The 57671-nt window shown below is 54.9% G+C and carries 50 protein-coding genes and 1 pseudogene (2 of these 51 only partly in view); 20 read left to right on the forward strand and 31 right to left on the reverse strand.

Features of this window, described 5'->3' with window-relative positions; translation table 11 throughout:
• The 3 genes from WJU22_RS21995 to WJU22_RS22005 all read right to left on the reverse strand — a co-directional run.
• Positions 1-2576: the 5' portion of a SusC/RagA family TonB-linked outer membrane protein gene (locus WJU22_RS21995; RefSeq protein WP_341840327.1), read on the reverse strand. 634 nt of this gene lie to the left of the window's left edge; the window shows 2576 of its 3210 coding nt (coding positions 1-2576); its start codon is at positions 2574-2576; its stop codon lies off the left edge, out of view.
• A 56-nt stretch (positions 2577-2632) separates the two neighbouring features.
• Positions 2633-3916: a FecR domain-containing protein gene (locus WJU22_RS22000; protein ID WP_341840328.1), complete on the reverse strand. Its 1284-nt coding sequence runs from the start codon at positions 3914-3916 to the stop codon at positions 2633-2635.
• A gap of 68 nt (positions 3917-3984) precedes the next feature.
• On the reverse strand, positions 3985-4551 hold the full coding sequence (locus WJU22_RS22005) for an RNA polymerase sigma factor (RefSeq protein ID WP_341840329.1): 567 nt from the start codon (positions 4549-4551) through the stop codon (positions 3985-3987).
• 392 nt (positions 4552-4943) lie between these two features.
• On the opposite strand from WJU22_RS22005, the gene WJU22_RS22010 reads away from it, so the two are divergent.
• Positions 4944-5672: a sulfite exporter TauE/SafE family protein gene (locus tag WJU22_RS22010; protein ID WP_341840330.1), complete on the forward strand. Its 729-nt coding sequence runs from the start codon at positions 4944-4946 to the stop codon at positions 5670-5672.
• A gap of 55 nt (positions 5673-5727) precedes the next feature.
• Here WJU22_RS22010 and WJU22_RS22015 read toward each other — a convergent pair whose 3' ends face one another.
• Complete coding sequence (locus WJU22_RS22015) at positions 5728-6105, reverse strand: hypothetical protein (protein WP_341840331.1); 378 nt, start codon at positions 6103-6105, stop codon at positions 5728-5730.
• A 144-nt stretch (positions 6106-6249) separates the two neighbouring features.
• Entirely contained in the window at positions 6250-7224 is a 975-nt protein-coding gene (locus tag WJU22_RS22020) for an NAD(P)-dependent alcohol dehydrogenase (protein WP_341840332.1), read from the reverse strand.
• A 197-nt stretch (positions 7225-7421) separates the two neighbouring features.
• Here WJU22_RS22020 and WJU22_RS22025 point away from each other — a divergent pair, with 197 nt between their 5' ends.
• Positions 7422-7808 (forward strand): helix-turn-helix domain-containing protein, encoded by a 387-nt coding sequence (locus tag WJU22_RS22025; RefSeq protein WP_341840333.1) that lies wholly within the window; start codon positions 7422-7424, stop codon positions 7806-7808.
• Here the strand turns inward: WJU22_RS22025 and WJU22_RS22030 are convergent.
• On the reverse strand, positions 7801-8673 hold the full coding sequence (locus tag WJU22_RS22030) for an NAD(P)-dependent oxidoreductase (RefSeq protein ID WP_341840334.1): 873 nt from the start codon (positions 8671-8673) through the stop codon (positions 7801-7803). The genes WJU22_RS22025 and WJU22_RS22030 overlap by 8 nt on opposite strands.
• A 213-nt stretch (positions 8674-8886) precedes the next feature.
• On the opposite strand from WJU22_RS22030, the gene WJU22_RS22035 reads away from it, so the two are divergent.
• The 5 genes from WJU22_RS22035 to WJU22_RS22055 all read left to right on the forward strand — a co-directional run bounded on the left by WJU22_RS22035 (position 8887) and on the right by WJU22_RS22055 (position 11268).
• Positions 8887-9558, forward strand: coding sequence for a M24 family metallopeptidase (locus WJU22_RS22035; protein ID WP_341840335.1), 672 nt, complete (start codon positions 8887-8889; stop codon positions 9556-9558).
• 14 nt (positions 9559-9572) lie between these two features.
• Positions 9573-9944 carry a hypothetical protein gene (locus WJU22_RS22040; protein WP_341840336.1) on the forward strand — a complete coding sequence of 124 codons (372 nt, stop codon included), beginning with the start codon at positions 9573-9575 and terminating at the stop codon, positions 9942-9944.
• A gap of 12 nt (positions 9945-9956) precedes the next feature.
• Positions 9957-10418 (forward strand): GNAT family N-acetyltransferase, encoded by a 462-nt coding sequence (locus WJU22_RS22045; RefSeq protein ID WP_341840337.1) that lies wholly within the window; start codon positions 9957-9959, stop codon positions 10416-10418.
• A gap of 144 nt (positions 10419-10562) precedes the next feature.
• Positions 10563-10736, forward strand: coding sequence for a hypothetical protein (locus WJU22_RS22050; RefSeq protein ID WP_341840338.1), 174 nt, complete (start codon positions 10563-10565; stop codon positions 10734-10736).
• Between the two features lie 100 nt (positions 10737-10836).
• Positions 10837-11268 (forward strand): DUF1801 domain-containing protein, encoded by a 432-nt coding sequence (locus WJU22_RS22055; RefSeq protein WP_341840339.1) that lies wholly within the window; start codon positions 10837-10839, stop codon positions 11266-11268.
• Here WJU22_RS22055 and WJU22_RS22060 read toward each other — a convergent pair.
• Together WJU22_RS22060 and WJU22_RS22065 are read right to left on the reverse strand one after the other, a co-directional pair.
• Complete coding sequence (locus WJU22_RS22060; RefSeq protein ID WP_341840340.1) at positions 11252-12031, reverse strand: CHAD domain-containing protein; 780 nt, start codon at positions 12029-12031, stop codon at positions 11252-11254. The genes WJU22_RS22055 and WJU22_RS22060 overlap by 17 nt on opposite strands.
• Positions 12032-12114: 83 nt before the next feature.
• Positions 12115-12534 carry a hypothetical protein gene (locus WJU22_RS22065; protein ID WP_341840341.1) on the reverse strand — a complete coding sequence of 140 codons (420 nt, stop codon included), beginning with the start codon at positions 12532-12534 and terminating at the stop codon, positions 12115-12117.
• 207 nt (positions 12535-12741) lie between these two features.
• Between WJU22_RS22065 and WJU22_RS22070 the strand changes: the two genes are divergently transcribed.
• Complete coding sequence (locus WJU22_RS22070) at positions 12742-13236, forward strand: RidA family protein (protein ID WP_341840342.1); 495 nt, start codon at positions 12742-12744, stop codon at positions 13234-13236.
• A gap of 6 nt (positions 13237-13242) precedes the next feature.
• Here WJU22_RS22070 and WJU22_RS22075 read toward each other — a convergent pair whose 3' ends face one another.
• Positions 13243-14130: a winged helix-turn-helix domain-containing protein gene (locus tag WJU22_RS22075; RefSeq protein ID WP_341840343.1), complete on the reverse strand. Its 888-nt coding sequence runs from the start codon at positions 14128-14130 to the stop codon at positions 13243-13245.
• A 198-nt stretch (positions 14131-14328) separates the two neighbouring features.
• Between WJU22_RS22075 and WJU22_RS22080 the strand changes: the two genes are divergently transcribed.
• From WJU22_RS22080 to WJU22_RS22100, 5 genes are all read left to right on the forward strand, one after another.
• Positions 14329-15030, forward strand: coding sequence for a DUF2461 domain-containing protein (locus WJU22_RS22080; RefSeq protein ID WP_341840344.1), 702 nt, complete (start codon positions 14329-14331; stop codon positions 15028-15030).
• Positions 15031-15176: 146 nt separating this feature from the next.
• Entirely contained in the window at positions 15177-16373 is a 1197-nt protein-coding gene (locus tag WJU22_RS22085) for a serine hydrolase domain-containing protein (protein ID WP_341840345.1), read from the forward strand.
• Positions 16374-16619: 246 nt separating this feature from the next.
• Positions 16620-17483 carry an AraC family transcriptional regulator gene (locus tag WJU22_RS22090; protein ID WP_341840346.1) on the forward strand — a complete coding sequence of 288 codons (864 nt, stop codon included), beginning with the start codon at positions 16620-16622 and terminating at the stop codon, positions 17481-17483.
• A 62-nt stretch (positions 17484-17545) separates the two neighbouring features.
• Positions 17546-18283, forward strand: coding sequence for an SDR family oxidoreductase (locus WJU22_RS22095; protein ID WP_341840347.1), 738 nt, complete (start codon positions 17546-17548; stop codon positions 18281-18283).
• Positions 18284-18507: 224 nt separating this feature from the next.
• Positions 18508-18852 (forward strand): hypothetical protein, encoded by a 345-nt coding sequence (locus WJU22_RS22100; RefSeq protein ID WP_341840348.1) that lies wholly within the window; start codon positions 18508-18510, stop codon positions 18850-18852.
• Between the two features lie 140 nt (positions 18853-18992).
• Here the strand turns inward: WJU22_RS22100 and WJU22_RS22105 are convergent, their stop codons facing one another.
• Entirely contained in the window at positions 18993-19625 is a 633-nt protein-coding gene (locus tag WJU22_RS22105; protein WP_341840349.1) for a TetR/AcrR family transcriptional regulator, read from the reverse strand.
• 503 nt (positions 19626-20128) lie between these two features.
• Here WJU22_RS22105 and WJU22_RS22110 point away from each other — a divergent pair.
• Positions 20129-20683 carry a DUF1266 domain-containing protein gene (locus WJU22_RS22110; RefSeq protein ID WP_341840350.1) on the forward strand — a complete coding sequence of 185 codons (555 nt, stop codon included), beginning with the start codon at positions 20129-20131 and terminating at the stop codon, positions 20681-20683.
• Between the two features lie 87 nt (positions 20684-20770).
• On the opposite strand, the gene WJU22_RS22115 is transcribed toward WJU22_RS22110, so the two are convergent.
• Together WJU22_RS22115 and WJU22_RS22120 are read right to left on the reverse strand one after the other, a co-directional pair.
• A complete protein-coding gene (locus WJU22_RS22115) occupies positions 20771-21055 on the reverse strand; it encodes a chitin binding peritrophin-A domain-containing protein (RefSeq protein WP_341840351.1) in 285 nt (94 codons plus the stop codon).
• 144 nt (positions 21056-21199) lie between these two features.
• Positions 21200-22195, reverse strand: a complete 996-nt coding sequence (locus WJU22_RS22120; RefSeq protein WP_341840352.1) for a DUF1573 domain-containing protein — start codon at positions 22193-22195, stop codon at positions 21200-21202.
• 297 nt (positions 22196-22492) lie between these two features.
• Here WJU22_RS22120 and WJU22_RS22125 point away from each other — a divergent pair, with 297 nt between their 5' ends.
• A complete protein-coding gene (locus tag WJU22_RS22125) occupies positions 22493-22663 on the forward strand; it encodes a hypothetical protein (RefSeq protein ID WP_341840353.1) in 171 nt (56 codons plus the stop codon).
• A 17-nt stretch (positions 22664-22680) separates the two neighbouring features.
• Here the strand turns inward: WJU22_RS22125 and fbp are convergent, their stop codons facing one another.
• The 7 genes from fbp to WJU22_RS22160 all read right to left on the reverse strand — a co-directional run bounded on the left by fbp (position 22681) and on the right by WJU22_RS22160 (position 32990).
• The gene (gene fbp, locus WJU22_RS22130) at positions 22681-23700 is read right to left on the reverse strand and encodes a class 1 fructose-bisphosphatase (RefSeq protein ID WP_341840354.1); all 1020 of its coding nucleotides are present in this window, start codon (positions 23698-23700) and stop codon (positions 22681-22683) included.
• A 34-nt stretch (positions 23701-23734) separates the two neighbouring features.
• Positions 23735-25084 (reverse strand): hypothetical protein, encoded by a 1350-nt coding sequence (locus WJU22_RS22135; RefSeq protein ID WP_341840355.1) that lies wholly within the window; start codon positions 25082-25084, stop codon positions 23735-23737.
• Between the two features lie 77 nt (positions 25085-25161).
• Positions 25162-26892, reverse strand: a complete 1731-nt coding sequence (locus WJU22_RS22140) for a RagB/SusD family nutrient uptake outer membrane protein (RefSeq protein ID WP_341840356.1) — start codon at positions 26890-26892, stop codon at positions 25162-25164.
• Between the two features lie 10 nt (positions 26893-26902).
• Positions 26903-30016 carry a TonB-dependent receptor gene (locus tag WJU22_RS22145; protein WP_341840357.1) on the reverse strand — a complete coding sequence of 1038 codons (3114 nt, stop codon included), beginning with the start codon at positions 30014-30016 and terminating at the stop codon, positions 26903-26905.
• Between the two features lie 390 nt (positions 30017-30406).
• Positions 30407-31198: a right-handed parallel beta-helix repeat-containing protein gene (locus tag WJU22_RS22150; protein ID WP_341843789.1), complete on the reverse strand. Its 792-nt coding sequence runs from the start codon at positions 31196-31198 to the stop codon at positions 30407-30409.
• Positions 31132-31968, reverse strand: a complete 837-nt coding sequence (locus tag WJU22_RS22155; protein WP_341840358.1) for a hypothetical protein — start codon at positions 31966-31968, stop codon at positions 31132-31134. The genes WJU22_RS22150 and WJU22_RS22155 overlap by 67 nt, the downstream gene beginning before the upstream one ends.
• Before the next feature lie 104 nt (positions 31969-32072).
• A complete protein-coding gene (locus WJU22_RS22160; RefSeq protein ID WP_341840359.1) occupies positions 32073-32990 on the reverse strand; it encodes a hypothetical protein in 918 nt (305 codons plus the stop codon).
• A 469-nt stretch (positions 32991-33459) separates the two neighbouring features.
• On the opposite strand from WJU22_RS22160, the gene ppsA reads away from it, so the two are divergent.
• The 5 genes from ppsA to WJU22_RS22185 are packed head-to-tail and all read left to right on the forward strand — an operon-like array spanning position 33460 to position 41956.
• Complete coding sequence (gene ppsA, locus WJU22_RS22165) at positions 33460-35892, forward strand: phosphoenolpyruvate synthase (protein ID WP_341840360.1); 2433 nt, start codon at positions 33460-33462, stop codon at positions 35890-35892.
• Between the two features lie 10 nt (positions 35893-35902).
• Positions 35903-36817 (forward strand): SMP-30/gluconolactonase/LRE family protein, encoded by a 915-nt coding sequence (locus tag WJU22_RS22170; protein ID WP_341840361.1) that lies wholly within the window; start codon positions 35903-35905, stop codon positions 36815-36817.
• Positions 36814-37665, forward strand: a complete 852-nt coding sequence (locus WJU22_RS22175) for a fumarylacetoacetate hydrolase family protein (protein ID WP_341840362.1) — start codon at positions 36814-36816, stop codon at positions 37663-37665. The genes WJU22_RS22170 and WJU22_RS22175 overlap by 4 nt, the downstream gene beginning before the upstream one ends.
• Before the next feature lie 25 nt (positions 37666-37690).
• Positions 37691-40525: an FAD-binding and (Fe-S)-binding domain-containing protein gene (locus WJU22_RS22180; protein WP_341840363.1), complete on the forward strand. Its 2835-nt coding sequence runs from the start codon at positions 37691-37693 to the stop codon at positions 40523-40525.
• Positions 40526-40537: 12 nt separating this feature from the next.
• Positions 40538-41956: a Glu/Leu/Phe/Val dehydrogenase gene (locus tag WJU22_RS22185; RefSeq protein ID WP_341840364.1), complete on the forward strand. Its 1419-nt coding sequence runs from the start codon at positions 40538-40540 to the stop codon at positions 41954-41956.
• Between the two features lie 67 nt (positions 41957-42023).
• On the opposite strand, the gene WJU22_RS22190 is transcribed toward WJU22_RS22185, so the two are convergent.
• The 12 genes and pseudogenes from WJU22_RS22190 to WJU22_RS22250 all read right to left on the reverse strand — a co-directional run.
• Positions 42024-43370: a hypothetical protein gene (locus tag WJU22_RS22190; RefSeq protein ID WP_341840365.1), complete on the reverse strand. Its 1347-nt coding sequence runs from the start codon at positions 43368-43370 to the stop codon at positions 42024-42026.
• Positions 43371-43380: 10 nt separating this feature from the next.
• Positions 43381-44940 carry a hypothetical protein gene (locus tag WJU22_RS22195; RefSeq protein WP_341840366.1) on the reverse strand — a complete coding sequence of 520 codons (1560 nt, stop codon included), beginning with the start codon at positions 44938-44940 and terminating at the stop codon, positions 43381-43383.
• Positions 44937-46502, reverse strand: a complete 1566-nt coding sequence (locus WJU22_RS22200; protein WP_341840367.1) for a hypothetical protein — start codon at positions 46500-46502, stop codon at positions 44937-44939. Before WJU22_RS22200 ends, WJU22_RS22195 begins: the two co-directional genes overlap by 4 nt.
• A 31-nt stretch (positions 46503-46533) precedes the next feature.
• A complete protein-coding gene (locus tag WJU22_RS22205; RefSeq protein WP_341840368.1) occupies positions 46534-47166 on the reverse strand; it encodes an SGNH/GDSL hydrolase family protein in 633 nt (210 codons plus the stop codon).
• Between the two features lie 28 nt (positions 47167-47194).
• Positions 47195-47958: pseudogene (locus tag WJU22_RS27310) on the reverse strand (SDR family NAD(P)-dependent oxidoreductase).
• Positions 47959-47983: 25 nt separating this feature from the next.
• Positions 47984-49402: a sugar porter family MFS transporter gene (locus tag WJU22_RS22220; RefSeq protein ID WP_341840371.1), complete on the reverse strand. Its 1419-nt coding sequence runs from the start codon at positions 49400-49402 to the stop codon at positions 47984-47986.
• A 49-nt stretch (positions 49403-49451) separates the two neighbouring features.
• Positions 49452-51026, reverse strand: a complete 1575-nt coding sequence (locus WJU22_RS22225; protein ID WP_341840372.1) for a hypothetical protein — start codon at positions 51024-51026, stop codon at positions 49452-49454.
• Between the two features lie 141 nt (positions 51027-51167).
• A complete protein-coding gene (locus tag WJU22_RS22230) occupies positions 51168-52061 on the reverse strand; it encodes an AraC family transcriptional regulator (protein WP_341840373.1) in 894 nt (297 codons plus the stop codon).
• 92 nt (positions 52062-52153) lie between these two features.
• On the reverse strand, positions 52154-53458 hold the full coding sequence (locus WJU22_RS22235; RefSeq protein ID WP_341840374.1) for an aspartate aminotransferase family protein: 1305 nt from the start codon (positions 53456-53458) through the stop codon (positions 52154-52156).
• Between the two features lie 127 nt (positions 53459-53585).
• Positions 53586-56603, reverse strand: a complete 3018-nt coding sequence (locus WJU22_RS22240) for a hypothetical protein (protein ID WP_341840375.1) — start codon at positions 56601-56603, stop codon at positions 53586-53588.
• Positions 56604-56619: 16 nt separating this feature from the next.
• Positions 56620-57603, reverse strand: coding sequence for a mannonate dehydratase (locus tag WJU22_RS22245; protein ID WP_341840376.1), 984 nt, complete (start codon positions 57601-57603; stop codon positions 56620-56622).
• 22 nt (positions 57604-57625) lie between these two features.
• A protein-coding gene (locus WJU22_RS22250; RefSeq protein ID WP_341840377.1) for an SMP-30/gluconolactonase/LRE family protein crosses the window boundary here: on the reverse strand, positions 57626-57671 show its 3' portion. It continues 779 nt past the right edge of the window; 46 of the gene's 825 nt are visible here — the last part of the coding sequence; the start codon falls outside the window, past its right edge — the gene reads right to left on this strand; it ends in the stop codon at positions 57626-57628.

Below are 57671 nucleotides of genomic sequence, written 5' to 3' on the forward strand. Positions count from 1 at the left end.
CGCCAAACCTGCCCGTTGATGAAAGCCTGCGATTTGGCGGTGTTGATGGCATCTGCCCGCTCCTGCGTCTGGATGAGCCCCATCGTTTCATATCCCCAGATCTCCCCTACCCGCTTGCCGGGGTAATCGGTCGTGAGAATGCCCGTGGGATTGGGATATTGGGTCACCACGTTGAAATAGTCGAACACGTTCGCCGATACGGAGAAATTGAAATCCGACCCTATTGTCCCTTTGTAAGTGATGGCCGCGTCCCAACCCTGCGTTTTCAATTCGGAATTGTTTTCCTGCGGAACGGCGGCCCCCAGCACCAGGGGCAATGCTTTCGAAGGCCCGAGGCGGTCGAAGGTCAGGCGTTGATAATATTCGAATTCGATTTGCAGCTTATTGTCCAGCAGTCCGAATTCCATGCCCAGGTTGGTGGTGCGCGACGATTCCCAGGTCAGGTACTGGTTCACGAGGTTCGGCGATCCTGTGTAAGCGGGCCGCTTGCCGTTGAGGATCCATCCCAGGTTGGTGTTCACGCCGATGAGGGCAAGGTCCTGATAGGCGGAAACGCCCTGGTTCCCCAGCATCCCCCACGAAGCTTTCAGCTTCAGGTAAGGGACGTAATCGGCCACCGGCTCCCAGAATTTTTCGCGGGACACGTTCCAGCCCGCGGAAAGGGACGGGAAGAACCCCCATCGCTTGCCCTCCGCGAATTTCGAAGTGCCGTCGTACCTAACATTCGACTCCAGCAGGTAACGGTCTTTGTAATTATAGTTGAACCGCGCGAAATACCCTTTGGTAGCCCAGTGCGACAAATCATCCGCCGCCTGCATATCCCCCGTTGCCGTGGTGATGGAAGGCACTTCCGACGTAATGAGCTCGCGCTTGAGGCCGCTGAGGAAATCGTAGTTATTGGATTCCTGCTGGTATCCCAGCATCACTTCGATATGATGATGCAGGCCGATGGTTGGCTTGTAGGACGAAAACAGGTTCAGCGCCTTATATGTCTTGTTGGCTTTGTTTTTCGAGATGGACGACGGTACCGTCAGCGAAATGGGCACCAGCGTTCCGTCTACCTGGTCTTCGTACGCCACGAGGTTCAGTCCATCGTAGTTGTTCACCGTATAATCGATGGAATAATCCGCATTGATGCTCCAGTTTTTCAGCGGCCTGATCTCGGTGGCGATGCGCTGCAGCAGGTTGTTGTCCGTGAATTTCTCGTACCCGGCGCGCATTTGCGGCACCCGTGACAGTTGGGAATAATACCCGTTGGGGGATTTCAGGAACACTTCGGGATGCGTCCTGAATATCTGGTGGATGATCATGCCATATCCACCTTCACCGTTGTAAATGGGCCGGTCGCGCACTTCGTTGGTGATGCGGGTGTTGGAACTGATTTTCCACCAGTTGTTGATATTGGCGTCCAGTTTGGCGTTCAGGTTATAGCGATGGTATTTGTCGTCCACCATTTGCAACGGCCCCTTTTCCGACGCATGGCCGGCGGAAAGGAAGTAGGCGATCTCTTTGGAGCCGCCGCGCAGGGAAAGGTTTTCCTGCGTGCGGTTGCCGGAGCCGTAATGGATATCGATCCAGTCGTTGTTGCCGTTGGATAGCTGGTAGGCCGACCATTTCGAAGGATTCGTGGCGTCGGGTACCGTTTCGGGCAGACTGGGGTCTTTGATCCGGGCGATGATGCGATCGATGGTGGATTCGGCGAAAAGGCGCGCCACGCCCTGGTTGTCGTGCATTTCGTTGATGGCGCGTACGAACGTGTACGAATCCACCATTTTCGGTTTCCGGATGATGGACGTGGGGCCGCCGTTCACGGAGAAATCCACCTGGGGCTTCTGGTTCATTTTACCGGATTTGGTAGTGATGAGCAGCACGCCGTAAGGTGCGCGGGCACCGTAGATCGCGGCCGCAGCCGCATCCTTGAGTACCGAGATATTTTCGATGGTATTGGGATCGAGGGTGTTGATATCGCCTGCGGTACCGTCGATCAGCACATAAGGCGCGCCCTGGCCGCGGATCTGCACGGAAGGGGCCGCGCCCGGCTCGGCACCGCGGTTGCCGTAGGCGATGGTTACGCCCGGAACGGTGCCGTACAATGCCTGCGATACGTTGCTGACCGGGCGGTTCTGCAGCTTCGCGCCGTCTACCACCACTACCGAACCGGTGAGGTTTACTTTTTTCTGAGTGCCATATCCCACTACCACCACTTCACTCAAACTGGAATTTTTCGAATCCGACAATTTGACCATGATGGAGTTATTGTCGGCTTCCTTTACCAGCTGGTTTTTCAGGGTTTGCGGCTCAAAACCGATATGGGTAAAGGTGAAGGAGTAGCGGCTGTTGGCATTGAGCCGGGTGAAAACGAAAATACCGTTCTCGTCCGTTACCGTGATGAATTGTTGCGTGGTATCCTGATCGTTGCGGACCCTGACGTTCACACCGGGAATGGGGCTGGATTGTTCGTCGAGCACAGCCCCGGTAACTTTCGGTTGCTGCTGTGCCTGCACAAGCAGCGGGATAAAGAGTAGCAATAGCATCCCCGCTCCGCAAAAGCGGTGAATCTTTTTAATGATTTTCATGTAGCGTGATTTTAAAAAATTATTCTTTGAACTGCTGGTTGATATGTAATGGTGTTCTACTTTATGCTCATGATCCTGAATCCTGTGCTGTCTTTGATCACCTGCAACTGGTTCATCCTGCAGATAACGGCCAGCATTTTGGCGGCATCGTCTTCCGGTGAAATAGTGCCCGTGAAATATTTATGCGCAATGTCTTCCCTGTTGTACCGGATCTTCACATGGAACATCATTTCCATTTCGCTGAAAAGTGCTTCCAGCGAGGTGCCGGAGTATTGTATCTCCCCGGGCCCGGCCGCAGGCTTGCCTCCGGCAGTCTGTGCCGCTTTCACGATACGGATGCCGCCATTCGCATTTTCCACCGCCAAACCGTTGACGGCCGTAAAGATGTGCAGGATGGCAGACAGGGAATCGCTGACGCTGAACCGGCCGGTGAAATACATGCGCTCCATCTCGCTGGTGTTGTAGATAATGCGCTGGTGGAAGAGGCCGCCGAGGATGTCGAACGCATCGTTGAGCGGCACGTTGTCGAACGTCAGCATGCTCGCTTTGCCCGCGGCCATGGCGCCCTGTGCCACTGCTTTGCCGGTATTGTCCGTTCTCACGGGCGCGATGGCGATGCCGTCGATCTGAAGGTTGACGAAGCACTGCTCGCCCGGTAAAAGGACAGCTGGTAAAACCTGGGCGTTCTTGCTGAGGTATTTGACCATCACCTTGCCTTCGTACAGCTGCACGTTGACGTTTTTCTGGGAATGGTCTACCAGGAACCGCGTTCCCAGCGCCGTGGTGGCGATGTTCCCCGAATACACGGTAAACGGGTGCCCGGGATCGGTGGCCACGTCGAAAATGGCTTTGCCGGACAGCAGGTGCACCGTCCTGTTCTGCGTAAAGTCTGCGCTGTATCGCAGGGTGGTGTTCGGGTACAGGGTCACGGAGGAGCCATCGGGCAACCGGAACGTGCTGGCGGTTCCTGAATGGTTCTGCGCTACCAGCGAAGCGGCGTTTGCCGGAACGTGGGCGGTATAGGGGGCCGACGGGAAGTAGTTCCCGAAATATGCGCCCGCCGTAACCAGCAGCAAAATGCTGGCGGCGATGGCGACCGCCGTGTACAGCTTCCGGTAGACCGTCCGCTTCCGCGTAGCGGCTTCCACAGGCTGCCAGATCTCCTGTTTCAGGGCCATATCGCCGGCCGAAGCAGCGGCGCCAGGCTGCTCCCACTCCTCCTGCGGCAGGAACGTGTGCAGCAGATCGGGGTCAGACGCGAGGTATTCCTCCACGATGGCGGCTTCTTCCCGATTGCATTCATTATTGAGAAATTTCCTGATCAGTTCCTGTTTGTCCATATTTCTTAGCAGCGATACTATACATAAGTACGCTGAATAATCAAGAGTTCCCTATCCGGTTAAAAAAATTAATTCATTTCCTGGACGATGTGTGAAATGACGGCGAGGTAAATGGAGGTCTGGAGGATTTTGCGCAGCTGGATATTGGCTTTCACGAGCTGGCTGTCGACCGTTTTGGTGGAGATGCCCAGCAGTTCGGAGATTTCCTTGTAGGAGTATCCATAAATGTGGCGAAGCTCGAATATTTCTTTCCGTTTGGGCGGAAGGGTTTTCAGGGCGGATTGCACGTCTGTCCGCATTTCGAAGGCGGTGTCTGCCGACCCGGGCATGGCGATATCGGGGAGTTCGGCAAAATCCGGGAAGTGCTGGCGTTTGCGGGCTTCCTGGCGGAGCCAGTCGATGAAAACCTGTTTCGTTTTCCGGAAGATCTGTTCGTTGAGGGGCACGTCTGTGGCCAATGTGGCGCGGTATTTCCATACCTTGATAAAAACCAGCTGGGTCAGGTCTTTGGCAGCTTCGGGACTATGGGTTTTCCTCACCAGGTAATCGTACACTTTCTCCCAGAACATCCCGAAAACGTCCGTGAAGGCCGAGTAATCCCCTGATTGTAAAGCCACTACTCTGTGCGCGTCCATAGTTTATTGCTTGTGTGCGGATTTCGAAGAAAAGTGATCGGTAACGTGCGATATAGAACTGCCGGGGCAAGTTAGTATTTATAAAATGCTTATCTAATTTCCGGGCGGTTTATTAATATTAACTTAACAGGCTTACAGGCATTTAAAACAAATACGAATCAAAAAACACTAGTTGCAAATTCTGGTTGTGCTGATGTACGAACGAATGTAGAAAAAATTATTTATTCCTGCAGAAGAGGCGCCATAAAGTTTCCGGAAAACGCCTTTCAAACCATGGATAACCCGTTCATTTTTATTATCTTGTGAAGATTTACAGGAAACCGTTCCTGCTATTCATTTTCCCCAATTTCGGGGGTATCGGAAGTATGCTTTTGACCATTATATATTTAGTATTGATCAGCTTTCTCGCCACGCTGGTCCGTTCTACTTTCGGGTTCGGCGAATCGCTGATCGCCGTTCCGCTTTTCGTGCTTTTCATTCCCCTTTCCGTGGCCGTTCCCTTATCCGTGCTGATGTCGATTTTCGTGGCGGCGGTGGTGGTGGTGCAAGACCATAGGGCCGTTCATTTCAACAGTGCCAAATGGCTTATCCTGTACGCCTTGCTGGGTATTCCCTTCGGGCTGCTCATTATTTCGTACGGGAATGAATATTGGGTGAAGATCGGGCTGGGCGCGCTCATCATCGGGTACAGCATTTTCGCATTGCAGGCGAAGCAGACCGCAAAGCTGGAGCACGACAGTCCGTTCTGGCTGTTCATATGCGGGTTTCTATCCGGCGTTTTGGGCGGTGCTTACGGGATCAACGGGCCGCCGCTGGTGGTTTACGGCAACAAAAGGGGCTGGAGCGCGCAGCATTTCAGGGCTACGCTGCAAGCTTACTTTCTGCCGGCGAGCCTCATTGGTGTGGTGGGATATGCGGTGCAGGGGATGTTGGGGTGGACGGTTTTGCGATACTTCCTCATCTGTCTGCCGGCCATGCTCCCGGCGATTTTCCTGGGCAAATACCTCAACCGGAAATTACAGGGCAACGCCTTCTACAAGTATGTGTATGGTGGATTGATCGCCATCGGAGCCTTGCTGATATTTTTCACGATGACCGGGTTGGCGAAGGAACTCCATTAACGGAAAGGCATATCGTTCCGGATGTGCCTTTTTTATTTCAGAAAAACCCAATGTATTACGGCATGGCCTGTTTCCGCCCCATCGCGATGAAAGCGATGGCGAAAAAGGAATGGATCACCACGAAAACATAAGTTGCGGGCCGCGCATGATGAAAAAGCCCCCAGATATCCAGCAGGGCGATCGTCGAAAAGCCAACGATGTTGCCCATCACGATCGCGCTCCGCGCCCGGGATGGTGGTTCGTTCCGCGCTATCCAGTCCAGCACGGCGATGCCCAGCAACGGGCTCCCGAACACCCGCAAATAAGCGATCAGCGCAGGTGAAGGATCGGCGGGTACCGCCCCCACCCCGAAAACCTCCGGTACCAGGATGAAGCCCAGGCCCGCGATCACCAGGTAAACCGAGGCCATGATCAACAGTGCTTTCAGTTTCATATGCGGTGTATTCCGGCGGGGAACGCATGTCATCGATCAAAACGTTCGCAGTAACATGCGTCGTTACCGGTAAAAATGGAGAATGGTAAAAATGACGAAGTCATCCTACTTAAAATTATCGAATTAAATCGACAAAATATCGCCTCAGGTAACAGCAATAACGATCTTTCCCTTCACTTTCCCCGTACCGAAATACCGGAACGCATCCGCCGTTTCCGCCAACGGATATTCCCGGTCTATGACCGCCTGCAGCTGCCCCGTTTCGAACAGGTGCGATAACAGGTCGAGATCTTCCCGGTTGGGACGGTAGCCCATGATCCCCAGCTTCCGGCCGGAGCCTGCGGAAATCAATTTAGACAGCACCATCATCTGGAACAGCAGCCAGCCCATGGACCCGCCGATCATGGAGAAAGTGCCCCCGGGCCGGAGCGCCCTTTTATAATCGGCGACCGACCGGTGCGCGATCACGTCGAGCACTTTATCGTATTGCTGGCCGGTACGCGTATAGTCTGCCACCGTATAGTCGATGCAATGATCGGCCCCCAGTCCGCGCAGCATGTCGAATTTGGAAGCCAGGTCTACGCAGGTCACCTCCGCACCGATGGATTTGGCGTATTGCAGCGCCAGCGTGCCTACGCCGCCGCCGGCACCGTTGAGCAGGATGCGCTGACCAGGTTGTACGGGCCCGAAGTGCCGCAACCCCTGCAAAGCCAGCAAACCGGCCTGGGGCAAGGCTGCGGCCTGCGTGAAAGACATGGCGGGCGATTTCCTTGCCAGCAGTTTTCCCTTCGCGACAACATATTCCGCAAACCCGCCGAACCCGCTCTCCGCGATATCGCCGAACACTTCATCGCCCGGCCGGAAATCGCGGACGTTTTTCCCTACCACCTCCACCGTTCCGGCTACGTCTGCACCCAACACCGGGCACCGGGGCTTGCGCAAACCGCCGATCAGCCGCACCAGGAACGGCTTTCCCAGCAACAGGTCCCAGTCCCACGAATTGATAGACGCGGCGTGGACTTTCACCAGCACTTCATCATCTTTGGGAACGGGAATGGGAATTTCCTGCATCTGCAACTGGTCTGGGGAGCCATATCGATGGTAGCGGATCGCTTTCATGGGAAGTATAGGTTGCTGCGTTAAGTTTATTGCCATAAATATAACGGAATGCGTTGAATCGCGGTATGCGGAAATTTTCTTTCACCGGGCAGCCTGCATTTTAATCAACGGCAAAAACAGCGGCAGGATAGGGATAAATTTATCCCTATCCTGCATGTCCCGCAGGGGTGGTATCTTTGATTAAAATCAATTGCGAGATGTATCAGAAAAAAATACCCGAGTTGCTGGATTGCGGATTGTCGGTAGCGATCAAAGTGGTGGGCGGAAAATGGAAGGCCTGGGTCATCGACTGCATCCGGCGCGGCATCCGGCGCCCCAGCGCCATTCATCGGGAGATGCAGGCCGTGAACCCGCGGATCGTTAATCTCCACCTGAAGGAGCTGGAAGAGCTCGGCATCATTTACAAGGAGATCTTCGCGGAAGTGCCTGCCCGTGTGGAGTACCGGCTCACGCCCGTAGGAATGAGCATCCTGCCCGTCATGGAGGCGCTGGAGCAATGGGGCAATGAGAACAAGGAGTACGTTAATCGCCACCAGGCCGGCTATGCGCCCGGCAACTGTGCCCTGCTCCAGGAAACTAACTGACCTTTCTCAGCACTTTTATGATAGCGGCGTGCTCTTCCTTGCCATAACCCGCGTCTATCGCCCGTTGGAAGAGATCGGCGGCGAACAGCGGCAGCTCCTTGCTGATGCCCGCTTCTTCGGAATGCTGCACCAGCAGGTGGAGATCGTGGCCCGTGGTGTCTACGGTGCTTTCGGGATTACTGAAGCTGTTCTTTTCGATCACGCGGCCCATATGCTTCGATTCTACGGCCAGCATGGGCGATATATCGTGGATCAGTTCCCCGAACTTTTCCGCGCTGAAGCCTTCGTTTTCCGCGATCAGCGCCCCATGCACGAACCCGATCCAGCTGCCGGCCAGGTATGACAGCGCCGCCGCGAAGAGCACGGCGGAAAGTCCGGGCTCGGCGCCGAGGTAACTGAGGTTGCCCAACGCACGCAGCGCATTTTCCTGCGCTGTAAAGCCGGCTTCGTTCCCGCTGATGGTAAGCGTGGCTTCATCTGTACCGATCTGCCGCGGCCAGGCGAGGATGTCGCCGTTCAGGAGCGTGGCACCGTGCCGGCCGGCCCAGGCTTCCAGCTCACGGGCCTCTTTGGGGGTGCCGGTACTTAACTGCACGAGGGTTCGGCCTTTCAGCACACTTTCTACTTCAGGTGTTTTGATGATCTTATCGGCCGTTTGATAATCCGATACACAGATCACCGTCAGCTCATTGGCGGCAATGGCGGCAGCCGCGCTGGCAGCTGCGATCGCTCCTTTTTCGACGAATGCGTTCACCTTATCCCTGTTCCGGTTCCAGACGGTCACCTGCCATCCTTTGGCGATGAAAGCCTGCGCGAGCGCCGAACCCATGGAGCCCAATCCTATCACTGTTACTGTACCTTTCATTTGATTTATTTTTTTGTTTACAGGAGCAAAACTAGGACAGGCCGCAGGTTCCATCAATACGGGATAAAAGATTCAGCTGGGGGAAAAATTTGTCCCTGTGCTGCATCGGTCCGGGACTTGAAAACCGGTAGGCGCGGTTGTTAACCCGAAATTCCCTATTTTCGTTTTCCCTGATAATACTAATCTCACCTCGCCCTCTTAATTACACGCATCATGACCACCAAACAAAAACTGCGCGAGGCAGAACACATCGCCGAACAACTATTTGCCGCCGCCGAAAGCCGCGGGCTCATCGTTGCCGGCAAAACGGAAAACCAGCTCAACACGGAGATCTTCCAGTTGGCCGACGAGCTGTTCGGCATCAAGAAGTACTGGCATAAGCGCATCATCCGCAGCGGGCCCAACACCCTGCATCCTTACAAGGAAAATCCGCCCGACCTTCTCCTGCAAAACGACGACATCCTCTTTTTCGACTTCGGGCCCATTGTGGAAGACTGGGAGGCCGACCTGGGCCGTACCTACGTCATCGGTAACGATCCCCACAAGCTCCGCCTCAAACGGGATATCGAAAATGCCTGGCAAACGGCCAAAACCTGGTTCCACCAGCACAGCACGCTGAGCGGCGCGGATTATTTTCACTATGTGGCTTCGCTGGCGGAACAAAAAGGATGGACTTTCGGCGGTGAAATAGCCGGCCACCTCATCGGCGAGTTCCCCCACGAGCGGCTGGAGCCCGGGAACTACGGGCTGTACGTGCACCCGTCCAACCACAACGACATGTTCGCCCCGGATGCCAACGGCCAGCCCCGCGAGTGGATACTGGAGGTCCATTTCGTGGACCGCGACCGGCAGATCGGCGGGTTCCACGAACAATTGCTCACCTGATCCAAATCGTGCCCATGCAAACCCTGGTGATCATTTGCGGCGTTTACAGCCTCGGCTTCGCCGGCTTCCACATTGCCTTCTGGAAACTGTTCGGCTGGAAGAAAGACCTCGGCAACCTGCGCTTTTACAACAAAGCCATCATGCAGATCCTGAACCTCCGCCTGATCTACGTTTTCGCGTTCACGGCGGCCGTGTGCTTTATTTTCCCCCGCGAACTGGCCACCACGGCGCTGGGCAAAACATTCCTCGCCGGAAACGCCCTCTTCTGGCTGGGCCGCACCATCGAGCAGTTCATTTTCCTGCAGCACAACAGCCGGATGGTCCGGATACTGACGGGTATCTTCATCCTGGGGTTCATCCTGTTTCTCCTTCCTGTTATCTTTTAAAAACCTGATTATATGTCTGATTATATCATAAGGCCCGCCACCAAAGCCGATCTCCCGGCGCTCCTCGCGGCAGAGCAGGCCATCATCGCCTGGGAGCGCCCGTTCGATCCCGGCCTCGCCAAAGACCCTATTTCCTATTACGACCTGGGCGCTATGATCGGCCGGGAAGATGTGCTGCTCATCATGGCGGAAATCGACGGTCAGTTGGCAGGCACCGGCTACATCCTGCGCCGGGCCAACAAACCTTATGAAACCAATAGCCATCATGGTTATATCGGTTTCATGTACACGGCGCCGGAACATCGCGGCAAAGGAATCGCCACTGCCATTATTGCGCGGTTGCGCGGGTGGGCGGTGGAGAAAGGATTGAAGGAAATCCGGCTGGACGTGTACGACGAAAACGCCAGCGCCGTGCGCGCCTACGAGAAAGCGGGGCTTAAAAAGGTGTTGGTGGAGATGCGGATGGATTGCTGAAACACGGCTGCAATGGATTTGTAAAAGTTCCGCCGAAATGCTAGTTTAACAGCCGAAACAAGCCAAATGACAGAAAAAAAACTACACGATTTAACCGATGCCGAACTTTTACAGGTTGCCCGGAAACTGAAAGCAACCGCCATCATGAATGCAGTACTGATAGGTTTTGTAGTGGGCGTCCTGGTCTACAGCCTCATGAGAAACAAATTCGGGTTCCTGACGCTGATACTTTTCTTCCTGGCGTATAAATTGATCAACAATTCGAAATATAATCGTAAAGAGGTGGAGGAATTGTTGAAAGAGCGGAATTTGAAATAACTTCGTAATCAACTCAATACAAAAGCCGCGCAGATCCCAAATTTCGCGGCTTTTGTATCTTCATCGTTCAAAGGAAATCCGGCATCAAAAAATTTTCCCCATGAACATCGAGGAACAAATCGAAAACTATATCGCCAGCCAACCCGAACCCAAGCGCAGCGACATGCAAGCTTTGCACACGTACATACTGCAACTGTTGCCGGGTTGCAGATTGTGGTTCCTCGATGGCAAGAACAGCGAAAACAAAACTGTGTCCAACCCCAATATCGGATACGGTATGTACACCATCAAATATGCAGATGGCAAAACCCGGGAGTTTTATCAAATCGGCCTCAGCGCCAACACAACCGGCATCTCTATCTACATCCTCGGTATGGAGGATAAGTTGTACCTGGCCCGAACGTACGGAAAAACACTGGGCAAGGCGAGCGTGAGTGGGTATTGCATCAAATTCAAAACCCTCAAAGATATCCATATCGATATACTCGCAGCAGCGATACAAGATGGTGTTAACTTCACAAATGCGCGTTAGCAAAAACGCGCTTTTCAAACCCGGCGCTCATGGCGTAAACGGCCGCTCCTGCCCTGTCCCGCGCTTTTTCCAGCTTGCTGATGATCTTACTGCCTCCGGGGTTCCGGGAAGCTACCAGGGAAACGGTAATATCCAGATCATGCCATTTGCCGATAGCTTCCTGCAATTGATCGAGGTAGGAGACGTTTATCTTTGACCGGCGTGATAACCGCCCCGGAAGCATCCCGAGAAAATAAATGAGGGATTTTACTTCCTTTCGGGCGGGGTGCAACTGGTCTGTGCCCGGCGATGCCACCATTCCAGCAATGGCGCCCACTTTGCGGGACAGCCAACGCCTGACATCCCGCTTCCTGACAGGGCGCAATGCACCGAGGAGCTTCCTGAAAGTTTGCCTGAGCCTTTTATCGAAATGCGCGACATCCTCCCGGAACGCGGCCGACAACTGTTCGATCGCCTGTGTTTCCCCGGCGCTGAATGCAGCATCGGTAATGTGGTACTGTTGCATCAGTTGGAGATGGATGCCGGCGTCCCGGATCTTTCCGGCGCGGCGGAACATTTTCCTCAAAGCCCGGGGTTGGGCCGGCGCGATCTTCCTGCCGCCAGTCGAACCGGAAAATTGCAGCAGCGCCTTTATCTTTTTGATTTCCACCCGCACCCTGTGCAGCGATTCCTGGTTCCCGGACGCCGAATAAGCCATCAGGTGGCGCCGGATGAGGAGCCATCTTTTGATGAGGTAGTTGTATTGCTTTTCCCGTGTAAGCATGCGCCACGTTGTACAACAAAGTTAACGTGTTGCGCTGATACCGCGGGGTATGTATCTGCTTCGATCGAAATGCCGCGCGCCGGTCAGGCGGCTTCATCCTGCAGGCGGACCATGCAATGCACGTCTTTCCCGGTAATGTACCACTCCACGCAGTAGCCTTTCGGATCGATGTCCGGATGCGCCAGCATCGCGTCGAACGCTTTGCCGATGGAAGGCAGGTCGTGGATGTAATTTTCGATGATGATGCGGCGGTACCTGCCCTTTTTCAGAACGATAGTGGGCAGATTGAACTGTTCGGGCTCGTTCGGGGAAAGGATTTCCGCGGCTGAACGGTAAACGATGTCCCCTCCTTTTTCGGGCCGCGAAATACCGTAGTAGCGGCGTTCCGTAGAAAACGGGACGATCCTGTGCAGGCGCTGGTGGGCATCCAGGATGCCGTCGGGGAAAGAAGCGGCAGTCATATATACGGCAACAACGTCCCTTTCCATGGTGATAATGTCCATTGCAAACTGTTTCCACTAAGTTACCTGCCGCAAACGAGACCAAAGGGTGGCGAATACGTCATTCATTCGGGGGAAATGCGTCAAATGTCCATCCGGGTATCCAGGTATAGGCGGTAGTACCCATTTTTCATGGGTATTGCTGGGACCGGATTATTAATGTCAATCCACTATATTTAATTGTACAAAAACTACTTCAACCGGTCGCCCATGACTACATCCACAATACTCCGCTGCTTCGTGGTTTCGGCATTCGCCGCCACGGGTTGTTTCAACGGCAAAATGGCCAGCAAACAACCGGCGTCGTCCGAATTAACATCCAATACCCTCGAAAAGAAGAAATGGCACTGGAATAATCCGCAAAAGCAGAACGACAGTGCGGGATATGCGCAGGTGGTGAAGGCGGGTAATATGATTTATGTTTCCGGCGTTGCGACGGATGATGTGAGCCCCAAAGGTATCGCCAATGTCTACAAAGCCCTTGGGCAATGCTTGAAAACCTTTGGCGCAACCCCTCAAAATATCGTGAAAGAAACGCTGTATACTACGGACATAGAAACGATGAAAAAGCACAACGACGCCAGGAAATCCTTCTACAAGGGCGACTTCCCTGCTGCCACCTGGGTGCAGATCAGCAGGCTCTATGAACCCGGCGCCTGGCTGGAAGTGGATATCATCGCGCAGCTCCCGGAAAGCGGTAAATAAGGATACTCAGGCGCTGACTTCCAGCTTATAACCTTTACTGCGGACCACTACAATGTTGACATCCGGTTCGTGCTCCAGTTTTTTCCGCAGTTTTGAGATGAACATGTCGAGGCTGCGCCCTACGATCACGCCTTCATCTTCCCATATTTCCTTTTGCAACCGGCTTCGCGCGATGGTTTCGTTGGGGGCCTGGGCGAAGATCCCCATGATGCGCGTTTCGGTGGCGGTGAGGTCGATGGTAATTCCCTGTACCGTCAATTGCCGGTTTTCTGCATCGAACCATACCGGGCCCAAGGCTACCATACCGGTTTCCTGCTGGCGGGGGGCTTCCTTTCGCGCGGAATACGACCTGAAAAACACAAAACCGGCAAATGCCAGCAATGGCAGGCTCCCCAAAAGGTACCCGTGCTTCGCCACGTTCATTCCTGCCGGTTTGAATTTTACATTGATGACATACGGGGCTTTCGGCTGCACTCTTCCGATACAGGCGATGATATCATCCTTTTTATCCGCGGAAACGGCGAAGCCGTAGGCTACACTGGCGTTGGGGTTCAGGACGTTCACCACATAGTCTGTTGCCTGGGGGTCTTTGGCCAGCAACCGCCGGGTGGTATTCACCAGGGAATCCGGCCGGAAAGCAAGCCCCTTTTCAAAACTTATCTTGTATTCATCCGCTGCGACCTTTGTAACCGGGAGTACCCTGGAGGTGCGGTCGCCCGACTGTGTAAGTATTTCATCCCCGATCCTGCGCAGCAGCACTTCCCTCCTGGCGATCTCAAGGCTGTCCTGGCCCGTCAAACTGAAGGCAATGCCGATGATGGCGATGATCGGGAGGGTTATCCAGCCAAGCAGGTACCTGGGCTTCCGGGAGCCGGGATTTGGGCGATCAGACATACGATTTCCGGTTTTAAAGGGAACTGGATGATTCACCATCCGGATTCCCGTGCAGAAAGGTAACAAAGTACTTTTGCTGTATCAAATTTTATCTGCGCCTGTCCAGACCGGAGCGGCAAATTCATCACCTGGAAAAATATTTTAAGGGTGACGGGAGTACCCCTATCTTCGCGGTCATCAAATCCGTTTCCGATAATTATGGCCAGCAAAAATACTTCCCCGGCGCAGATCCGACCCTCGAGCCTCGAATTCCTGGGCAACCTCGCCGCCAACAACGACCGCAACTGGTTCAACGCCCACAAACCGGTGTACCAGGAAGAATTGCAGCATATCGAAGCGTTCGCGGACGTGCTGCTGGAACAATTATCGCGTCACGACCTCATCGAAACGCCTTCGGGGAAGAAAAGCCTCCACCGCATTTACCGCGACGTCCGGTTTTCGGGCGATAAGCGGCCGTACAAAAGCAATTGGAGCGGCGGCTTCAAACGGGCGACGAAGTTCCGCCGCGGCGGGTATTACTTTCACATCGAGCCCGGCAACAGTATGATCGCCGGCGGGTTCTGGGGGCCGGTGCCCGAAGATCTGAAAAGGGTGCGGGAAGATATCGCCTTCGACCCCGCGCCGTTACGGAAGATCCTCCAGGCCGGCACGTTCATTTCCACTTTCGGGAAGCTGGAGGGCGAACAGCTGAAAACCGCGCCCAAGGGGTTCGATACGGCCCATGAAGCGGTAGACCTGCTGCGGTACAAACAGTTCCTGCTCATCCGGCGGTTTACGGACGCGGAAGTGCTGGCGCCTGATTTCGCAGCCGTAGCCGACCAGACCTTCCAGGCCATGCGCCCGTTTTTCGATTACATGAGCGAAGTGCTGACGAGCGATCCGAACGGGCAGGCCGGGTAGGCGCTATAGGGAACTCGCCCCAACGAAAGCCCCTGTCTTCGTACCATTCCCCGCTTTCGTTAATCCAATGCCCGCATTCATTAAGACAGCTCCCTCCTTCTTTCCCACCCACCGCATCTTTGCCGCAAGAACCTCAAACCACACAAATGAAAACTTTACTGCAAAGATCCGCCGGGATGCTACTATTCGCCGGCGCCCTGCTGGCTGGTTGCGAAAAGCCGGAGGAAATCATCCCCAAAGAAAAACCGGAAGGTGCGCTTGCCCAGGCACCAGGCACTTCCCTCAAATTCAACCGATCGCTTTTCACACAGGCCCTGATGAAAAGTTTCACGGGCAAAACAATTGGTTATGGCTTCGCGGTCGCGCAAAACGGAGAAGTGGTAACAACCATTACCGGGGGCGATTCCCGTCGGCTGATGGACGGGCAACATCCCTATTTGCCTACTACGCGCCAGGGAACGGCGGAAGCCACGCAAACGATCACCGCGCTCGCCATCCTGAAAGCGCTGGAAGCCAAAGGCATGGACGAAAACGCCTTTATATGGCAGCTGCTGCCGCTCAACTGGAACATTCCGGCATCAAACAGGAAAATCACCGTCGCGCACCTGCTGACCCACACATCCGGACTGAAGTACATCGGTTACGACTATACTTCGCTGCGCACCACCATGCAAACACCCACCACGGGCTACGGCGACGCTTACTATAAAAACACCGCGGTAAACTACCATCTCTGCCGGGTATTGCTTGCCTGCATCGTCAACGGCGCGGGCTGGTATGCGCCCATGTCCGACAACAATGCGGATGAAGCGGTATCGCAATTCTACCGGAACTACGTGCGCCAGGTCATTCTCGGTCCTGCAGGCATCCCCAACCACTACCTGGCAGATCTCGGCCCCTGGAACAACCTGGGCCCGGTCTGGAACCCCAATTCTCCCGGGAGCACCCAAACACTGTACTACAATTATTCGGAACCTGTTTACCACGGCATTTCGATTTATACGAACTATAAATCGGGTGGCGCGGGCAACTGGTACCTGAGCGCAAAGGAACTGGCGCTTGTCCACACAGCGGCGGAAGCGAGGAAATTCGTGTCAGACGCGATGTTCCAGCGCATGAAAAACAAGCTCATGGGCTTCGATAGCAAATACCGCGGGCGGCATGGCACCTACTACTTTAAAGCCGGCATGGCCTACGACAGTAAATTCCGCGGCGTCAACACGATGATCGCGCATTTCCCCAACAATGTGCAGCTGGCGTGGAACACGAACTCCATCTCGAACGATATTGGTGTGGTGAAGGATGTGATCATTGCGGCCTATGAAAATGCGTGGACGTACTAACCGGAAGGCTGCTTTAAAATAAAACTGAAGATGCACGCCTGCCGCAGCGGAGGACAGCCGAAATGGCCAGCGAAGCGGATGGGTGCTCAGGAAGAGGATGATTTTTCAGTCATCCTCTTTTTTCTGCAAACCCTGGCATCAACCCCAAGCCCGGCCATGGCTTTTGAGGAATAAGTCCCGAGCCTGTTTTTTAGTAGATTTACAATTGCTGGACATCTTCTGACAGCATCATTATTTTTGATATATATGCAGGGCCAAGGGAAACATAAAGACCTACCGAACGATGAGCTGGGTGTAAAGATCCGCTCAAACGACAATCCCTATGTTTCGCCAGACATGCAAAGCAAGCTCCTGCAGCCCCGCAAGTTAATTTCATACTTTATCGTATTCATTGAAAGCGGCTCCATTACTTACAACATAGATGCGCAGGACTTTCCCCTTACCGCCGGCCAGTTGCTTTTTGCCATGCCCAATCAAACGCTGGTGCCGCCGGCTAAAACCGCCGATCTCAAATACTTCAAGCTGCTGTTCGATGAAAATACCCTGGCGTTGTTGCCGCAGCAATTCCCCTTTTTAGTCAACCCTTCCAATACGCAAACCATCGCTTTGGAAAGCCCTGCGAAAGAAAGGGCCACCCTGGTTTTCGGGATTTTAGACCAGTTGCTCCTTACTGCGAACCACGACACTGAAATTATCCTGGCCTATCTGAATACCCTGTTGTCTGAATTCAACAGCGCCTATTTCAAAAGCAACGGGCCCGTCAATATCGTGAACGCGAACCTTTCCAAGTTCGTGGAGTTCAAGCTGGTGGTGGAATCGTCGCTCACGGAGCAGCCTTCCATCCATGAAATCGCGGAAAAACTGGCCTTGTCCACGAACAGCTTATACCGGATCGTGAAAGAATACGCCGGCACCTCGCCCAAAGATTACTTCATCAACCGCCTGATAACCGAAGCCCAGCGCAGGTTGCGCTATTCCAATACTTCCGTCAAAGAGCTGGCGTATGAATTGGGATTTAACGACCCGGATTATTTCTCCAGGCTCTTCAAGAAAAGTACCGGGAAGAGCATCACTGAATTTTTGCCCCGGCAAGATTTGTCGGGGAAATAGGCGGATTTGTCCATTTCCGCCATTGTACAGCCCGCTACTTTTGCCGTATAAAATTCACCTTCATGAAATTTGCATTAGTAACAGGGGCCAACAAAAGCATTGGCTTCGAAGTGGCATGCCAGCTCGCCCGGGAAGGGGTTCACGTGTTCCTCGGTAGCCGCAATAAAGAAAACGGCGCTGCGGCCGTTGATAAATTAAAAGCGATGGGATTCGAACATGCAGAAGCCATTGCGCTCGATATCACCAGCGATGCATCCGTCAGGAAAGCCCGTACAGCAATCGGCAAAAAAACAAAGGTGCTGGACATCCTCGTCAACAATGCGGGTATGTTCGGCGGTCATCCACAAACTGCGCTCAACGCTACGATCGACCAATTCAAGGCCACCTACGACGCCAATGTGTATGGCGCCGTTCGCGTTACGCAGGCGTTTATCGATCTATTGCAACAATCGCCGGCGCCGCGCATCGTCAACGTCAGCTCGAGCCAGGGCTCCATTACCCTCCACAGCGATCCCGCTTATAAATACTATGACTACAAGGCCGCAGTGTACCTTTCCTCCAAATCCGCCTTGAATATGTATACCGTTGTGCTGGCTTACGAATTTAAGGATACCAAATTCAAAATAAACGCCGTTTGCCCCGGATATACGAAAACGGATTTCAACGGGCACCGCGGGCCGGGGTCTGTGGAAGATGCCGGGAAACGGGTGGTGAAATATGCGCTGATCGGCGACGATGGCCCTACCGGGAAGTTCTTCAGCGAGGAGAATAACCCGGTAACGGGGGAAATTCCGTGGTAGCGGAGAAGAAAATAAATAATCGGCTTATTGTCTTACTACATGTTGTACCTGAATATGCAACACATAAATTTTTTACATAACTTAAATCAATTTTTAGAATTTTAATTCACATCTGTGTGATTTAATATTTAATTTCTACCTTCGCATACAGAAGAGGGCGATGCAACACCATCGGCTGCCACTTGAAAGATTTTGTTTGTCAATCATCTCTTAAAAAACAAAACATGAAACATCTACTTGGTGTATTAATTTGCACAACCATCTGGCTCAGCGGTTCAGCCAACCATGCAACTCCCAAATCAACGGCCCCTGTTGTAACGAAGAAGGAAGCATTAAAAACAAATTCGAAAGAAAACAAAAACGAATTCACCGTTTCAACCACCAAAAGTGAAATGAAGGAAGGGAATTTCCGTATCCAGAGAAGATTCCTTTTTGAAGACGCGTGCGGTAATATGTGGATTATTTACGTTTCGGGCCCCAGCACTGCAACATATTCCCAAATGTATGGCGTAGCCCAGCATGACTTTGTAGCCGGTGCAGACAGCAACGGGTGCTTTCATGGCCTGTAATCTTTTACATATCCAGAACAAAGTTTAAAAATCAGTCTTGAAAGCGTGCAGAAGATGGGGCTCCCCTCTTTAAAAATACCCCAAGCGGGCCTGGGGTATTTTACAATTTGCCGTATCGGCAGTATGCTTAATTGGGGCTTCTAAGAAAAAGCCCATTCAATAATCTGCTTCAGGGTTTTCTTAATTTTTTCCCGTCCTTCTTCTGTATTGATGTCTATCCCGCACATGGTCTGGCCGCTCATCTTGGCCTGCAGCGTTAAATAGTAAACGCCACCGATCAGCAGGCCTTGTACGGCCCTGATATCAACTTCCTTATCCTTGAAAAAATTATCGCTGATACTGCTGAAAAGCGCTTCGCCCAGGCGTTCGCGCTCCTTGTTCAGGTCGGTAAGGGGTTTGAAATTCTCACACAGGCTCCAGGTAATTATTTTGCGCATTTCCTTGTCGGCCATCAAAGCATCAAACTGCCCCTCCAGCGCGGAATAGGCGATCTGCTTGCCGAAATCCACCTTGCTCCCTTCTATAATTTCATCGATGTTCACCAGGTTCACTTTCCAGTAATCCTTACCATTCAAATACGCCTGTACCAGGTTTTCCAAACTTCCATAGTACTCGTAGATCAGTTTTCTGTCCACATCTGCCTTAGAAGCCACCCGGCTGATATTCAATCCAGGGAAACCTTCTTTTTTCAAAATAGCACCGACCGCCTTTAACAGTTTGTTCTTCGTTCTTTCTTTATCTCTGATAGGGCCGCTGGTAATTTTTCTTGCCATTTTTTGCCATGTTGGTAACTGGCAATTTCCGACTTTCCCATCGATTTTCAAGGGATATTTGGGATTTCCCCAATTCGTGCCGGCAATAGCCGGCGTGCCCTACGCAAACAGTATCCCGCTATGCGAATAATAAACGCCGGCTCCCACCCTGTTTCTCCGGACGGAATTCAACTTCAGTAAATAAATATTTTACACATTATATATTTAAAATATACTCAAACCAGCCTAACGCTTTTAAATTATACCACTAAGCGCCGCTTGTAAAACCCGACCTTAGAATTCCATTCATAAAAAGATAAACAAACCATCAGCATTACATCCTTTATGACAACGAACACCTACTTAATTATTGGCGGAATTGCGCTGGTATTTATTGCTTACCTGGTTTTCCTGAAAACCATAATGAAAAAAGAAATGACAAGCAATTAGCAGCATTTAACGCCAACCATTCCGGCCAACCATTAACAGAAGCACAAAAAAGGCTCCTCGCATTTGGAGGGATTTTGTTTTACTACAGAGGAGAAAAAATACTTGGCATTACCCCCGAAAGCAACTTACATGAATATATCGGTGGTTTAGCGCAGCAATGGGAAATTACAAACAGCGATGAGGCCAAAAACACTTTGAATGATTTGCTTTCACTCCAGCGGAGTACTGAATTTGAGCCCTTTTTCCATCAGCCATCAAAAGAACTCAGCAAAATTCAGAAAGATATTTCAAAAGGCCTGGGTATCGACGTAAACAGCGTAGCGCTGGTAAAATCAGCCTATGCCTGGGATATCTGCAGAGCAGTATCATTGGCAAAATGGTGCTACTGGGCAGGCTATTTGACCGAAAAGGAAACCTGGGAAGTCATGAAAGCAGCATCCGAAGTAGCGGCCGCCAAGGGTAAAAACTGGTCGGATTACACCATTTCGTTCTTGCTGGGCAGAACCATCCAGGGATTTGATCTGGATGAAATGATCGTTGAAAGCAAACAAATATTTACGGGAAAGGGGCCCGCATTGCGGAAAATTGAAGATGTGGATATTTATGCCAGGTACGCCTTCCTAAACTAGCGATGCTGCTGTAGCCGCAATCAGAAAATGACCGCCCTCCCGGAAGCTTCGGGGCAGGGCGGTTTTTCAATTCAAAAGCGCCAGAAATTACATGCAATCTGGCCAGGAAGACGAAAATGCCGGCCAGTCGCACACTTCATCGTAGATATCGAAGTGCAGGCCGGTTGGGCACCACTGCAAAACAGGCTGGTACCAGTCGTCGCAGATATAGAAGGCGGCGCAATACTCGGAATCAGGCAGGAAATTGCGTTTTTCGCCATTGTGGCCGTGACAGCTACCGATCGGATAGGCTTCGCTGCGCATAACAAATCCGGAAATCAGTGCTACGCACAGCACGAGCGCCATGCTCCATTTGAAAACATTCTTTTTCATGTTTGTTGGTTTTATTGTGAATAAAAGAAATGAATGACGAGGATGGATTGACTAATGGCATGAGGGTTGACGCAGGCGCGCAGGGGCCCTACGCGTCTTAGTGGTCATTTTTAATGGTTGAATAAAATGAATTGGCAGGAAATGCTACATCACAAAACCGCTGATAGTGATGTGGACGGAGCTGTTGAACGCATTGGTCAGCAGGTAGGCCGATTGCGTGAAGGTCCCTTCTTTCGCCGCTTTGTAAGTCAGGCTGACCACGGTTTCCTCGCCTGGCAGGATGGGCTTTTTGGGCCAATCTGCCGAAGTGCAGGTGCATCCCACACGCAAATCACGGATCAGGAGGGGCTTACTGCCGATGTTCCTTATTTTGAAAGTGGCTTTGGGGCTTTTGTTACGGCCTACTTCGCCGATATCGATTTTTGTTTCGTTGATGGCTACGTAGGGATCGTCGTATTGATCATAGCTGGAATCGAGCTGGAATTTGAGCTCGGCGCGCAGCGGAGCGTAGAGCATGGCTTCCATCGGGCCTTTCCGGGAAAGGGCGCTGTCGGCGAACCGGCGGGCCTGGGAGCTGTCGCCCAGTTTATCATGGAGCCTCGACAGCAGGTAGTAATTAAAGAAATAAGCCTGATCGGGAATGGATTGCCCGATGCCGGACAGCGCCCTGCGCATGCGGGCGGAATCGGGTTGGTTATGCAGGGCCATGTATCCGTCGAATCCTGCGGCGAGCGTGCGCACGAGGGTGTCGTGCCCGAAGGGGAGCTTGGTGCGGCTGTGGCGGAAAAGGGCGGTATCGTTAGGGTTGATGAGGGCCCTGGCGGCGAGGTCCTTTATTTTCCCTGCATTGCCGTTTCTGATGATGGTCAGGAGCTTGCCATCGGGTGTGAAGAGCAGCGTGATGGGATAGGCTTTTTCGTAGAGCCATTGGTCCAGCCATTGATTTTGGGGCTCCATGGCATTGAAGCGGAAGACGGTGTACTGGCCGAATACCTCGCGGAAATCATCTTCACGATTGGCGGCCTGCATCAATTTATCGCAGGAAGGGCAATTATCATAGGTTACGATCGCCATCAGGTGTTTCTTTTCCGCTGCGGCGGCATGAAGGGCTTCGCTCATGGAGCCAGACCTGATAGACATTTCACGGGGAGTACGGGAACAGGAAAGCTGGGTCAGACATAGCGCCACGGCCAGTCCTTGACATAGGGACAACATTCTCATTTTACGTAATGGTTGGTTAGGGTAATCGAATTGCGTATCGTATATGACTCTAAACTATAATATATGACTGCGACAATTTTGCAGTGGGATTTTTTGTGGAAAGATGAAGGGAAAGGTTATTTGAGTGGTTTACGTAAGATTATTGCGTGATACTTTAACGGAAACAGGGAGGCTCGATTTACGTTGGATGCCTTGCTCGCCGGCGTCGGGCTCACCATGTCTTTGTTCATTACCGGCCTCGTCTTCAACGATCCGGAAATGTTCGACCAGTCGACATACCGCATCCTGCCGGCTTCGGTAATTTCGGGCGTAGCCGGGATCGTTTGGCTGCGGGAACCGCGAAAGCATTCGAAACATTGGTATTGCATCATAGCCCGGGACAGGTGATGAATGCCGGGGAACATTCAATTATCCTCCGGGGCACAAAGCATACAATCACCTAACGCATCCATCATTTCCCGGCTCCCCGCGAAGAAAGGGGTCCGTTGGTGCAGCGTGGTGGGCTGGATATCGAGAATGGATTGTTTTCCGTCGGTAGCCGCACCTCCTGCTATTTCGAGGATAAAGGCGAAGGGGTTGCATTCATACAGCAACCGTAATTTCCCGCCGGGTTTGCCGGCAGTGCCGGGGTACATGAAAATGCCACCTTTGAGCAGATTGCGGTGCATGTCGGCCACCATGCTCCCGCTGTAGCGCTGGGAGTAGGGGCCACCCTCCTGCTGATCCTTTTGCTGGCATTGGTCGATATACTTCCGCACGCCTGTTTCAAACTCGAAGAAATTGCCGTGGTTAACGGAATAGATCGTTCCCTGCGCGGGGCATTTGATATCGGGATGGCTCAGGCAGAATTCACCGATAGATGGGTCCAGCGTAAAGCCGTTCACGCCGCGGCGCGTGGCGTACACCAGCATGGTGGAGGAGCCGTAAATAATGTATCCCGCGGCGATCTGGCTCCTGCCCTGCTGCAGGAAATCTGCCTGGGTGGCCGCCGTGCCCCTTTCGGAAACACGGCGGTACACGCCGAAAATCGTACCGATCGAAATATTTACATCGATGTTGCTGCTGCCGTCCAGCGGATCGATGAGGCACACGTATTTGGATTGCCGGCTGATTTCATCGTCAAAAGCGATAAAATCGTCCATCTCCTCACTTCCTACACCTGCGCAGCTAATCCCCCGCTGCAACACATCCGTGAAATGCCCGTTGGCATACACATCCAGTTTCTTCACTTCTTCGCCCTGGACGTTCATCCTGCCCGTATCTCCTAAAATATCGACCAGCCCTGCCTTATTCACTTCCACATTCACCCGCTTGGCGGCCAGGCCGATATCGCGCAGCAATCCGCTCAATTCGCCCGTGGCGCTCGGGAATCGCTTCAATTGCTGGATGGTAAACTCGTCCAGCGTCAGTATACTTCGGTTCATTACGTTCCTTCAAATATTAATATGCAATCTTTCGTTACTTGATGGCCAGCAGCCGCGCCTTCACCCGGTCCAAAAATCCGCGCGGAGCAAACGGAAGCGGGAAAGCCGGCTTCGCATTCGCCTGCACGGTGGCCAGGGCATCCAGGGCCGCCTGTGCATCGGGGAATACGTCTGCAAACGGCTGCAAGCGGTAACTGGCGGGGATGCTGGATTCCCAGGTACTATGGTTCTCCACGAATCGCAGCACCTTCGCCAGTACGGGCGCCGTTTTACTGTCTGCTATAAAACCCGCGAACTCGGCGATCACTTTCTCCGCCGTCAGCGTCGCATCCTGGCTGAAGCGGCCCATCGCGTATACATTGAGCGCCTCTGTCTGGATACCGTTCTTATCGATGCTCGTATTGACGATCATCCCGTTCAGCTTCAATCCCCGCGCCTTGCGGGCGATATCCCCGATATACCGCGTTTCCGACTGGGTATAATGCGTGCCTACCAGGTAACCGGTATACCCGTCATCCACTTCATCGATCAGGAAATACGGCCAGGCCCATTGCCGCTGCACGCCCTTTTCCTTCAGCGCATCCACATCCTGCTGCACCGGGAACAGCTCCGGCGCTTTGCCCGCCTTCACGTATTCGTTCATCGCCAGCGAACGATAATAATTGTGCATGGGGTAGATCATCCCGATATCGGCCGCCCATTTAGCATTTGCCAGCAGCTTGCGGCTGAAAGATGTTTCCTTATCCCAGAATTCAACGGTAAACGGCGAAATATGCACATCGTCCCAGTGCGCGATGGCCCAGGTGTTCACGTTGTACAAAGCTTTCGGGGCTTTCCTTTCTACGATCCCCTTCACCGTCACCACCATATCCATAAAATGATCGATACCGGCCTCCCCCAGCTTCACCGGCGTACCGCCGGGGTCTCCGGCAAACAAAGTGATAACGTCTGCCGCCGCCATCCGCGTAACGATCAGCTCGATATCCTTCAATCGCTTCTGCATCAGCACCGCATCTCTCGGATCGAAGCCCTGCCCGTTCGGCCCCATATTGGAAAACACGACGATCTCCACCTTGAAACCAGCATGCTGCGCATCCCGCATCCGGGCGTGGTACGTAGTTAACAGCTCTTCCGTGGCGATTTCGCCGGCGATGAGGATAGAAACCGTATTGTACCCGCAGGCTTTCCAATAATCATAATCGCGCTGGATTTCCCGGCTCCAGGACGGCCAGAGGTATACGCCCAGATACTCAAAATCCGTTTTCGGCCGTACCACCGGCGTTTGAGTTTCCGGCTCTTCCTGCGTTGTACTCGCCGGCGCACGGGACGATTTCCCGCAGGCGAGGGCCAAAGCGGCCAGCATCGTAAAAAATAAATATCGCATGTGTTATCATTTTGCGTGGGCGTAAAAAAATAGCCGGTCCGCCCGGACCGGCTACCTGTTTCATGTATACTTTCCTTTTACCATCCGGGGTTTTGATTGGCCGCGAAATCGGGGATCAGGTTGGTTTCGCCGATCGGTATGGGGAACAGCAGATATTTATCCTGCCATCCTGAAGCGCGGCGCTCTGTCACAAACCGGGTGTACGTAAACGAACCGTTCGGCTGCTTCCTGATCTCCATCCCGGTAACGAGCTTATCGGTCTCCGACAATATTTTCCATCTGCGCACATCCCAGAAACGGTGCTCTTCGTAAGCAAACTCCACGCGGCGCTCCCGGCGGATCCGTTCCCGCATCTGGTCTTTATTGAGCCCGGCCGGCAGATCCGGCATCCCGGCGCGCCTGCGGACGATATTCACCGGCTCATAAGCCAGTGCCGGCCCGTTCGCTTCATTCTCTGCTTCTGCATAATTGAGATAGATTTCCGCCAGGCGGAATTTCTTCCAGCGGCACTCCTGTACCAGCTGGTTCGCCGGGATCAGGGGGTCGTAAAACTTCCGCAGGTAATACCCTGTGCGCGTGTTGGTGAACTGCACCTGGGGGATCATCTGGTCGAGGCCGCCGATGAATGTTTCCACGCTGTGGTCTATCCCCGCGATCATGCCGTAATGCGCGCCATTGTACCAGGTAGTGGCGTAAAAACGGGGATCACGCCCTTCGTAAGGTTTGGTTTCATCATAACCGGAAGCTGCGTTGATGATGGGATGCAGGTGCTCATTATCCGAATACCCCAGGATGGCGGGCTCCCCCGTGGCCTTCATTTCATAACTGTCGATCAGCTCCTGGGAAGGACAAGCCCCCGCGCTTGTACCGATCAGCCGTCCGTTCGTGGGTATGGTATTGATCACGGAGAAAACGCCTGCGGGCGCGGGTATTTCGTGGATGGTCTCAAGGTCGCGGATGTTCGCGCCCAGGTCCTGCGTTTTCAGGAAATACTGGCCATAATCCGCGAACAACTTGTAATCTCCCTGCACGGTGAGCGCCTGTACGGCTTCTTTGCCGGCCTGCGCGGCCGCGGCCCATTTCGCAGCGTCGTTCCCGGGGTTCCACAACGGGCTTGCGTTGAACAGCAAAGCCTGGGTCTTAATGGCATAAGCCACCGCCTTAGGGAAACGTCCCCGCTCGGCCACGTTCGTGATCCTCAGCGGCACATCCTGGTTGGCGATCACGGCATCGCAGTCCTGCACGATAAAGGCGATCACATCGGCAAATGCCGGCCGTTTCAACGATCCATAAGAAAAAGCAGCGTCAAACGGTTTATCGATCGCCGGCATAGGACCATACTGTTTTACCAGCTCCCAATAAAAAAACGCCCGCAGCAACTGTACTTCCGCTTTCAACCGGCTTTTCTTCGCACCGTCTTTGATCGTGGCGTTATCGATATACGACAAAAACAGGTTGGCATGACCGATTCCCTGCCACCATACCGAGTAATCCAGCATGCCGCCGAGCGGGTTGCTCGAGGGTGTGAGGCCGCCGTTTTGCCATTGCAGCGCCATACCGCCGATAAAAGTGTTGCGTACTTCCTGGGCTTCATCCGTTATCCCGGCTAAAAACCCGTAGTTGTTGTAGTTAAAAAAGTACGTGGGTATTTTTGCATAGATCGTATTGACGAACGACTCCGTCTGAATCTCGTTCTTAAAAACGTCGTCGAATGTGATGCGCCCGTCTGGCGTGATATCCAAAGGATTCTTGTTACACGAGCACAATGCAAAGCATCCGGCGATAAAGTATATAAAGGTCTTTTTCATGTCTGATGATTTAGAAAGTAACATTCAATCCAAAGTTGAACACGCGCTGGATCGGGTAAGCGTAAGACGATAACTGTTCCGGGTCCACACCTTTGAAAGGCAGGCGGTCCCAGGTATAGAGGTTCTGCCCGTTCGCATAAATCCGCGCCCTGTTCAGCCCCACTTTCTTCGCCCAGCCCATGGGGAAAGTATACCCGATTTCCACGTTGCGCAGCCGCACGTAACTGGCATTCACGTAAAAGAAATCATTCACCACTTCGTTGGGCGACACCTGCGTGGTGAGCCGCGGATAACGGATGGATTCCCCGTTGTTTGCCTTTTCTTCCGTCCAGCTATGGAGATGCCAGTCCGAATAGTTGGTGAAGCCCGCGCCCGACCAGATGCCGCTGCCGTTCAGGTAACGGCCCACGTTGGAAACGCCCTGGAAAAGGAAGCTCACGTCAAGGCCCTGGTAAGTGATGTTGAATGCCGCGCCGTAAGTGTATTCGGGCAGATTGGTATAACCGATGGGCGCCATGTCTTTTTCGTTGACCAGCCCGTCGTTGTTGAGGTCTTTATACTTGAAATCGCCCGGCCGGGAGGCATGCCCGCCCACAGTTTGCACCGGCGACCTGGTGATATCGTCTTCATCCGTAAAGTACCGGTCTACCAGGTAGCCGAAGCTTTGCCCGAGCGGATAGCCGGTGGATCGGTACCTGTAAGCGAAGTCTTCTCCGAGCAGGGGCTCGTCGGCAAAAATCTGTTTGTTCTTCGCGTAGTTCACATTCAGTTTCGCCAGGATAGACAGCTTCTTCGTCAACGCTTTCCGGTAGTTAAGTTCGATCTCATATCCCTTGTTCTCGATCACCCCAACGTTCGCCGGCGGCAAAACACCCAGCGGGAAGCCGTTCAGCACGGGAATGGTGCCGCGGCTGCGCAGGATATCCTCCCTTCTTTCCTTGAACAAATCGATCACGAGGTTGATGTCGTTGAACAACCCCAGTTCGAATCCGATGTTGGTTTTCTTCGCGATTTCCCAGGTGATGTTGCTGTTTTTGAGCATGTTGATGCCGATGTATTGCCCCAGGCCAAGACTGCTGGAATACCCTCCCGCGCTCAGCGTGATATCGTCGAGGTACAGGAACCTGCGGCCACTCAGCTGGTCGTTCCCCACCAGGCCGTACGATGCGCGCACTTTCAAATGCGAAATAGCGGGGACCGCCTGCATGAAAGGCTCGTTGGAGATCAGCCAGCCTGCCGAAAACGCCGGGAAGAAGCCGAACCGTTTCCCCTTGGCGAACTGCTCCGACCCGTTGTACCCTGCGTTGAATTCAGCAAAGTATTTGTCGTCGTATGCATAAGTGGCCCTGCCGGAAACGCCCCGCAGGTTGAACGGCAACGCAATGCCCTGGATGTTCTGTTGCTGGAGGTACAAGGCCATGGCGCTCACCTGGTGCTTATTGAACTTCCGGTCGTAGTTGAGATACCCCTGCACGTTGGACAGCGACACGAAGCTGGTGGCGCCGCCCAGGCTCAGCGGCGTATTCAGCCAGCCGCCGTACTGCGCAAAGTGGATATCATCCGGTGCGGTAGGATCTTGCGCGTTGGGAGTGATCACCTGCATATATCTTACAAATTCCTTTCCGCCGAAAAGGTTGTTGATGGAACGGGTATCGAACGACAGGTGGATCTGCGCGGAAAGGCCTTTCGTCAAATCAGACAAATCCTGTTTCATTCCGAAAGTCGCCAGCACGTTACTCCTCGTTTGCCGCACATACCCCGACCGGTTCAGCAGGCCGTAAGCCGGCCAGTCGATGTTGGGACCGGTGGTTACCTCGCCGTCGGGTGTCAGCTTCGGAACGTTTGCAGGCACGCGCGTCATGAACGACATGATGTACACCGCCGGCGACATGCCCGTCAGCACCGAATTCACATCACCCAACCGGTTCAGTATCCCCATGGGCATATTCTGCTTTTCCAGGTAGCCCGCTACGTTGAGGAACGCATTCAGCTTGCTGTTCAGGCGCAAGTCGATATTGGAGCGGAAAGAGTAACGGTCCAGTTTGAAGGAAGGATCGTAGGGAAGATCTTTTTCCGTCCGGAACTGCCCACCCTGGTTCAGGTACGTGGCGTTGACGAAGTACTTCACCGCCTTGTTGGCCGTTACGCCGGAGATATTGAGGTTGTAGCGGTGCTGCAGCGAAAAATCCTTCAGCATCACATTCTTCCAGTCGGTATTGGGATAATTGGCCGTATCGCCACCGGTCCGGTACATTTCCAGCGCATAGGGCGAAAACTGTTCGGCCAGCCCGTCGTTTTTCAGGGACTGGTTCCGGAGCCGGGCGTAGTCGTATGCATTCACGGTATTGACAAAGTATTGAAAATCCTGCGCGGCCACCTCGGCGCTGAAATTGATTTCAGGCACTTCCGCGGTACCGCGTTTGGTGGTGACGAGGATCACCCCGTTCGCTCCCCTCACGCCGAACAGGGCGGTAGAAGATGCGTCTTTGAGGATCGTCACCGACTCCACTTCGTTGGGATCGATATAGGTCAGGTCGCGCTCAATCCCGTCGATCAGCACGATGGGGGCCGTTTGGTTAATGGTGGCCCGCCCCCTCAGGAAGAGGGAAGTAATGTCCCGGCCCGGTTCCCCGCTGCTCTGGAGCGTGGTTAACCCGGGCAGGCGGCCCGCCAGCGATATGGCGAGGTTCGCAGAAGGGCTTTGCTTGATTTCCTTGGTCTGGATGGAAGCGATGGCGCCCGTCACCGTGGCTTTCTTCTGTTTCGCAAATGCCACTACCGCCACTTCCCGCAGTTCTTTCCGGGTAAAAACCATTTCCACGTTGATGGTGGTATTGGTGCGTACGGTTACCCGTTTTTCCAGGTACCCCTGGAAGCTAAATATCAGCTCCGCGCCCGGCGCAGCCGATATCGTGTATTTACCGTTCCCGTCGGTTTGTGTGATTTTGGTTGAGCCCGCCACCCTGACGGTCACGGCCGGCAACGTGGATTCGTCGAGGGAATCGGTGACGGTGCCGGTAATATTCATGGACTGTGAAAATGCCGCGGTGCCGCAAAGGCTGAGCAGCAGCAGTAAAACCAATTGCCGCCAACAGACCGGGCAACGGAATATAATTGTATTCATACGGGATTGATTGAAATGATAAGTCTATCTGATGTCTAACGTATCTAAGGTACCGACTAAGAAAAATGGTTGATGTCCTGTTCTTAACTCGAATTATATTATTCTTAACTTTTCACATGCTGTAGAATAGTGAATGCATTCGTTCGAAATTCCCCCTTCCCGCAGCGGCAACCCAATGCCGCATGCCGCTTCCGGTAAAATACACATATAGTTCGTTCCATTACATCAGAACATGCGAAATGTTCCGACAATCCTATTCTATTTAACAGCCTCCGGTCCCGGGCGCATTCCGCCTCAACGTCGCACGTTCCGGGCCGGTAGTATTTTGATGCTTTCTTTTGTTCAGTCAGGGTACATGCCAACTCATGCTCTTCGCCTGGCGTTCGGGCGTCACTGCACCAGCTTCCTGGCGTTCAGCGTGCCGGAATAGGTAATGACGATGGACTCCCCGGGCGACAGTACCGCCGTAAAGGGAACGTTCGCCCCGAGTGCGGCCGGCAGGATGCTCACCCCGCCCCGCGTTACGGCAGACACGCCTGTGGTGGCGCTGAAGTACAACGTTTCCGGGGAAATGCCCGCCGTGTACGTCCAGGGCGATCCGCCCGTGGTCACCGTTGCCGCGCCAACCGGGTTGTATCCCGTGATATCGCGGATCATGTTCCCGGTGCCGGAAGTGGCGTTGGACACGGCGGTGGTGTTACCGTTCATGCTGCCGCCGATGAACTTCGTGGTGGCGGCATTGCCCTGCAGGGCGAGGCCGAAACCATTTGCGTTCACGGAATTGTTCATGAAGGTATTACGCACCGAGCCGGTGGTCACGTAAATGCCTGCGCCGGTGCAATTGAAGGCATACGTGTTGGTGAAGATATTGTCCCGGCAGTTTTCGACATACAAGCCGCCAGCGCCGGCCGCCGCACCGGGGATCCCGTTGGCACCGTTGATCATGGTATTGGTGAATACCCCCTTCTCCACATTCGACAGGATGATCCCGATACCGAGGGAAAGGGAAGATTCGGTGGTAAGCGAGAAAACGAACTGGGTGTTGTTGACGAAGATCCCATCGCCGATCACGCTGTCGGCAAAAACGCGCGTCAGCCACAAAGCGATGCCGTTGTTCAGTACGATGGAGCGGATAGCGGGATTGTACACCCGCGGCCCGAGGCCCCAGCCCACAACATCCACTCTTTCCAGCTCAAGACCGGCGTAATCTTCCAGCCGGATGCCCTCCCAGGCCACGGCGGCAGGATCGGAGGTGAAATCCACGTTGGTGGACCGGATGAGGAAAAACCCCTGGACCGGCGGTTGTAGATCTGCCGGCCACGGGTTTGCCAGGCCATGCAATCGTCGATAATGATATCTACCACATAATTGGTGGCATGCGCTTCGTCGCCGATCGCTTCCACGCAGTGGGAAAACTTGATCTTCGAAATACGCACCCGGTAAACGGGGACCGCCGAATTGGTGCCGAAGCGGATAGCGGTGGAGGATGCGCCGGAACCGGTCATGTCTATAGACACGTTACTGATGCCTGACGTCAGCTCGAAGCCCGTCATGCGGAAGAGCGACGTGGTAGCGGTGGATTTCAGCAGCACCTGGCTCTCGCCTTCGATGATCTGCCCGGAACCCACGGTGATCTGGTTCGTCCCGAAGTGGAAACCGGCCGCCGTGTAGGGGATTTTTACCGTTTTCCCCGTGGCCAGCGCGGTATTCATGGCCGTGGTGTTGACGCCCGCGTTCGCGATATTGCCATCGCCGATCGCACCGTAATCGGTGATGAGCACATAATCGGCCGAGGTACTTTGTGCCGGCGATTCCGCCGCGATTTGGGCCGATGGCCGTGTTAATCCGGGATGGGCGTCTGCCCTGGCCTGCCGGGCGGTGACCGGAAGGATCCCGATCACCAGGCCGAAGCTCCAGGCCAGCCGTTTGAAAAAGTGAGATGATGATTGCATAAGGGTTGTTATTATTTACAGAATTACGTGCATAGTCGGGCGCACCGGGCCCTGCCCGGCGGAATGGGTGATACATCTTTTGTAGGGAAACGGACCGGGGCGCGTCAATACATCGGCTGCGCCATCGGCAGCCCGATCGCCTTATCGCGGCCGGCGCAGTGTATATTGATTTTCCTGTCGGTAATCGTGATATCCGTTACTTCATCTTCTATTTTCGCCAGGAAGCCGGCATACCGGGTGGTGATACGCTCCCCCGCCCCGAGGAACCGCACCGTCTTCTCGCCAAGCAAATCCGCCTTGCCGGATCGCATGATTTCCTCCAGCGGCGCGTGAATACCGCTGGTACCGAATTCAAGCCCGCGGTACCGCATCTTCCCGTTTTCCGAATGCTGCCAGCAATTGATCCAGGGAAAATCCGCCCGCGGCCAGCTGTAACCGATCAGCAGCTTGTCGGCCGGCGACCAGGCCGCCAGCCAGCCAAACGCGGCACCTGGTTGAACAATAAATGAAAAAACATGATTGTCGGGCTGATGGGAATACTCCAGATTTACCTTTTCTCCTGCTCCCGCCTGGCCCACCGGCCATTGCGAACGGACGGTATGGTCGCTCTCCTGGCAAATCCCCACGTCCGCATTGGAGAACACACGGGTGTGCTCATGTAAAAACGGCCCGGCGATGGTCGGGTGCTGTACCATATTGTACCACCTCCCCAAAACGCCTACGTTCGTAACGGTTTCCTGAACATAAAACACCGGCGCGCTTTCCTCCAATATCACTTCCCTTTCCACCTGCAACTTTTCAACCGGGCTGATGGCCCGCATGCGCACCCGCGTGTCGCTGTAAGGCGGCAACACCTCCCATTGGCGCACGAAGAAATCACCATGCTTAATGGCCCCCGCCGAACGCTCTGCCGCGGAAGGATCGCCCCAGCGGCCCAGGCATAAAAAATGCCCCTTGAACGCCGCTTGTCCGCAGGCGGAAGCAATCCCTTCCAGGGGATATGTAAAACTTAAAGGATTCAATCCTTCCGGCTTCATTTGAAAATTCGTAAAAGCCCCGCCGCACGCGTCTATCTCCAGTATACACCGGCTGTTTCCCAGCCGTATTGAATTTGGTTGAATATTCATGCTGATTGTTACTTTGATATTCCAGGCGCTACGCGGCACCTGCAGCACATTCATCATCATTATTAGCAGGCAACAAACAATGTATCGAAACAAAAAACAGCCATAGGACCTGCAACACTAAATTACCAAACCCACAACGGGAATATGTCGTGATATTAGCGGAAAGTATCAAATAGTTACCCGGCTGTTTTCCCGGCGGCAAGAAACGTCATTTTTACACCGTTTGCTACGCCCCTGCTTCATTTCAACGCATATCGGCATGGAGGTAATATGTCGATAAAGATTGACAACATACATACATTAACGCGATCCAATCGCCCCTAATTTTGAAATAAATTGATTCAAAATTATGCATGCTGATAAAATGATACTGGATTTAAGTAGTGTGGGGATCAACGACATTCCTTCCGTGGGAGGGAAAAATGCGTCGCTCGGCGAAATGATACAGAAGCTGTCTGGCCTGGGCATTTGCATCCCCGGCGGCTTCGTCATCACCGTGGAAGCGTACACCCAATTCATCGTCCAGAATCAATTGGACAAAAAGATCAGGGACCTCATCCATGACATCGACCACGACAATGTGGAATCCCTCCGCCGCGCGGGCCTCTCCGTCCGCCAGCTCATCCGGAACAGTCCGTTGCCCAAAGAGCTGAGCGTGAAGATCATCGAGGCGTATTACACCTTGTCGCAATCCTACGGCCAGGAATCCACCGACGTTGCCGTGCGCTCCTCCGCCACTGCGGAAGACCTGCCCAACGCTTCTTTCGCCGGCCAGCAGGAAACTTACCTGAACGTCCGCGGGCCCGCCGCGTTGATGGATGCCGTGCGGAACTGCTTCGCCTCGCTGTTCACCGACCGCGCCATCAGCTACCGCAGCACTTTCGGGTTCGATCATTTTAAAGTGGGATTGTCGGTTTGCGTGCAGAAGATGATCCGCAGCGACCTCGGCAGCGCCGGCGTGGCGTTTTCACTCGATACCGAATCCGGTTTCAAAAATGTGGTGGTGATCAACGGTTCTTACGGCCTGGGAGAAATGGTAGTGCAGGGCAGCGTTTCGCCGGATGAGTTCATCGTCTTCAAACCGAAACTGAAAGAAGGTTTTCCTTCCATCCTCGAAAAGAAAATCGGGGTGAAAGACCAGATGATGGTATATGGCGACAATCCCGACGAACGCGTTAAAACCATCCCGGTCGACAAATCCAAGCAAAACCAGTTTTGCCTGAACGATGCGCAGATCCTCCAACTGGCGGAATGGGTGTGCATCATTGAAGGATATTATTCCGACCTCCGCGGCCATTGGTGCCCGATGGACGTAGAATGGGCGATCGACGGGCTAAGCGGCAAACTCTTCATCGTACAGGCCCGCCCCGAAACGATCCACTCCCGGAAAGACGCGGCCCTGCTCGTAGATTACAAACTCGGCGAAGACTTCAGCCGCGAAAAGCCCATCCTCAAAGGCATTGCGGTGGGGAATAAGATCGGGTACGGCCCGGTCAATATCATGTATTCGCTGGACAAGCGCATCGGCGAGCATTTCGAGTTCAAAAAAGGCAGCGTGCTGGTGACCGACATGACCGATCCCGATTGGGAACCCATCATGAAAATGGCCTCCGCGATCATTACCAACAAAGGCGGACGCACCTGCCACGCGGCGATCATCGCGCGGGAGTTGGGCGTACCGGCCATTGTAGGCTGCGGCAACGCCACCGAAATCCTGACCGATAATCTGGAAGTAACCGTATCCTGCGCCAGCGGAGAAGAAGGCGAAGTCTACAAAGGCCAGCTGGAATATTCCCTGGTGGAAACCAATATCAAAGACATTCCACAGGTAGACACGACGATCCTTTTCAACGTGGCTTCTCCTTCGCAGGCTTTCCACATCGCACATTTACCCGGAAAGGGCGTGGGGCTGGCGCGTGAGGAATTCATTATCAACAATTACATCCAGGCGCATCCGCTGGCGCTGATGAACCACGCTTCGCTTAACGATGCGGAGCTGACGGCCAGGATCCAACAGCTGACCAAAGGTTTTGAAAGCGGAGAACATTTCTTCATCGAAAAGCTGTCTTACGGCGTTGGCAAAATCGCCGCGGCCTTCCACCCTTCGCCGGTGATCGTGCGGTTCAGCGATTTCAAAACGAATGAATATTACAATCTCCTCGGCGGCAAATACTTCGAACCGAAAGAAGAAAACCCCATGCTGGGCTGGCGCGGCGCTTCGCGGTATTACTCCGAAAGCTACAAGAAAGCCTTCGGGCTGGAATGCCGCGCCATCAAAAAGGTGCGCGAGCAAATGGGGCTCGATAACGTCATCGTGATGATCCCCTTCTGCCGGACGGTCGACGAGCTGTTCGCCGTGTATAAGGTGATGGAGGAATATGGGTTGAAGCGAGGCGAAAACGGGCTGCAGGTCTACCTGATGGCAGAAATCCCTTCCAACATCATCCTCGCCGACGAGTTCGCCAAACATATCGACGGCTTCTCCATCGGCTCCAACGACCTCACGCAGCTCGTGCTGGGGCTCGACCGCGATTCTTCCCTGGTAGCGAGCATTTACAATGAGCGGAACAGCGCAGTGAAGGAAATGATCGTCCGGCTCATCCAGGCGGCGAAAAAAGCCAAAATCAAAGTGGGGATCTGCGGGCAGGGGCCTTCCGACTTCCCGGATTTCGCGCAGTTCCTCGTGGAGCAAGGTATCGACACCTTATCCATCACGCCGGATTCGTTCCTGAAAACCAATGCCGCCATTCATAAAATCGAAACCGAAAACCGGAAAAAGCGGCCCCAGCCCTTCTAAAAGCACGCATATGTTCACTACAACAGAAACGCGGCCCTGCGAGGTGGTGGTGCCACACTGCTGCCTGCTGGGCGAAGGCCCGGTGTGGGACGAAAAAACAGGCAGCATTTGCTGGGTCGATATCCTCAATGGCCGGATACATGAGTATCAACCTGCCGGAAACTCCCACCGAACCCACCAGGTGGATAGCCTGGTAGGCGCAGTGGCCATCTGCGAAAATGGCGATTTCATTGCCGGCCTGCGCGAAGGACTTTCGTTCGTAGGCAGATCGAGCGGCAGGACAAAGCTCCTCCATCACCCGGAAGCGCATCTGCCGCAAAACCGCTATAACGACGGGAAATGCGATCCGGAAGGGCGTTTCCTCATCGGCAGCACGGCTTTGAACCATAAAAAGCAGGCAGGAAATCTTTACCGGCTCGACCACGACCTGCGCTGCACAACGCAACTGCAGGGAGTGACCATGTCGAACGGCATGGCCTGGAGCCCCGATGGCAGGACGTTCTACTACATCGACACACCTACTTTCGAAGTGGCGGTGTTCGATTACGATACCAAAACCGGGCGCATCGGCCCCAAACGCTCCGCATTCCCCATCCCCCAAAAGGAAGGCCTCCCCGACGGTATGACCATCGACAGCGAAGGCATGCTCTGGATCGCGCATTGGGACGGCTGGCAAGTGGCCCGATGGAACCCGGAAACCGGCGAAAAACTGTTCAGCTTCCGGCTGCCGGTAGCCTTCGTCACTTCCTGTACGTTCGGCGGCGAAACCCTGCAAGACCTCTACATCACTTCCGCCAGCATCGGCCTCAAAGAAAAGCAACACGACGAGCAGCCGCTGGCTGGGTCGCTGTTCGTGATTAAAAACTCCGGATTCCAGGGCATGCGCCCCGGTGTATTCCGTCATTCCAAACAAGCTTCATCATGAAACTCATACGCTTTGGCAACCCGGGCAACGAAAAACCCGGTATTCTTTTGAACGGGCAGCGGAAAGACCTGTCGCACGTTTTCCACGACTGGGACAACACCTTCTTCCGCAACAACGGCCTCGAAAAACTGCGCAGCTTCCTGGAAACGGGCGGCACACAATTACCTGACGTGGAAGCGGATGCCCGGTGGGCATCCTGCGTGGCGCGGCCGGGGAAAGTGCTGTGCATCGGGCTGAATTATTCCGACCATGCGAAGGAAAGCAATATGGCCATTCCGGCCGAGCCCATTCTCTTTCAGAAGGGCGCGAACACGGTGGTGGGGCCCTACGACCCGATACTCATCCCGCGGAACAGTAAAAAAACGGATTGGGAAGTGGAATTGGGCGTGGTGATGTCGAAAGACGCGCGGTATTTGTCCACCGTAAAAGATGCGGAATCCTATATCGCAGGGTACTGCATTTCGCACGACGTATCCGAACGGGAATTCCAGCTCGAGCGCGGCGGACAGTGGACCAAAGGTAAATCCTGCGACAATTTCAACCCGCTGGGGCCTTACCTGCTCACGAAAGACGAGATCTTCAATGTCCACAATCTTTCCATGTCGCTCAAAGTGAACGGCAAACGGATGCAAACGGGCAACACCAACGCCATGATCTTCGACTGCCATCATCTCATCCATTATCTGTCGCAATTCATGACGCTGGAAGCGGGCGACCTCATCAACACCGGCACACCGCCCGGTGTAGGGCTGGGCATGGACCCGCAGCAATTCCTCCGGGAAGGCGATGTCGTGGAACTCAGCATCGACGAACTGGGCGAACAAAAACAGGTTTGTATCCCCGCCTGATCATCCCGCCAATCAAACTACAGACATGCGCAGTGAATTGAGAAAAATCCTGCCCGAACGGCTGATCCGGGACAGGTATATCGACCTTGTGGCGTTTGCTTCCGACGCCGGGTTCTATCACCTGGTGCCGAAAGCCGTGGTGCAGCCGGAAACCGAGGAGCAGATCACTTTGATTTCCCGGCTTGCGCGGCGCCACCAAGTGCCTTTGGTCTTCCGGACAGGGGGCACGAGCCTTTCCGGGCAATCCATCACCGACGGGATCCTCGTAGATCTCAGCCTCCATTGGAAGAAAATCAGGATTGAAGACGATGGCGCGCGGGTGCGGGTGCAACCCGGCATCACGGGCGCCATGGTAAATGCATACCTGAAAAAGTACAAAAGAAAGATCGGCCCCGACCCTTCCAGCATCAGCGCCGCCATGATGGGCGGCATCCTGTCGAACAACGCCAGCGGCATGTGTTGCGGCGTCCGGCAGAATTCGTACCATACCCTCAGGCACCTCCGCTTCATGCTGCCCGACGGCAATTTCTTCAATACGGAAAATGAAAACGACTACCCGCGGTTCGAAATGGCCTGTCCGGCGTTGTTTGACACGTTGAAAAATATCCGGCAAGACATATGGGCCGATGCGGCGCTTTTCGAAAAGATCAGAAAGAAGTATCAGACGAAAACGACCATCGGGTACTCCCTGAATGCGTTCATCGACTTCGAACATCCGCTCGACATCCTCGCGCACCTGCTCATCGGTGCGGAAGGAACGCTGGCTTTTATCGCGGAAGCCGTTATGGACACGGTGCCGGATTATCCCCATAAAGCTACCGCGCTGCTTTATTTCCCGACCATCGCCGCCGCCTGCCAGGCCATCCGGCCGCTGGGAGATCTGGGGGCGATGATGGTGGAACTGATGGACAGGGCTTCGCTCCGCGCCATTGAAAACCTGGAAGGGATGCCACCCATCGTCAAAACCCTGCCAAACGCGGCCACCGCGCTCCTCATCGAATTCCAGGAAAACAGCCCGGAGCGCGTAAACAGAAGGGTGCAGGCGTTCCTGGCCCAGGCCCCGCAATTATCGCTCCTCAACACGCCCGCCTTTACGACCGATCCGGCGGAACAGCAATTCCTCTGGAAAGTCCGCAAGGGCCTGTTCCCCGCGGTGGGCGCAGTGCGGGCCAGCGGCACCACGGTGGTGCTGGAAGACGTTGCGTTCCCTGTCGAAAAACTCGGCGATGCCATCGCGGCATTGCAGGAATTGTTCCGGAAACACCGGTACGATAACGCCATTATTTTCGGCCATGCGAAAGACGGGAATATTCATTTCGTGGTGACGCAATCCTTCAACACGCCCGATGAAATCGAACGGTACGACGCCTTCATCCGCGAGGTGGTAGACATGGTGCTGCGGTACGAAGGCACGTTGAAGGCCGAACACGGTACCGGCCGGAACATGGCGCCATTTGTGGAAACGGAATGGGGCGGCGAAGCCTACGCCATCATCAAACGGATAAAAAACGCCGTAGACCCGCATGGGATCTTCAACCCCGGTGTGATCGTAAACAGCGACCCGGACGTACATATCAAAAACCTCAAGCACCTGCCCGCCGTGGAAGATGAAGTGGACCGGTGCATCGAATGCGGTTATTGCGAGCACCGCTGCCCCAGCCGCGATATAACGGCCACGCCGCGCCGGAGGATCGTTTTGCGGCGGGCCCTTAAAAACCTGGAGCTTTCCGGTGACAAGCGGCAACACCGCCAACTGGAAAAGGCATTCCGGTTCGAAGGGATGGATTCATGCGCCGTGGATGGCTTGTGCGCCACCGCCTGCCCTGTCGATATCAATACCGGTGACCTCATCAAACGCCTCCGCCGCGAAAACCACTCCCCTGCCGCCAACAAGCTCGCGCTGGTGATCGCGCGGCGGTTTACGGCCGTGGAATGGTTAGTAAGAAATGTACTGCTGATCGGTACAAAAATCAATGGGGCCTTCGGCAGTGGCACTATGACCGGTTTGACGAAGCTCCTCCGCAAAGTGGTCCCCGCTTTGCCCGTCTGGCCGGCAGATGCCAGGCCGCCCGCAAAGCTGCGCACGAAATCAAGCTCATCATCCACCGGCAAAACCATCGTTTACTTCCCTGCCTGCATTTCCAGGGTGATGGGTACTTACACGGGAGAAAAGAAAGATATCCTGGAAACATTCGCCAGCGTTTGCGCCAAAGCGGGGATCGAGATGATCGTTCCCGAGGATGTTTACGGCAGCTGCTGCGGACAGATATTTTCTTCCAAAGGGTTCCAGCCCGCCTATGCCTTTACGGCCCGCAAGGTCATGCAGCAATTGTGGAACAGCACCCGGCAGGGCGCGCTACCGGTGGTAACGGACGTCAGCTCCTGCGCTTACACCCTGAAAACGATGCGCAGCGTATTGGACGAAGGGGATAAAATCCGTTTCGACCAGCTGACGATCCTGGATTCCGTGGATTTCCTGCACGACATGGTGATGCCCACGGTGGGCGCACGGGAAAACAGGCGCAACATCGTCCTCCACCCGGTTTGTTCATTGGAGAAAATGAAAACGCAGGACAAATTCATCCGGGTGGCACAGCATTTCGCCCGGCAGGTGACGGTCCCGAAATCCGCCGGATGCTGCGGCATGGCGGGCGACCGCGGGTTCCTGTTCCCGCAGCTGACGCAATCGGCCACGCAGCAGGAAGCCGGGGAAGTGCGGAGCAGCGCATATGATGGCTATTACTCCTCTACAAAAACCTGCGAAATCGCGTTATCCGAAGCCGTGCAAGCGAATTATGTATCCATCCTGTATCTGGCCGACGAAATGATGATCCCCCTTCACAATACCGACAGTCAATAAATTACATCTATCATGAAAGACAACGAGCAAGGCTTTATGCAAAGCGTGGGCAACTGCTTCGATAAAGCCGCGGAATTCACGAATTGGCCCCCCGGCATCCTGGCGCAGATCAAAGCCTGCAACGCCGTGTACAGCATAAAATTCCCCATCCGCCGCGACAACGGGCAGATCGAGGTGATCGAAGCCTACAGGGCACAGCATTCCCAACATAAAACGCCCAGCAAGGGAGGCATCCGGTTTGCCGCGGAAGTGAACCAGGACGAGGTGGTGGCGCTGGCCTCCCTCATGACGTACAAATGCGCCATCGCCAACGTGCCTTTCGGCGGCGGGAAAGGCGGCATCAAAATCGATCCGAAACGATATTCGGTGGATGAGTTGGAACGGATCACCCGGCGGTATACCGCGGAGCTGGTCAGGAAGAATTTTATCGGCCCGGGCATTGATGTGCCCGCCCCGGACTACGGCACCGGCGCGCGGGAAATGGCCTGGATGGCGGATACTTACCAGGGATTGCACCCGGGCGAGATCAACGCTCTGGGCGCGGTGACAGGCAAGCCCCTGGCCCAGGGAGGCGTCCGCGGCCGCAAGGAAGCTACGGGCCTGGGCGTATTTTACGGCCTGCAGGAGATCTGCCGGATGCCCGCCGTGATGGAACGCATCGGCCTGGCTCCTGGGATCGCGGGTAAAAAAGTAGTGGTGCAGGGATTGGGGAACGTGGGCTACCACGCCGCGAAATACCTCCAGCACGCAGGCGCAATTATTGTTGCGATCGCTGAATATGAAGGCGCTATCTACAACGAAGACGGCCTCGATGTAGACGCGGTAGTCGCCCATCGCAATGCCACCCGGTCCATCCTGTCCTTTCCTTCCGCCCGGCATTTTCACAAATCCACCGACGCGTTGGAATACCCCTGCGATATCCTCATACCCGCCGCGCTGGAAATGGTGATCACCGCCGGCAACGCGCACCGCATCCCCGCGAAGATCATCGCGGAAGCCGCCAACGGGCCGGTTTCATCGGCGGCAGATGAAATCCTCGCCCGCAAAGGCACGCTGGTGGTGCCTGACATTTACCTGAACGCGGGCGGCGTCACTGTTTCCTACTTCGAATGGCTGAAGAACCTGAGCCATGTGCGATATGGCCGCATTGAGAAACGCTTTACCGAACATATGAACAACCGGATGCTTGAGCAGATGGAAGAACTGACCGGCAAACAGATCGGCACGAACGCGCGGCAAAGCATCCTGCACGGCGCCAACGAAATCGACCTGGTATACAGCGGGTTGGAAGAAACGATGATCGCCGGAGCACGGGAGATCATGGATGCATGGGAAGCCCATCCCGCCATTCCCGATATGCGGACCGCCGCGTTCGTGGTGGCGATCAATAAAGTAGCCACCGCCTACAGCGAGCTCGGCATCTTTCCCTGACCCGTTTCCCAACAACAGGAAAAGCCTTGCAGATGCAAGGCTTTTTTAATGTACTCATCGTTAATTGTTAGTTTTTGGATATTGATGCGTCGTCTTTCATCTTGATGTCTTCCAGCCGGCTGCGGAGCCTTTCGAGGTATTTACCGGGCGCTTCGGGCAAGGGGAACGCCGGCTGAGGGTTGGCGCGGACGGCCTGCAGCGCCTGCAATGCCTGGCCGGCATCTTTCAAACTGCAATCGAATTTCTTTACCTGGTATTTTTCGGGAATGCTGGCTTCCCAGGTGCTGCGGTTTTCGATAAACCGGATGACCTGTTCCAGCGAATGCCTCGAGCTGCTGTCGGCGATAAAGCCGGCGAACTCGGTCACCGATTGCTCCGGCGTCCGGGAAGGGTCCTGGCAGAACATGCCGAAAGCGTATACGTTCATGGCTTCGATTTCGGAACCGGGCCCGTCCGTAAAGCTGAAGATCCCGTTGAGGCCTGCGTTCCGCGCGTCGGAAACGATCCGGTGCAGGTAACGGGTTTCCGCCTGGGTTGGGTGTTTTTGTCCGCTGTAACCGGTATACCCGTCATCCACTTCGTCAATGAGGAAATGCGCCCATCCCCACAAATGCTTCACGCCGCGCGCTTTCAACTTTTCCACATCCGTGGCCACGGGATAAGGTTCGGGGTCGCGTTTGGCATCCGAATAGGCTTTGAAAGCCAGCGAGCGGTAATAGTTATGCAAAGGAAATTCGATGCCGCAATCTTTGGTGATGAACCGGTCGTTGGAAGCGATCATCTTACCGTACGCCACTTCCTTATCCCAGAAATCGACGTAGAAGGGGTTGATCGTTTTATCGTCCCAATGCGTAACGGCCCAGATATTGGCGTTGTAGAAAGCATTTGGCGCTTCCTTCTTCACGATCGCCTGTACTTTGCCAGACATTTCCATCCATTTTTCGATGCCACTGCGGCCCAGGGGCACCGGCGCCCCGCCGGGATCTCCGCCGAAGAAGGAAAAGAAATCCGCTTTCGACAGCAGCCGCACCCCTTTGGCAATATCATCGAGGCGCATGGCCATGGAATCTTTGTCGTTCGGGTTGAAAGTATCCCACCACTGCTGTGGATGCGGCGAGATGTTCGACTGGATGATCACGCCCACCTTGAATCCCGCACGCTGCGCATCGGCGATGCCCTTTGCAATGCGCTCATAAAACGCGGGATGCTCCGCCCTTGGCAGCGATACGGCGATATCGATGAACTGGAGCGTATTGTACCCGCAAGCCTTCCAGAAGCGGTAATGCTGCTCCCCTGCGGGATGAAAAGCATATAAACCAACCGTCGGTATGGCCGCGTTTCGCTGTTGCTGCGCGCAGGCATTCCATATACCGGACAAGCAAACGATCAGCACAAATAAGGAGACATTTTTCATATAACCGTTGTTATTTCGTTATCAGATCCGTTAAAGTGGCTTTCATGGCTTCGAGGAGCCGGGGCGTGTAGGTTTGTACCATCGAATAGGCATTGGCGGTGCGTTCTGCCGCCGTAGCGCCCTCGCCGCGCTCCCACCAGGGCTTATCCGTCAGGAACGGCTGCAAGTGCGCCGAAGGAAAGGATTTCAACGTTTCCGTCATGGCGGGCCAATGCCAATAGCTTTTGTAACCATGTCTTTGCTGCCAACCATCCGCCGCGGCGATAAACGCCGCAAATGCCGCCGTAGTTGCCGCAGACCGGACGTCTGCGTTCTTTGCCAGTACTTCCCGCAAAGTAAACAGCGAAGCTGTCATCCGCAGCTGCGCGATCAGGTCCGTGACAAACCGTTCCGGATCACCGAAGAGGAGGCCGCTTAATTTGCCGGGTTTTAGTTTGACCTTCTGAAAACGGGCCAGCTCCTTTTCGGCGGCTTTCATCCTGCCGATATCCGCGCCCTGCAATGCTTCCCAACCGGCCACGATCGCTGTACCCGCCCCTTCGATCAGTTGATCGGCAAAAGCGATATAGTCCGCTTTTTCAGCCGGCAAGCCCAGCGCGCCCCTGGAAAAGGCGAAGGTATTGGGCAGTTGTATACAATGGGTTTGGGCATTTCCGAACACGCCGCGGCGGCCTTTGTTCTTCCCGGCATCGTAGGCGCCGGGGCCATAATTGGTATATGGGAAAGATGGCTCCCCTTCAATGGCGCCGTAGTTGTACGCCAGCACGCGGTCCTGCATCGACGAGTCGATCTGCGCACCGTAGCCCAGCCAATGGGTCGCGATGCCCCAGGGGTCCATGTGCTGCCGGCCGATGAGGGAAAGCGCGTCCTGTATCTCGGCCTGCTGGCCCATCTTGAAGTTCCCCGTGGCATGGAACCTCCCGTAAGATTCCCAGCCCGTCCAGGCCCAGTAATAGATTTCGATGCCCGGGCGCAAGCGGTCCAGCATCCGCCGGTGCGCCGCCATCAGGTAAGCAAATTCGATGTTGGTGGAATTGGGATATCCGCCCGGGTCGCTGTCGATCATGAAAATCCCGTCGCAATCCCGGAGCTGTTCCATCAGTGTCTGCCGCCAGGCAACCAGTTTACCCAGCTGCTCCGGGTCTCCGGGATCGATGTATTCATCCACCCCATACACCGGCCGGTTTTCAAATGTGTACTTCGCTGCCAGTTCATTTTTCGCGCGGATGTTCGGGCACAACACCACAAATGCCTTCATGGCAAAATCCCGGTGCGCCAGGTCTATGATCGCTTTTGTTTTCTCGAGTTGACGGCGGTCGCCGGTGGTCAGCGGTTCGGGCATCGTTTCGAGCATGGGCCAGATGAGGATGCTGTTGTAACCGAGTTGCCGGAGGCCGCCGAGGTAATTGCGCCAATCATCCAGCGACCACGTCCGGGCGGCATATGGATGATGGTAAGACCAACCGAGGTGAACATACATCCCCAGGATTTTGTCATCCGCCTTCTCCTGCGCCACCGCCGTTTGAAAGCATACCATCATCCAAAAAGCGATCGCCAAACGCCGGATCATGGTTGTTGATTTTCCATTTCCTGCAACGCCACTTTCATCGATTTGATCAGCCGCGGGGTATAATCTTCCAGCCGGGCCATGCCGTTTTTCACTTTATCGAAGGCCGTTTCCCCTTCATCGCTCACCCAGGTGAGGGTGGCCAGGGTGGCATCGAGTTGCTTCGATTTGAGTTTGGCCAGGGTTTCCTGCATCGCGGGCCAGTACCAGTGGTTGTTGTAGCCGTGCGCGCCCTGCCAGGTTTCTGTGGCGTTTATAAAGGCCGACAGTTTCTTTTTCACAGCTGCTTGCTGCGGCGTGCCGTTCAATGCGGTTTTCAGTTCATGCATCGTGCTGACCACGCGGAGCTGTAGCACCAGGTCGTTAACGAACCTTGCAGGGTTCCGGAACAGCAATCCTTCCAGGGGGCCGCTTTTCAGGGAACCGGGTTTCAGGGCCCCTAATCTTTTGATGCAACTATTCATTTTCGCCACATCTTCCCCCTGCAGCGCTTCCCAGCTTTCCACGATGAGCCTGCCCTGCCCGGGGATAAGGTCGTTGGCGAATGTGATGTAATCTGCTGTGGTAACGGGTTTGCCCTGTGCACCTCTTGCAAAGGCGAATGTATTCGGCAGCTGGATGCAGTGCGTCTGGGCGTTGCCCATCGTTCCGCGCTGGCCGCCGTTTTTACCACCATTGTATGCCCTGTCGCCCCCGTACAGCGTGAAAGGGAAAGAGGGCTCTCCTTCTATCGCGCCGTAGTTGTAGGTGATGACGCGGTTGCCCATGCCAAGGGAGTCCGCAATACCCGGACCGTAGCCGCTGCCCACGCCCCAGGGCTCCATGCGCTGCCGCGAAAGCAGGCTGATGGCGTCCATAATTTCGGAGGGCTCTCCGCGTTTCAATTCACCGGTGGCGTAAAAATGGCCATATGACTGCCAGCCGAAGTTGGCCCAGTAATCCACCTGGATACCTTTGCGGAGGCGGTCCAGCATTTTCCGGTGGGCTTGCAGAAGATAAACGAATTCCATGTTGGTGGAGTTGGGATATCCGCCGGGGTCGCTGTCGATGATCGACATGCCATCCGCTTTTGCCAGCGGGCGGAACAGTTCTTCCCGCCATGCCATCAGCTTGCCGAACGCCACGGGGTCCCCTGGATCCACGCGCTCGTCTGTATGGAAGAAAGGCCGCTTCTCGAAAGTGTACTTCCTGCCCTCTTCACTTTTGGGGGAAACATTCGGACAAAACACGATGGTAACCCGCATATCGTAATCCGCATGCGCCATGTCGATCACTTTGGCGATCTTTTGCAGGTTGGCTTCGTCGCTGGGCGTCAGCGGATTGGGCATGATTTCCAGCATGGGCCAGATGAGGATGGAATTGAACCCCAGTTTATGAATACCATCGAGGTATCCCCGCCAGTCGTCCAGCGACCAGGTCCTGGCCGCATAGGGGTTGTTGTAAGACCAATGCTGGTGGATGTACATCCCTACTTCCTTCCTGCCTATGTTTTGCTGTCCTTTCACCTGCGTGACCAGGCACATCGCCATGACTGCGATCAGTGATAATCTCAACGGTAACTTCATCGTGCAATATTTTTGAAAACTGATTTTCTGATTATTGATAGCTGCTTGCGATCGCTTTTTCCAACAGCGGCCGCATCTTTTCGTATCCGGCGCGGTTCGGGTGAACGCCATCGCCCGTTAAAACCGGGGCCAGTCCACGTTTTTCATCGGCCAGCACGGGAAAGTAATCGACGAAGGAAATCCCTTCCTCCCGGCAATACCTGCTGATTTTTTCGTTCAGCGCGGCAATGAGCGGCACGGGTTTTACGGTTTTGCAACAGGCATATTCGTAAGCGGGGATCACTGAGCACAAGACCACCTTGATCCCTTTCGCGCTCGCCATCCCGGCCATGGCGACGATGTTCCGGAATATCGAATCAACCGGCATATCCCCACCCAGCCCGGCGATATCGTTGGTGCCGCCGAGGATCACCACGGCGTGGGGATGCAGATCCATTACGTCTGCCTGAAAACGCGCCAGCATCTGCCGCGTCGTTTGCCCGCCGATCCCTTTGTTGACGTACGGCTTTCCGGCGAAGAATTCCGGCATCAGGGCCTGCCAGCCTTGTGTAATGGAATCGCCCATGAAAACGACAGGCTTCTTCCGGGCTTCTTTCTTGTGCTTCGCTACCGCACAACCCAGCATGAGGCAGCACAAAACCGCCCATGTAAATCGGTGCATCATACATATTGATATTGAAAACCGGTGTGCGCTAATGCATCATCCAGCCGCCGTCAGCGTTTAATGTCTGGCCGGTTACGAAATCGCTGTCTGCGGATGCGAGAAAAACGAACACCCCCACGATATCGTCCGTCTGTTGCCGCCGTGGGATCGCCTGTACCCCGAGCAGGAATTCGGTCGCCTTTTCCTGCGCTTCCTTCGAGCCTACTTTCTCCAGCTCCGTTTCGGTAAGCACTGCGCCGGGCGTGATGCAATTTACCATGATATTATCAGCGCCCACTTCCCGGGCCAGCGCCCGCGTAAACCCGATCACCGCGCCTTTGGACGCCACGTAATGCACATAGTTTTTCGAACCGGCGAAAAATGTCACCGACGATACGTTGATGATCTTTCCGTATTTTTTTGCTGCATATAGGGATAAACGGCCTTTGCGCAAACGAACTGCGAGCGCACGTTGTTGGTCATCACCCGGTCCCATTCCGCCACGGAGATCTCATGCCAGGCTTTCCGCGGATCGATGGCGGCGTTGTTCACCAGGATATCGACCCCACCGAAGCTTTCCACCGTTTGCCTGACCATCCTTTCTACCGCCATTTCATCCGTCACATCCGCCGCGATGGCGATCGCTTCGCCACCCTGCGCCGTAATCAGGCTCACGACCTCCGCCGCCAGCTCCGGATGCGCGAGGTGATTCACCACCACCTTCGCGCCTTCCGCTGCGAAACGCAGCGCCACCGCTTTGCCGATGGACTGCGCCGCACCGGTAATTATGGCTACTTTATCTTTCAATCGCATATCATGTCTTTTAAATTAGCTACAATTAAACCGCCCGTTTCGACCCGCTCTGCTGCCGGTCGCGCCAGAACTCGCTGATCTTCTCCAGGCTGAGGCCTTTGGTTTCCGGCACCATTTTCCAGGAGAAAAGTGCGCAGGAAGCGCAGATAGCGGCGAAGATCCAGTACACGCCGGCTGCGCTATCGAAGGTCTGGATGAACCATTCCGTCAGCATCGGGAAAAACTGTGCGGTAACGAACGATGCCGCGTACAGGAAGAAGCACACTACGGCCAGCGCCTTGCTGCGAATGCGGTTCGGGTAAATTTCCGACACGATCACCCAGCTGAGCGGCGCGAGGCCCAGTGTAAACGATCCCGTTCCGATGAGCATCGGCACCAGCGTAAACATCGGCGGCCAGTGCATCTGCAGGTTGATCGCCATGATGATGTGCCCCAGCGCCATGAGCAACACGCTCGTTATCAGCAGCCCGCGGCGGCTGAAGCGCCGGATCAGGCCGAATGCCAGGATGGTGGTCAGTAAAATGAGCAGGTAGATGGGAATGGAGCTGAGGATCGCATTGGAACCCACGCTGATGCCGGATTCCGCCAGGATGCTCGGGGCATACATCAGCATCATGTTCACACCATTGATCTGGGAAAATATCATGATGACGATCCCGATGAACAAAGCCGTTTTGATACCCGGCTGGAACAATTCCCGGAATGCGCCCGTCTCCTGTTTCAATTCTTTCTCAATTTCCTTCATTTCCAGCTCGCTTTGCTCCGGCCCGTTGATGCGCGACAGCACTTTCAGCGCTTCGCCGATTCGGTTGCGGGCCGCCAACCAGCGCGGGCTTTCGGGGATCAGCAGCAAACCTGCGATGAGCAGTGCCACCGGCACCGCCTGCGCGGCAAACATCCAGCGCCAGCCCCATCCTTCGAAAGAAAAGAAATAGCTGGTGATCACGGCCAGGTTGATGCCGATCACGTTCGACAGCTGGTTTACATTCACCAGTACGCCTCTCAGGTGTGGCGGCGATAGTTCCGCGATGTAAATGGGCGACGACATCATCGCCAACCCGATACCCACGCCGCCGAAGAACCGCCAAACCGCGAAGTCCCATATCCCGGCCGCGGCAGCCGTACCGATGGTGGAAATCATAAAGAAAAACGCGGCGAGCATCATGGTTTTCCGGCGCCCCAGGCGCTCGGTGAACCACATGCCGAACAACGGGCCCGTTACCGCGCCCAGAATCGCACTGCTGACGGCGAACCCTTTCATGGCGGCCGATAAGTTAAAATCCGCCTCCAGGAAAGGCAACGCGCCGGCGATCACCACCAGGTCGAACCCGAACAGGAATCCACCGATAGACGCCACCAGCACGATGGCATAAATGTATAACCTGCCTGCCTTGGGGACCGGGGCCCGCTGCCTGCCGGGGTCCTGTTCTATTGTGTTGACCATTATATTGCCGTGAGCCATATTGCTTGTTGATTGTAGATTATCGATTTTTTTACTTGCCGCTCATTTCGCCGAGCGCCTTCCGCATCGAAGCGAGGAGCCTCGGCGTAAAGGATTCCATCCTTGCCAGCCCGTTCTTCACCCGGTCGAACGCCGTAGCGCCCTCTTCGCTGGTCCAGGTGTGGGTATCGAGCGTGGCATTGATCGTTGGCAGATTCAGCTTGCGCAGCGTCGATTCCATCTGCGGCCAGTGCCAGGAATTGCTGTAGCCGTGCTGCCCCTGCCAGGCAGAAGCCGCGTCCACAAAAACCGCCAGCGCCTTCTTCTTCGCAGCCGCATTTTTGTTGCCGTCCACAACGGCCCTCAGTTCATACAGTGATGCCGCCATGTTCAGTTGCAGCGCCAGGTCGCGCACGAATCCTGCGGGGTCGCCGAACATCAGTCCTTTCAACGGGCCGCCCTGCAATGCGCTTTTCGGCATGCCCGTCAACTGCTTCGCTGCTTTGCGCATGCGCACGGCGTCTTCGCCCTGCAGCGCTTCCCATCCTTCTACGATTTTATTACCGGCGCCGGGAATGAGCGCATTGGCGAAAGCGGTATAATCTTCCTTCTCTACACTTTTCCCCTGCGCACCGCGGGCAAACGCAAAAGTATTCGGCAGCTGCACCACGTGCGACTGCGCATTGCCCAGCACGCCGCGTTTGCCGCCCCTGCGCCCGCCGCCGGATGCCCGGTCGCCGCCGTAGATCGTGAGCGGGAAAGCGGGCTCGTACTCGATGGCGCCGTAAGGGAACGCCAGTACTTTATCCTGCATCTGGATCGGGTCGGCGAAGTTATCTTCGAACCCGCTGTTGGCTACGCCCCAGGGCTCGTAGTGTTGTTTGGCCAGCAATTGCATGGCTTCGCGGATCTCTTCGGGGCCGCGTTTCACCAAATCGCCGGTGGCGTAGAAATTACCATAAGATTCCCAGCCGAAGTGCGCCCAGTAATTGATCTCGATGCCCGGCCGCAGGCGGTCCAGCATCCGGCGGTGCGCACCGAGGATATAAACGAATTCCATGTTGGTGGAGTGCGGGTAACCGCCGGGGTCGCTATCGATCACGAAGAGCCCGTCGGCCTGCGCCAGCGGCTTGAACAGCTTCTCGCGCCATTCCATCAGTTTGCCGAAGGCGATGGGGTCACCGGGGTCTACCCGGTCGTCTGTATGGAAAAAAGGCCGGTCTTCGAAGGTGTATTTACGGCCTTCCTCGCTTTTCGGTGATACGTTCGGACAGAATACGATAGACACCCGCATGTTGTAGTCCTGGTGCGCCATATCGATCACTTTCGCGATTTTGGCCAGGTTGGCTTCGTCGCTGGGCGTGAGCGGGTCGGGCATGATTTCCAGCATGGGCCAGATGAGGATGTAGTTGTATCCCAGCTGGTGGAGGCCGTCGAGGTACCCTTTCCAGTCGTCCAGCGTCCAGGTGCGGACGGCGTAGGGATGCTTGTAAGACCAGTGCTGGTGCATGTACATCCCCAGTATTTTTTCCGTTGAAAGCGGCCTGGTAGCGGCGGTTTGCGCGGAGGCGACCTGCATGGCAATAACAGCCCAGCAAGCCATAAATATCTTTATTGCTTTGATCATAACGTTCCCTATAAATGAAAGAAAAAATCGCTAACGCTTGTGCGTTAACAGGTGGCTGGTTAAAAATAATACGTCAGGAGAAAAATAAATGTCGGGTAATTAACCGGAATTATCACTTTGTTACCCCCTGGATAGATGTATTTAGCATTGGTCCGCGCACTTGGCGATGCTGCATTTGTACTGGTAAGGACTTTGGCCGATGCGTTCCCGGAAGACTTTGCAGAAATGGGAATTCGAATTGTACCCGCACAGGCTGGCGACTTCTGAGATCGGTTTATCCATTTCGATGAGCAGCTTACAGGCATGCGCCATGCGCTGATCTACCAGGTATTGCAGGAACGTTTTTTTCGTCTTGTTCTTGAAAAAGCGGCAGAATGAGGGCACCGTCATGCAGGCCACTTCCGCCACCTGTTCGAGGGTGATTTGCTCGTGCAGGTTGAACTTGATGAAATTGATCACTTCCAGCAGCCGGTCCGAATGCGAGACCGGTTCTTCCACGTCTTTATTGATGATCAGGTTTTTTTCTCCCGAAATGGAAATGATATTCATGATCTGCAATAATTCCAGCACTCTTTCGAAGCCGGTTTTAGAAGAGAGGGCGATCAGTTTTTCGGCGATGACGTTGCGTGTTTCCCCGTAGATATTGATGCCCTTGGATGCCTGCTTGATCATTTCGCGGATGGCGTCGAATTCGCTGACGAAATCGAACATCTGCTGGAAGATCTTCGGGTTGATGTACACGGTGATCACCTTCGACCGGAGGTTAGACCCTTCTTCGTAAAACACGGGATCGCTGAGCCAGATATGTGGAACGTTGGAACCGATGAATACCATATCTCCCGGTTCGAATGGCGCCACTTCGTTGCCGATGATCCTTTTGCCGAAGCCTTCCAGGATGAAAGTCAGTTGCAGTTCAGGATGCTTGTGAAACGACGCCTGTTCGTTATTCAATGAAGACAGGAAAGGTTGATCCCTAAAATCCAGGTACAGAGAATTGTTGATAAACGGAGTGATTTCGGTTTGTAGCAGCCTCATGTCCAAAAAGATTGGTATACACCTAAATATAACATATTATTTTTGGTTTTCCGACATACTATACTATTTTCCGGCCGGCAGATACGGCCGTTCTACAACGTGGCCATCACGTCGGATGCCGCAGCCACGGCGCGTTCTATATCTTCTTCTGTATGTGCTGCGCTGATGTACCATAATCCCCTTCCGATGACCCTTACTTTCCGGTCGTGCAGCCCGGCAATGAACTTACCAAGCTTCGCTTTATCGTAGGTGAAAGTATCCCTGTAATCCCTGACCTGGTCCAGCCCGGTGAAGCCGGAATTGAACATGGGGCCGGGCCCTTGTACCAGCAGGGGTTGCCCGTGGCGCGCGGCCGCTTCGCGCAGGCCCTCCATAAGCTGGTTGCCCAGCGCGAACATGCGCGCATAGGGCTGCTCCTGCTCCAGCACTTCTATCGTAGCCAATGCCGCCGCAATGGTGGCGTTGCTGGAATTCATCGTGCCGGCGTGGATCACTTTCGCGCTTTCGATCAAGCCCATCCATTCGCGTTTGCCCACGATGGCGCTGATCGGGTAACCACTGCCCATGGCTTTCGCGAAAATGGACATGTCTGGCGATATGCCGAAATATTGCTGTGCCCCGCCGATAGACAACCGGAAGCCCGTGATCACTTCATCAAAGATCAATGCAATGCCGTATTGGTCGCACAATGCGCGGAGCCCCTGGAGAAAGCCCTCCTGCGGCGGGATGCAGCCGCTGTTGCACATGACCGGCTCGGTGATGATGCCGGCGATCTCGTGGTGATGCGACGCCAGTTTCGCTTTCAGCAGGTCGAGGTCGTTCCAGGGCAGAATGATGAATTCGTTCCTGGCCTGTTCCGGCAAACCGCCCGACCAGGGCCAGGCTACCGGCTCTTCGCGCGGGCCGAGCGATGCGGCGTCCGGCGCGGAGATCCCCCAGGCCACGTTATCGAGCCAGCCATGGTAATGCCCTTCAAAACGGAGGAATTTCTGTTTCCCCGTTTTCGCCCGCGCCACCCGGAAAGCCGTTTGCACCGCTTCCGACCCGTCGAGGCAAAAACGCATCAGTTCCGCCGAGGGTACCAGGGCCGATAATTTCTCCGCCAGTTCGATCTCCCGGATATGCTGCCCGGCAAAGAGCTGCCCGGGCCCGGAATATTCCGTGACCGATTGCAGTACATGCGGGTGGGAATGCCCCAGGATCAGCGGGCCCTGGCTCAACGTAAAATCCAGGTACTCGTTGCCATCCACGTCGTACACGCGGCTGCCTTTGCCATGCGTGTAAAAAATGGCATGCGGGTGGTTGTACTTCCGGAATTCGGAAGACACGCCGCCTGCCAGCACCTTCTTCGCCCTTTCCAATAATTTCGCCGATTCGGTATATGCTATGCGTTCCATTCGTAAATAGTTTTAATCGTGTGTAAGTCCGCCTTCCGGCGTTCCCTTAAAGTTCCGCCGATAAGCGGGGGGAAAATGCGGGCGGCTGATCAAAAAGTATCAAACATTTAACCAGCCGCAGTTCACCCTATGCCAATGTCAGATGTATCATATACTTCACCAGCTGGTCGTCGATCAGCAGGTCTTTTCCGTTTGCCAGCCGCTGTGTCACCTTTACCGGCGGCTTCACCCCGTCGCTGATGCCTACGCTGGCGATCTTCCGGCCAAAACTGATCTTTGTCGGCACGGTGGCCATCAATTGAATTTGTTTTGCCTGGAGCAGGTCTTGCCCGCCGGGTGCGGAAAGGATGACCCTGCCTTGCGGGATGCTGCATAACAGCTTGCCGTTGATCCGCAGTTCGCCACCGCCTTCCATGAGCACAACGCCCTTGCCGGTGATTTGCACGATCCCGAAATCGCTGACGGTTAATCCGGCGGCGGTTTTCCCGTATTGCAACGCCACCGTGCGCGCAACGGGTTTGGCATCCGCCGGTTGCTCCGCTGCCAATGTAAACAGTACGCCATTTTCGGTACGGCGCGCCAGCAGCTTCACCTGCTCCCCATTTTTCACGTCCACTTTTTCGAACGCGTTGCATGCCTGCCAGGCGTCCGGCCCTTCGAACACGGCTACGCCTTTGCTGCGCAGGGCCTGGAGTGCGGAGGGGTTGGTGAGCGGATGGGGGCAGATGACGGCTTTCGTGCCCGCGGGGATCGCTTCCAGCGCGGATTCCTGCCAGACGCCGAAGAGGGCTTTACCGGCCCAGAGCGCCGCCAGCGTCTTTTTCACCGGCTCCATCGCCGACAGGTTCCCGGATGGCACAATGATGTAGACCTTTTCCGGAACAGCCACCCGCTGCAGCCCTTTGCCCATCAACCCCAGCCGGCCCAGCGCAATGGCCGCGTCGGCGGGGAATGGCGTGCCGTGGTACACCGAACCGTAGCCGGTGCCGCTGGGCGTGGGGCATAGTCCTACCCCGCGCTCGAACCAGGCGGAGTCCAGCCCGAGGTAGGGCGGGAACCAGCGCGGATCTGGCTCCAGCTGCGACGCTTCCCGGAGGGGCAGCGGCCAGTAGCACGATTCGCGGGCAAACCAGCTCACGCCCCATTCGTAAGACATGGCGCAGGCCGCACCGCCCGCCAGCGCATAGTGAACGGAAGCATCGTAATAAGCGAGGTTGTTCCATTTGCCGTTGCCGAATTCTTCGATGATCACCGGCCGGTTGGAGCCGATCGGGTCGAAGTATTGGGCAGACAAACCCGCCTGTTCCGGTGGCAGGTAATTATGCCAGGGCAGTATGGGCGCGTCTTCATTAGCGAGGTAAGTATCGCCGCCGTCCATCGTGGAGAACATATATCCCGGCATCGCCGGCTGCATGCCGCCCGCGTTGCGGATGGCGGCCGTCATTTCGTTAGACCAGCGGCGGAACAGCATCGAATCGCGCAGGGTGCCTTTCCCGGCGGGAATCCCTCTCCAGGTGGCTACCTCCGCATCCATCTGCGTTTCATCCGGATCTTTTAAATATACTTCGTTGGCAAGATTGTAGATGATATTGCCCGCACCCTTCCATCTTGCCGCCAGCAAGCCTACCAGCTCGCGTTGCAGCCCGAGGTTGCGCAGCGAGAAGCTGACGATATTGAAATCCCTTTCATGCCGGTATTCGAAATACGCATGCGTGCCGTCGGGCCTTTCAAAACCCATATGGCGGGCCCATTGCGTGAAAATGCAGATATCCAGCACGAGGCCGTGTTCCGCGGCCAGTTGAATGGCGGCGTCCATGGCGCGCAGCGAGGGCTCATCGGTAACGGGGTCTACCCACACCCGCACGATCCGGTAACCGGCCTTGCGGATGGCGGCAAAATCTTCCGCGACCTTCAACGGATGAAAATCGCGCCAGGCCCATTCCCACCAGGAGGTGGAAGGGTAATAGTGCGTCCCCGACCAGAAGCCTTCTTCGCCATCCAGCACGATGCTGGGACCTTTCACCGCCAGCATGGGCGGCGTTTGCAGCGCAGCTCCCTGCGCTACGAACCCGATGTAGCGTTTATCGATAACCACCGGTTCGCCTTCCAGCGCCAGCAATGCGGCCTTGTCCACATCCTGGAGGATCTCGAGCTGGATGGTCCACATCCCATTGCCGGCAACGGGTTTGAAATCACATAATACTTCCGTATCGCTGCCGCCGGAAGCCACGCGGCGGGTGGTGATCAGCGGCGTAAACGCACCAGCGCCGGGAGCTTTCACGGAATAGCGGAACGTTGCCGCCACTGCCTGTGTGCCCTGGTTCTGCACGCGGGTCCGCAGTTGCACCCGTTCTCCGGGATGATAAGCCGCGTAATTCGATTGATGCGCATACACCTGCAGGCCTCCCTTCCATCGCGCAGCCGTTTTTTGCAGCAGGGCCGTCCATCCTTTCACGTCCAGCGCCGCCAGCGGATTTTCGAATAAGTAGAACCAGCAGTCGCTGCCTTTGAACCTGCCCGCCGCCAGCGATGGCGCATAATAGCTCATCAGCAGGCCGGGGTACCCGGTCAGGTTCCCGAACTGGTCGTATGCTTCCAGCACGGGCAGAAAATCGGCCCGCACTTCTTCATCGATGTTATGGTTGGGCATCTCCTTCGGCGGAGCGATGTAAGCGGAAAAAGAAACCGCCGGTTTGAACGTGATATCCGCCAGCGGCATCGGCCCGTTCGCCGCAACGCTCACCGCCAAAGCGGCCTCCGACGGGCGAAACCCTCCTACCGACAAAGCCGCCGGTATCCCTTCAGGCTTCCCCACCCAGATCATCCCGTTGCCCGCGGCCAGTTCCTGCAGCAGTTTTGCTTCATCCAGCTGATGGCGCTGTAATGGCACTACGTTCGCCGGCAAATTACCGCCCACCGCACTGAGGAAAGCGCTGTCGGCCACCAGGTACAATACCGTCTTCCGGCCCGCATCGGTGGCCGCGTGCGTATCAAAAGCAGGGCCCGATGCCCCGGTAAGCCCGTCGTCCGGCCCGGTAGCGGGCGTTTCCTTCGGCTTGCCCGGCGAACTGCCCCAAGCGGCCACGGGCGCCACCACGCCGGCCGAGCCCAGGGCCAGTAATCTCAGCGTTTCTCTTCTGTTCATAGCTATTTACCTTGATTTACATGCATGATCCCTTTTCGTATTCCGCAGCTTCCAGCAAGCCTTTGAGGTAACCCAACGCAAAGAGGCGCCCCACTTCGCCGTATCCCGGCTCGCGGTTGTTCTCGCCTTCCATGGTAGGCACGTGATCGATCCGGACGGGCCCGTCGAACGCAACGGCGGTATAAGCTTTCACGGCGGCGTACATATCGGTTTGCCCGTCGTCGTGGAAGGTTTCCGAAAACGCATGCGCCTGGCCGCGTATATCGCGGAAATGCACGAAGAATATTTTACCGGCCTTACCGAGTTCGAGGATTTCGTGCGGAATGTCTGCCCCCGCCGCGGCGAGGCTGCCCTGGCATAAGGTAACGCCGCTGTTGGCGCTGGGCACGAGGTTGATCGCGCGTTTCAATGCCGCGGGGCTGGTAATGATGCGGGAAATCCCCTGGATGGGCGAAACGGGGGGATCGTCGGGGTGGAGCGCGAGTTTCACGTTAGCCGCTTCCGCGACGGGGATCACCCTTTCCAGGAAATACTGCAGGTTATCCCACAACCTTTCCTCCGGCACGATGCCCGCCGGGGTCAGCGGTGCATCTTTCATCAGCGCATGATTATAGCTCGTTACCAACGCGCCGCCACGGGTGGGTGTAGACACGGAGGTGCGGAGCCAGTTGAATCCCGCCATAAAATTGTAACAGAACACGGGGATGTCCAGCGCCCCCATATTCCGGATCAACTGCTGGCACAGGGCAATATCTTCATCCCGCCCGTCGATGCCCAGTTTCATCCGGTGCATTTGCGCATCCAGCCCGGGCTCTATCACTTCCAGCTTAAAGCCGAAATCATCAAAACGCTGCTTCATATGCAGCAGGTCCATGTACTCGTAAGAGGGTGTACCGTCTGCCTGCACCGGCAACCGGGCTACCGCATGTGTTACGCCTGCCTGTTTAGCCAGCCTCCATAGCCGGTCGGGGTACTGTGACAGCACTTCTGCTATTTTCATTTCGTATGTATTTTACTGATTCTTATAATTTGATACTCGATACGCCTCCGGGGCCGGGCTCTCCGTAG

This window comes from Chitinophaga caseinilytica, assembly GCF_038396765.1.
GTDB lineage: Bacteria > Bacteroidota > Bacteroidia > Chitinophagales > Chitinophagaceae > Chitinophaga > Chitinophaga caseinilytica.

Coding starts and splice junctions, on each gene's coding strand:
- WJU22_RS22005 (WP_341840329.1), bottom strand. CDS start 4,551: ATGGACGCGCACAGAGTAGTGGCTTTACAATCAGGGGATTACTCGGCC.
- WJU22_RS22020 (WP_341840332.1), bottom strand. CDS start 7,224: ATGAAAGCGATCCGCTACCATCGATATGGCTCCCCAGACCAGTTGCAG.
- WJU22_RS22205 (WP_341840368.1), bottom strand. CDS start 47,166: ATGATGCACCGATTTACATGGGCGGTTTTGTGCTGCCTCATGCTGGGT.
- WJU22_RS22060 (WP_341840340.1), bottom strand. CDS start 12,031: ATGCTTACACGGGAAAAGCAATACAACTACCTCATCAAAAGATGGCTC.
- WJU22_RS22030 (WP_341840334.1), bottom strand. CDS start 8,673: ATGAAAGGTACAGTAACAGTGATAGGATTGGGCTCCATGGGTTCGGCG.
- WJU22_RS22105 (WP_341840349.1), bottom strand. CDS start 19,625: ATGGCAAGAAAAATTACCAGCGGCCCTATCAGAGATAAAGAAAGAACG.
- WJU22_RS22045 (WP_341840337.1), top strand. CDS start 9,957: ATGTCTGATTATATCATAAGGCCCGCCACCAAAGCCGATCTCCCGGCG.
- WJU22_RS22075 (WP_341840343.1), bottom strand. CDS start 14,130: ATGTCTGATCGCCCAAATCCCGGCTCCCGGAAGCCCAGGTACCTGCTT.
- WJU22_RS22015 (WP_341840331.1), bottom strand. CDS start 6,105: ATGAAACTGAAAGCACTGTTGATCATGGCCTCGGTTTACCTGGTGATC.
- WJU22_RS22080 (WP_341840344.1), top strand. CDS start 14,329: ATGGCCAGCAAAAATACTTCCCCGGCGCAGATCCGACCCTCGAGCCTC.
- ppsA (WP_341840360.1), top strand. CDS start 33,460: ATGATACTGGATTTAAGTAGTGTGGGGATCAACGACATTCCTTCCGTG.
- WJU22_RS22230 (WP_341840373.1), bottom strand. CDS start 52,061: ATGAGGCTGCTACAAACCGAAATCACTCCGTTTATCAACAATTCTCTG.
- WJU22_RS22120 (WP_341840352.1), bottom strand. CDS start 22,195: ATGTCTATCAGGTCTGGCTCCATGAGCGAAGCCCTTCATGCCGCCGCA.
- WJU22_RS22155 (WP_341840358.1), bottom strand. CDS start 31,968: ATGCAATCATCATCTCACTTTTTCAAACGGCTGGCCTGGAGCTTCGGC.
- WJU22_RS22225 (WP_341840372.1), bottom strand. CDS start 51,026: ATGATCAAAGCAATAAAGATATTTATGGCTTGCTGGGCTGTTATTGCC.
- WJU22_RS22240 (WP_341840375.1), bottom strand. CDS start 56,603: ATGAACAGAAGAGAAACGCTGAGATTACTGGCCCTGGGCTCGGCCGGC.
- WJU22_RS22025 (WP_341840333.1), top strand. CDS start 7,422: ATGTATCAGAAAAAAATACCCGAGTTGCTGGATTGCGGATTGTCGGTA.
- WJU22_RS22125 (WP_341840353.1), top strand. CDS start 22,493: ATGTCTTTGTTCATTACCGGCCTCGTCTTCAACGATCCGGAAATGTTC.
- WJU22_RS22000 (WP_341840328.1), bottom strand. CDS start 3,916: ATGGACAAACAGGAACTGATCAGGAAATTTCTCAATAATGAATGCAAT.
- WJU22_RS22090 (WP_341840346.1), top strand. CDS start 16,620: ATGCAGGGCCAAGGGAAACATAAAGACCTACCGAACGATGAGCTGGGT.
- WJU22_RS22185 (WP_341840364.1), top strand. CDS start 40,538: ATGAAAGACAACGAGCAAGGCTTTATGCAAAGCGTGGGCAACTGCTTC.
- WJU22_RS22070 (WP_341840342.1), top strand. CDS start 12,742: ATGACTACATCCACAATACTCCGCTGCTTCGTGGTTTCGGCATTCGCC.
- WJU22_RS22115 (WP_341840351.1), bottom strand. CDS start 21,055: ATGAAAAAGAATGTTTTCAAATGGAGCATGGCGCTCGTGCTGTGCGTA.
- WJU22_RS22035 (WP_341840335.1), top strand. CDS start 8,887: ATGACCACCAAACAAAAACTGCGCGAGGCAGAACACATCGCCGAACAA.
- WJU22_RS22180 (WP_341840363.1), top strand. CDS start 37,691: ATGCGCAGTGAATTGAGAAAAATCCTGCCCGAACGGCTGATCCGGGAC.
- WJU22_RS22100 (WP_341840348.1), top strand. CDS start 18,508: ATGAAACATCTACTTGGTGTATTAATTTGCACAACCATCTGGCTCAGC.
- WJU22_RS22095 (WP_341840347.1), top strand. CDS start 17,546: ATGAAATTTGCATTAGTAACAGGGGCCAACAAAAGCATTGGCTTCGAA.
- WJU22_RS22085 (WP_341840345.1), top strand. CDS start 15,177: ATGAAAACTTTACTGCAAAGATCCGCCGGGATGCTACTATTCGCCGGC.
- fbp (WP_341840354.1), bottom strand. CDS start 23,700: ATGAACCGAAGTATACTGACGCTGGACGAGTTTACCATCCAGCAATTG.
- WJU22_RS22175 (WP_341840362.1), top strand. CDS start 36,814: ATGAAACTCATACGCTTTGGCAACCCGGGCAACGAAAAACCCGGTATT.
- WJU22_RS22170 (WP_341840361.1), top strand. CDS start 35,903: ATGTTCACTACAACAGAAACGCGGCCCTGCGAGGTGGTGGTGCCACAC.
- WJU22_RS22200 (WP_341840367.1), bottom strand. CDS start 46,502: ATGAAGTTACCGTTGAGATTATCACTGATCGCAGTCATGGCGATGTGC.
- WJU22_RS22135 (WP_341840355.1), bottom strand. CDS start 25,084: ATGCGATATTTATTTTTTACGATGCTGGCCGCTTTGGCCCTCGCCTGC.
- WJU22_RS22235 (WP_341840374.1), bottom strand. CDS start 53,458: ATGGAACGCATAGCATATACCGAATCGGCGAAATTATTGGAAAGGGCG.
- WJU22_RS22245 (WP_341840376.1), bottom strand. CDS start 57,603: ATGAAAATAGCAGAAGTGCTGTCACAGTACCCCGACCGGCTATGGAGG.
- WJU22_RS22140 (WP_341840356.1), bottom strand. CDS start 26,892: ATGAAAAAGACCTTTATATACTTTATCGCCGGATGCTTTGCATTGTGC.
- WJU22_RS22145 (WP_341840357.1), bottom strand. CDS start 30,016: ATGAATACAATTATATTCCGTTGCCCGGTCTGTTGGCGGCAATTGGTT.
- WJU22_RS22195 (WP_341840366.1), bottom strand. CDS start 44,940: ATGATCCGGCGTTTGGCGATCGCTTTTTGGATGATGGTATGCTTTCAA.
- WJU22_RS22220 (WP_341840371.1), bottom strand. CDS start 49,402: ATGGTCAACACAATAGAACAGGACCCCGGCAGGCAGCGGGCCCCGGTC.
- WJU22_RS22055 (WP_341840339.1), top strand. CDS start 10,837: ATGAACATCGAGGAACAAATCGAAAACTATATCGCCAGCCAACCCGAA.
- WJU22_RS22050 (WP_341840338.1), top strand. CDS start 10,563: ATGAATGCAGTACTGATAGGTTTTGTAGTGGGCGTCCTGGTCTACAGC.
- WJU22_RS22040 (WP_341840336.1), top strand. CDS start 9,573: ATGCAAACCCTGGTGATCATTTGCGGCGTTTACAGCCTCGGCTTCGCC.
- WJU22_RS22190 (WP_341840365.1), bottom strand. CDS start 43,370: ATGAAAAATGTCTCCTTATTTGTGCTGATCGTTTGCTTGTCCGGTATA.
- WJU22_RS22065 (WP_341840341.1), bottom strand. CDS start 12,534: ATGGACATTATCACCATGGAAAGGGACGTTGTTGCCGTATATATGACT.